The 57,186-nt window shown below is 41.5% G+C and carries 62 protein-coding genes and 2 pseudogenes (1 of these 64 only partly in view); 10 read left to right on the forward strand and 54 right to left on the reverse strand.

Features of this window, described 5'->3' with window-relative positions:
- Window positions 1-430, forward strand: partial view of a DUF3891 family protein gene (locus tag B9Z54_RS07960; RefSeq protein ID WP_113927887.1) — the 3' portion only. The gene continues 347 nt to the left of window position 1, outside the view; only the last 430 of its 777 coding nucleotides appear in the window; its start codon lies off the left edge, out of view; it ends in the stop codon at window positions 428-430.
- Window positions 431-569: 139 nt separating this feature from the next.
- On the opposite strand, the gene B9Z54_RS07965 is transcribed toward B9Z54_RS07960, so the two are convergent.
- From B9Z54_RS07965 to B9Z54_RS07985, 5 genes are all read right to left on the reverse strand, one after another.
- On the reverse strand, window positions 570-980 hold the full coding sequence (locus B9Z54_RS07965) for a hypothetical protein (protein WP_113927888.1): 411 nt from the start codon (window positions 978-980) through the stop codon (window positions 570-572).
- A gap of 116 nt (window positions 981-1,096) precedes the next feature.
- Complete coding sequence (locus tag B9Z54_RS07970; protein ID WP_113927889.1) at window positions 1,097-1,528, reverse strand: hypothetical protein; 432 nt, start codon at window positions 1,526-1,528, stop codon at window positions 1,097-1,099.
- Window positions 1,525-1,752 (reverse strand): helix-turn-helix domain-containing protein, encoded by a 228-nt coding sequence (locus B9Z54_RS07975; protein WP_113927890.1) that lies wholly within the window; start codon window positions 1,750-1,752, stop codon window positions 1,525-1,527. The genes B9Z54_RS07970 and B9Z54_RS07975 overlap by 4 nt, the downstream gene beginning before the upstream one ends.
- Before the next feature lie 10 nt (window positions 1,753-1,762).
- Window positions 1,763-2,239, reverse strand: a complete 477-nt coding sequence (locus tag B9Z54_RS07980; RefSeq protein ID WP_113927891.1) for a DUF2975 domain-containing protein — start codon at window positions 2,237-2,239, stop codon at window positions 1,763-1,765.
- A gap of 152 nt (window positions 2,240-2,391) precedes the next feature.
- Entirely contained in the window at window positions 2,392-3,036 is a 645-nt protein-coding gene (locus tag B9Z54_RS07985) for a 2OG-Fe(II) oxygenase (RefSeq protein ID WP_113927892.1), read from the reverse strand.
- 235 nt (window positions 3,037-3,271) lie between these two features.
- Here B9Z54_RS07985 and B9Z54_RS26140 point away from each other — a divergent pair, with 235 nt between their 5' ends.
- Window positions 3,272-3,397, forward strand: coding sequence for a hypothetical protein (locus tag B9Z54_RS26140; RefSeq protein ID WP_275887796.1), 126 nt, complete (start codon window positions 3,272-3,274; stop codon window positions 3,395-3,397).
- Between the two features lie 37 nt (window positions 3,398-3,434).
- Here the strand turns inward: B9Z54_RS26140 and B9Z54_RS07990 are convergent, their stop codons facing one another.
- The 13 genes from B9Z54_RS07990 to B9Z54_RS08050 form a co-directional block, all read right to left on the reverse strand.
- A complete protein-coding gene (locus tag B9Z54_RS07990) occupies window positions 3,435-4,067 on the reverse strand; it encodes a serine hydrolase domain-containing protein (RefSeq protein ID WP_113927893.1) in 633 nt (210 codons plus the stop codon).
- A gap of 2 nt (window positions 4,068-4,069) precedes the next feature.
- Window positions 4,070-4,363 carry a hypothetical protein gene (locus tag B9Z54_RS07995; RefSeq protein ID WP_113927894.1) on the reverse strand — a complete coding sequence of 98 codons (294 nt, stop codon included), beginning with the start codon at window positions 4,361-4,363 and terminating at the stop codon, window positions 4,070-4,072.
- Window positions 4,364-4,901: 538 nt separating this feature from the next.
- Window positions 4,902-5,660: a class I SAM-dependent DNA methyltransferase gene (locus B9Z54_RS08000; RefSeq protein WP_113927895.1), complete on the reverse strand. Its 759-nt coding sequence runs from the start codon at window positions 5,658-5,660 to the stop codon at window positions 4,902-4,904.
- Between the two features lie 34 nt (window positions 5,661-5,694).
- Window positions 5,695-6,075, reverse strand: coding sequence for a VOC family protein (locus B9Z54_RS08005; RefSeq protein WP_113927896.1), 381 nt, complete (start codon window positions 6,073-6,075; stop codon window positions 5,695-5,697).
- A gap of 138 nt (window positions 6,076-6,213) precedes the next feature.
- Window positions 6,214-6,597, reverse strand: a complete 384-nt coding sequence (locus tag B9Z54_RS08010; protein ID WP_113927897.1) for a nuclear transport factor 2 family protein — start codon at window positions 6,595-6,597, stop codon at window positions 6,214-6,216.
- A gap of 17 nt (window positions 6,598-6,614) precedes the next feature.
- The gene (locus B9Z54_RS08015) at window positions 6,615-7,409 is read right to left on the reverse strand and encodes a DUF1835 domain-containing protein (RefSeq protein WP_113927898.1); all 795 of its coding nucleotides are present in this window, start codon (window positions 7,407-7,409) and stop codon (window positions 6,615-6,617) included.
- Window positions 7,406-7,654, reverse strand: coding sequence for a hypothetical protein (locus B9Z54_RS08020; RefSeq protein ID WP_113927899.1), 249 nt, complete (start codon window positions 7,652-7,654; stop codon window positions 7,406-7,408). Before B9Z54_RS08020 ends, B9Z54_RS08015 begins: the two co-directional genes overlap by 4 nt.
- Window positions 7,655-7,673: 19 nt before the next feature.
- Complete coding sequence (locus B9Z54_RS08025) at window positions 7,674-8,183, reverse strand: hypothetical protein (protein ID WP_113927900.1); 510 nt, start codon at window positions 8,181-8,183, stop codon at window positions 7,674-7,676.
- A 614-nt stretch (window positions 8,184-8,797) separates the two neighbouring features.
- Window positions 8,798-9,109: a hypothetical protein gene (locus B9Z54_RS08030; RefSeq protein WP_240189843.1), complete on the reverse strand. Its 312-nt coding sequence runs from the start codon at window positions 9,107-9,109 to the stop codon at window positions 8,798-8,800.
- A 470-nt stretch (window positions 9,110-9,579) separates the two neighbouring features.
- Window positions 9,580-10,584, reverse strand: a complete 1,005-nt coding sequence (locus B9Z54_RS08035; protein ID WP_113927902.1) for an LLM class flavin-dependent oxidoreductase — start codon at window positions 10,582-10,584, stop codon at window positions 9,580-9,582.
- Window positions 10,585-10,788: 204 nt separating this feature from the next.
- Window positions 10,789-11,820 carry a C45 family autoproteolytic acyltransferase/hydrolase gene (locus B9Z54_RS08040; protein WP_113927903.1) on the reverse strand — a complete coding sequence of 344 codons (1,032 nt, stop codon included), beginning with the start codon at window positions 11,818-11,820 and terminating at the stop codon, window positions 10,789-10,791.
- Between the two features lie 152 nt (window positions 11,821-11,972).
- A complete protein-coding gene (locus B9Z54_RS08045) occupies window positions 11,973-12,533 on the reverse strand; it encodes a sugar O-acetyltransferase (protein WP_113927904.1) in 561 nt (186 codons plus the stop codon).
- Between the two features lie 580 nt (window positions 12,534-13,113).
- A complete protein-coding gene (locus B9Z54_RS08050) occupies window positions 13,114-13,488 on the reverse strand; it encodes a nucleotide excision repair endonuclease (RefSeq protein ID WP_113927905.1) in 375 nt (124 codons plus the stop codon).
- Between the two features lie 176 nt (window positions 13,489-13,664).
- Between B9Z54_RS08050 and B9Z54_RS08055 the strand changes: the two genes are divergently transcribed.
- Complete coding sequence (locus B9Z54_RS08055; protein ID WP_113927906.1) at window positions 13,665-13,964, forward strand: hypothetical protein; 300 nt, start codon at window positions 13,665-13,667, stop codon at window positions 13,962-13,964.
- A 245-nt stretch (window positions 13,965-14,209) separates the two neighbouring features.
- Here the strand turns inward: B9Z54_RS08055 and B9Z54_RS08060 are convergent, their stop codons facing one another.
- From B9Z54_RS08060 to B9Z54_RS08160, 19 genes and pseudogenes are all read right to left on the reverse strand, one after another.
- Window positions 14,210-14,554 (reverse strand): VOC family protein, encoded by a 345-nt coding sequence (locus B9Z54_RS08060; protein WP_113927907.1) that lies wholly within the window; start codon window positions 14,552-14,554, stop codon window positions 14,210-14,212.
- Between the two features lie 40 nt (window positions 14,555-14,594).
- Complete coding sequence (locus B9Z54_RS08065) at window positions 14,595-14,969, reverse strand: VOC family protein (RefSeq protein ID WP_113927908.1); 375 nt, start codon at window positions 14,967-14,969, stop codon at window positions 14,595-14,597.
- Between the two features lie 72 nt (window positions 14,970-15,041).
- A complete protein-coding gene (locus tag B9Z54_RS08070) occupies window positions 15,042-15,998 on the reverse strand; it encodes an RNA polymerase sigma factor (protein ID WP_113927909.1) in 957 nt (318 codons plus the stop codon).
- 46 nt (window positions 15,999-16,044) lie between these two features.
- Window positions 16,045-16,545 (reverse strand): hypothetical protein, encoded by a 501-nt coding sequence (locus tag B9Z54_RS08075; RefSeq protein ID WP_113927910.1) that lies wholly within the window; start codon window positions 16,543-16,545, stop codon window positions 16,045-16,047.
- A gap of 21 nt (window positions 16,546-16,566) precedes the next feature.
- Window positions 16,567-17,583 (reverse strand): aminoglycoside phosphotransferase family protein, encoded by a 1,017-nt coding sequence (locus tag B9Z54_RS08080; protein WP_113927911.1) that lies wholly within the window; start codon window positions 17,581-17,583, stop codon window positions 16,567-16,569.
- Entirely contained in the window at window positions 17,580-17,855 is a 276-nt protein-coding gene (locus B9Z54_RS08085) for a hypothetical protein (RefSeq protein WP_113927912.1), read from the reverse strand. The genes B9Z54_RS08080 and B9Z54_RS08085 overlap by 4 nt, the downstream gene beginning before the upstream one ends.
- Before the next feature lie 441 nt (window positions 17,856-18,296).
- Window positions 18,297-18,851: a GNAT family N-acetyltransferase gene (locus B9Z54_RS08095; protein ID WP_113927914.1), complete on the reverse strand. Its 555-nt coding sequence runs from the start codon at window positions 18,849-18,851 to the stop codon at window positions 18,297-18,299.
- A 33-nt stretch (window positions 18,852-18,884) separates the two neighbouring features.
- A complete protein-coding gene (locus tag B9Z54_RS08100; protein ID WP_205207692.1) occupies window positions 18,885-19,622 on the reverse strand; it encodes a DUF3108 domain-containing protein in 738 nt (245 codons plus the stop codon).
- Window positions 19,594-22,389, reverse strand: coding sequence for a vWA domain-containing protein (locus tag B9Z54_RS08105; RefSeq protein ID WP_113927916.1), 2,796 nt, complete (start codon window positions 22,387-22,389; stop codon window positions 19,594-19,596). The genes B9Z54_RS08100 and B9Z54_RS08105 overlap by 29 nt, the downstream gene beginning before the upstream one ends.
- Window positions 22,373-24,196: a vWA domain-containing protein gene (locus B9Z54_RS08110; protein WP_113927917.1), complete on the reverse strand. Its 1,824-nt coding sequence runs from the start codon at window positions 24,194-24,196 to the stop codon at window positions 22,373-22,375. The genes B9Z54_RS08105 and B9Z54_RS08110 overlap by 17 nt, the downstream gene beginning before the upstream one ends.
- Window positions 24,184-24,999: a DUF58 domain-containing protein gene (locus tag B9Z54_RS08115; protein ID WP_162785133.1), complete on the reverse strand. Its 816-nt coding sequence runs from the start codon at window positions 24,997-24,999 to the stop codon at window positions 24,184-24,186. The genes B9Z54_RS08110 and B9Z54_RS08115 overlap by 13 nt, the downstream gene beginning before the upstream one ends.
- A 71-nt stretch (window positions 25,000-25,070) precedes the next feature.
- Window positions 25,071-26,078, reverse strand: coding sequence for an AAA family ATPase (locus B9Z54_RS08120; protein WP_113927919.1), 1,008 nt, complete (start codon window positions 26,076-26,078; stop codon window positions 25,071-25,073).
- A 4-nt stretch (window positions 26,079-26,082) separates the two neighbouring features.
- The gene (locus tag B9Z54_RS08125; RefSeq protein WP_113927920.1) at window positions 26,083-27,678 is read right to left on the reverse strand and encodes a coiled-coil domain-containing protein; all 1,596 of its coding nucleotides are present in this window, start codon (window positions 27,676-27,678) and stop codon (window positions 26,083-26,085) included.
- The gene (locus B9Z54_RS08130) at window positions 27,671-28,525 is read right to left on the reverse strand and encodes an ABC transporter permease (protein WP_113927921.1); all 855 of its coding nucleotides are present in this window, start codon (window positions 28,523-28,525) and stop codon (window positions 27,671-27,673) included. The genes B9Z54_RS08125 and B9Z54_RS08130 overlap by 8 nt, the downstream gene beginning before the upstream one ends.
- On the reverse strand, window positions 28,526-29,458 hold the full coding sequence (locus B9Z54_RS08135; protein WP_113927922.1) for an ABC transporter ATP-binding protein: 933 nt from the start codon (window positions 29,456-29,458) through the stop codon (window positions 28,526-28,528).
- The gene (locus B9Z54_RS08140; protein WP_113927923.1) at window positions 29,455-31,896 is read right to left on the reverse strand and encodes a hypothetical protein; all 2,442 of its coding nucleotides are present in this window, start codon (window positions 31,894-31,896) and stop codon (window positions 29,455-29,457) included. Before B9Z54_RS08140 ends, B9Z54_RS08135 begins: the two co-directional genes overlap by 4 nt.
- 593 nt (window positions 31,897-32,489) lie before the next feature.
- Entirely contained in the window at window positions 32,490-33,047 is a 558-nt protein-coding gene (locus B9Z54_RS08145; RefSeq protein ID WP_113927924.1) for a nucleoside/nucleotide kinase family protein, read from the reverse strand.
- Window positions 33,044-33,477 (reverse strand): annotated as a pseudogene (locus tag B9Z54_RS08150) (NUDIX hydrolase). The gene B9Z54_RS08145 and the pseudogene B9Z54_RS08150 overlap by 4 nt, the downstream one beginning before the upstream one ends.
- Window positions 33,478-33,775: 298 nt before the next feature.
- A complete protein-coding gene (locus B9Z54_RS08160; RefSeq protein WP_113927926.1) occupies window positions 33,776-34,300 on the reverse strand; it encodes a class I SAM-dependent methyltransferase in 525 nt (174 codons plus the stop codon).
- Window positions 34,301-34,516: 216 nt separating this feature from the next.
- Between B9Z54_RS08160 and B9Z54_RS08165 the strand changes: the two genes are divergently transcribed.
- The gene (locus tag B9Z54_RS08165; RefSeq protein ID WP_113927927.1) at window positions 34,517-35,755 is read left to right on the forward strand and encodes an NADH:flavin oxidoreductase/NADH oxidase family protein; all 1,239 of its coding nucleotides are present in this window, start codon (window positions 34,517-34,519) and stop codon (window positions 35,753-35,755) included.
- 434 nt (window positions 35,756-36,189) lie between these two features.
- Here B9Z54_RS08165 and B9Z54_RS26435 read toward each other — a convergent pair whose 3' ends face one another.
- Entirely contained in the window at window positions 36,190-36,423 is a 234-nt protein-coding gene (locus B9Z54_RS26435; RefSeq protein WP_345840704.1) for a hypothetical protein, read from the reverse strand.
- 17 nt (window positions 36,424-36,440) lie between these two features.
- On the reverse strand, window positions 36,441-36,695 hold the full coding sequence (locus B9Z54_RS08175; protein ID WP_345840712.1) for a S26 family signal peptidase: 255 nt from the start codon (window positions 36,693-36,695) through the stop codon (window positions 36,441-36,443).
- 599 nt (window positions 36,696-37,294) lie between these two features.
- Between B9Z54_RS08175 and B9Z54_RS08180 the strand changes: the two are divergent.
- Window positions 37,295-38,408: pseudogene (locus tag B9Z54_RS08180) on the forward strand (AI-2E family transporter).
- A 167-nt stretch (window positions 38,409-38,575) separates the two neighbouring features.
- Here B9Z54_RS08180 and B9Z54_RS08185 read toward each other — a convergent pair.
- Window positions 38,576-41,641 carry an efflux RND transporter permease subunit gene (locus tag B9Z54_RS08185; protein WP_113927929.1) on the reverse strand — a complete coding sequence of 1,022 codons (3,066 nt, stop codon included), beginning with the start codon at window positions 41,639-41,641 and terminating at the stop codon, window positions 38,576-38,578.
- A gap of 330 nt (window positions 41,642-41,971) precedes the next feature.
- Here B9Z54_RS08185 and B9Z54_RS08190 point away from each other — a divergent pair, with 330 nt between their 5' ends.
- From B9Z54_RS08190 to B9Z54_RS08205, 3 genes are all read left to right on the forward strand, one after another.
- Window positions 41,972-42,850 (forward strand): TetR/AcrR family transcriptional regulator, encoded by an 879-nt coding sequence (locus B9Z54_RS08190; RefSeq protein ID WP_113927930.1) that lies wholly within the window; start codon window positions 41,972-41,974, stop codon window positions 42,848-42,850.
- Window positions 42,851-43,342: 492 nt separating this feature from the next.
- Window positions 43,343-43,546: a hypothetical protein gene (locus B9Z54_RS08200; protein ID WP_113927932.1), complete on the forward strand. Its 204-nt coding sequence runs from the start codon at window positions 43,343-43,345 to the stop codon at window positions 43,544-43,546.
- 33 nt (window positions 43,547-43,579) lie between these two features.
- Window positions 43,580-44,185, forward strand: coding sequence for an STAS domain-containing protein (locus B9Z54_RS08205; protein ID WP_345840713.1), 606 nt, complete (start codon window positions 43,580-43,582; stop codon window positions 44,183-44,185).
- A gap of 314 nt (window positions 44,186-44,499) precedes the next feature.
- Here the strand turns inward: B9Z54_RS08205 and B9Z54_RS08210 are convergent, their stop codons facing one another.
- The 7 genes from B9Z54_RS08210 to B9Z54_RS08240 form a co-directional block, all read right to left on the reverse strand.
- Complete coding sequence (locus B9Z54_RS08210) at window positions 44,500-45,060, reverse strand: isochorismatase family protein (protein WP_113927934.1); 561 nt, start codon at window positions 45,058-45,060, stop codon at window positions 44,500-44,502.
- 175 nt (window positions 45,061-45,235) lie between these two features.
- Window positions 45,236-45,655, reverse strand: coding sequence for a hypothetical protein (locus B9Z54_RS08215; RefSeq protein ID WP_113927935.1), 420 nt, complete (start codon window positions 45,653-45,655; stop codon window positions 45,236-45,238).
- A gap of 267 nt (window positions 45,656-45,922) precedes the next feature.
- Window positions 45,923-46,459, reverse strand: coding sequence for a hypothetical protein (locus B9Z54_RS08220; protein ID WP_113927936.1), 537 nt, complete (start codon window positions 46,457-46,459; stop codon window positions 45,923-45,925).
- A 234-nt stretch (window positions 46,460-46,693) separates the two neighbouring features.
- Entirely contained in the window at window positions 46,694-49,279 is a 2,586-nt protein-coding gene (locus B9Z54_RS08225; RefSeq protein WP_113927937.1) for an ABC transporter permease, read from the reverse strand.
- Entirely contained in the window at window positions 49,276-49,959 is a 684-nt protein-coding gene (locus B9Z54_RS08230) for an ABC transporter ATP-binding protein (RefSeq protein ID WP_113927938.1), read from the reverse strand. Before B9Z54_RS08230 ends, B9Z54_RS08225 begins: the two co-directional genes overlap by 4 nt.
- Before the next feature lie 122 nt (window positions 49,960-50,081).
- Window positions 50,082-51,089 (reverse strand): sensor histidine kinase, encoded by a 1,008-nt coding sequence (locus B9Z54_RS08235; protein ID WP_113927939.1) that lies wholly within the window; start codon window positions 51,087-51,089, stop codon window positions 50,082-50,084.
- 1 nt (window position 51,090) lies between these two features.
- Complete coding sequence (locus tag B9Z54_RS08240) at window positions 51,091-51,777, reverse strand: response regulator transcription factor (protein WP_113927940.1); 687 nt, start codon at window positions 51,775-51,777, stop codon at window positions 51,091-51,093.
- A 257-nt stretch (window positions 51,778-52,034) separates the two neighbouring features.
- On the opposite strand from B9Z54_RS08240, the gene B9Z54_RS08245 reads away from it, so the two are divergent.
- The gene (locus tag B9Z54_RS08245; RefSeq protein ID WP_113927941.1) at window positions 52,035-52,415 is read left to right on the forward strand and encodes a hypothetical protein; all 381 of its coding nucleotides are present in this window, start codon (window positions 52,035-52,037) and stop codon (window positions 52,413-52,415) included.
- 750 nt (window positions 52,416-53,165) lie between these two features.
- Here the strand turns inward: B9Z54_RS08245 and B9Z54_RS08250 are convergent.
- The gene (locus B9Z54_RS08250; protein WP_113927942.1) at window positions 53,166-53,357 is read right to left on the reverse strand and encodes a hypothetical protein; all 192 of its coding nucleotides are present in this window, start codon (window positions 53,355-53,357) and stop codon (window positions 53,166-53,168) included.
- A gap of 256 nt (window positions 53,358-53,613) precedes the next feature.
- Between B9Z54_RS08250 and B9Z54_RS25580 the strand changes: the two genes are divergently transcribed.
- Complete coding sequence (locus tag B9Z54_RS25580) at window positions 53,614-53,778, forward strand: hypothetical protein (protein WP_240189845.1); 165 nt, start codon at window positions 53,614-53,616, stop codon at window positions 53,776-53,778.
- A 31-nt stretch (window positions 53,779-53,809) separates the two neighbouring features.
- Here B9Z54_RS25580 and B9Z54_RS24750 read toward each other — a convergent pair whose 3' ends face one another.
- The 6 genes from B9Z54_RS24750 to B9Z54_RS08280 all read right to left on the reverse strand — a co-directional run bounded on the left by B9Z54_RS24750 (window position 53,810) and on the right by B9Z54_RS08280 (window position 57,126).
- Complete coding sequence (locus tag B9Z54_RS24750) at window positions 53,810-53,953, reverse strand: hypothetical protein (RefSeq protein WP_162785134.1); 144 nt, start codon at window positions 53,951-53,953, stop codon at window positions 53,810-53,812.
- 167 nt (window positions 53,954-54,120) lie between these two features.
- The gene (locus B9Z54_RS08260) at window positions 54,121-54,333 is read right to left on the reverse strand and encodes a hypothetical protein (RefSeq protein ID WP_113927943.1); all 213 of its coding nucleotides are present in this window, start codon (window positions 54,331-54,333) and stop codon (window positions 54,121-54,123) included.
- Window positions 54,334-54,461: 128 nt separating this feature from the next.
- Window positions 54,462-54,938 carry an NUDIX domain-containing protein gene (locus tag B9Z54_RS08265; RefSeq protein WP_113927944.1) on the reverse strand — a complete coding sequence of 159 codons (477 nt, stop codon included), beginning with the start codon at window positions 54,936-54,938 and terminating at the stop codon, window positions 54,462-54,464.
- Entirely contained in the window at window positions 54,935-56,482 is a 1,548-nt protein-coding gene (locus B9Z54_RS08270; RefSeq protein ID WP_113927945.1) for a CPBP family intramembrane glutamic endopeptidase, read from the reverse strand. The genes B9Z54_RS08265 and B9Z54_RS08270 overlap by 4 nt, the downstream gene beginning before the upstream one ends.
- Before the next feature lie 12 nt (window positions 56,483-56,494).
- Window positions 56,495-56,920, reverse strand: a complete 426-nt coding sequence (locus B9Z54_RS08275; RefSeq protein ID WP_113927946.1) for a hypothetical protein — start codon at window positions 56,918-56,920, stop codon at window positions 56,495-56,497.
- A 2-nt stretch (window positions 56,921-56,922) separates the two neighbouring features.
- Entirely contained in the window at window positions 56,923-57,126 is a 204-nt protein-coding gene (locus B9Z54_RS08280; protein ID WP_113927947.1) for a helix-turn-helix transcriptional regulator, read from the reverse strand.
- Window positions 57,127-57,186: the final 60 nt, after the last annotated feature.

Genomic DNA, 57,186 nt, shown 5'->3' on the forward strand with positions numbered 1-57,186 from the left:
TAGGAATTGTCTTGCTTTTGTGCAGAAGGAAAGGAAACGGCAGGACAGGATAAAAAGAATGATCACTGAAGTAAATGAAGAATTATTGCCGCAGCATTTTCATTTGCTTCAGTTTTCAGATAACCTCTCCCTCTATCTTTGTTTGAACGATCCTGGAGTGAGTAAAGAAGCAGAACATCCCTGGTTCCAAAAGGGATTCAAGAATACGGAATCACTTCATCCCAGAAATCAGCCTCTCATGCCTCGGTGGTTAAATCGCAATGAAGTAACCATCGAGCCATTTCCTTTTGAGAAAGAATTTCATCTGTGTTTAAAGTATAAGAAGATTTCCAAAAGAAATATTGAAGAAATCGGGATTGTGGAAGCATTTCAAAAGAGTGAAGTGCGGGATCATACAATTTTTATTAAGAGATTTGGTTCGAAGGCTTAGCGTTTTCAAAGATTAGCATACTATTAATTAATTTTAGTAAAACGAACCTCATCCACTGTCAGAATGAGGTTCCTTTACTACAAGTTTAATTATAATAAAAGCAGCCAGTACCTCCGATTTGCTCCTCTCACCCGCTCCTTTATTCTTTTAGTCTGGCAAAAAAATTTATGGCCAGCACATACAGAGGATAAATAAGGAAAGCTCCTGCTATAAGAAAGCCGGAAGCAGGATTTGGAACATCTCCTCTGTGTGTGATCGGGATGGTCGAAGCAATTAGGAAGGTGAACATAAAATAATAGGGGACCCACATGATGATGGTCCAATAGCAGGCTTTACGCCCAATCAGCCATTTCCTTGTCCAAAGGAATAAAAGCAAACTACAAATAATAAAGGATAGTAAAGAAGTTATGCCGCTTACTGTGATAACCCTTTGGATGCCCCACTCTGTTATCCGTGTAATTCTGTAGACGTTCAACAACAATTGAATTGGAATGAGCAGGGTTACAGCATAGATCATGCTGATAACATTGAGTTTTACGAAGTAGTTCATTTAAACACTCCAATATTGATAGAAATTCCTTAGTTGACATGGAAGCTTTCAGAGTTAGATAGAGAATAAAGGTAAATTATTTGCTTCTTTTCGAAGAGTTATATATAAATAATAGCCTATTCTAACGAAGCATTCTCAGCTGAATCTCCTTTAAGATCGTAAAAATACTGCTTGCCCTCTGCGAGTTCAATAGTAACGCTGTTATTTATCTTAACACTGGCATTTTTGTCCGCGTCCGTGACTATTGCTTTAATTTCCGCTATTCCATCTAAAGGCAGTTCTTCTTCTCGAAGCTCGAACTTCAGGTCTTCCTCTTTTTCAAATGAAGATCCATCAGCATGAGCTGTACCAATAGATGAAATCACTTTTCCATCCTGGGAAATCTCAAGCTGCAAATTGTCTATTTCAAAATCAAGCCTATTTTTAATGTGTATGATGACACCTTGCTCCGTTTCAGCGTACCCCGTTCTGCTGTCAGTTGTATTTTGACAGGAACATAAAATTAGCAGGGATACTAATATCGATGCTGACAGAAAACCCTTTTTCATAAATTTATACCTTCCTCTTCTTCATTTTGGTATTCTAAGATATCCCCTGGCTGACAATCCAGTGCTTTGCAGATTCCTTCTAAGGTAGAAAAACGGATGGCTTTCGCCTTTCCATTTTTTAAGATAGAGAGGTTTGCCATTGTGATTCCAACCTTTTCTGAAAGTTCAGTTACACTCATCTTTCTTTTTGCTAACATGACGTCAATATTAATAATAATTGCCATTACGTACACCTCAGACTGTTAATTCATTTTCTTCTTTTAGCATCAGGGCATTTTTCAGTAGTTTTTGCAGAAGAGCTGCGAAAATCGAAATCACTATAGAAGAAAACATAATTATCATGCCCATTAGAACGATCCCAGGATTGCCTGCATTCTGGCTGATGATAAATATTTCTCCTATCAGGTAAAGTAGAAAAATGGCTGCTGCGCAATATTTAATAGAAATTAATCTTTTTACCGCTGTCTTGGAAAAAGCTTGGTTTCGATCAATAGCATTCAGCAGCTTCCAAGCTTGATATAAAGCGAAAAAGAATGGCACTGCTGTCATATATAAACCGATTAGCAATGGATATTTCAAATAGGAGAATTCAGGATACATGAAAGCAAATACTCCTGCTTGCCAAGGCAGCCAGAAAATACAAAGAGTGAGCACAATTAAGCCCATAATAGAAAGAGCAATCTTCAGATAGAGTGTAGAGTTTCGATTCATCTTCATTCACCTCATAGGTCATATTTCCCTTTTATATTAACAGTTTATTTATTGAATATCAATAAATTATTATCATATGTCGTTGTATTAAATAAAAAAGACACCAGCAATCTGTTCTGATAACAGATTGCTGGTGTATAAGTCGTTTATCATTATTTCACTTGCTTTCTTCTCATCCATTGAGTCGCAGCCCATTTATCGCCGATTACGACAGGTGCACCGCCATGCAAAGTTAGATCATTAGTGTCCTGGTTGTCATAAAAATATTCAAAGTAAACAGCCATTCCTTTTTGAGGCGAAACCGAAAAATTCAGCTTTGGAAAGTACGTTTCTCCTCCCTCTTCCACATCATTCAAGTACATGACCATCGTGCTTATTCGAGGGTTGCTTGCATTTTTAAAAAAATCAAAATGTGCTTTATATTCCTGGCCAACCTTGTAGTTCAGCATTTGCAGTCCTTCTCCATGTTCATATGGGACATTCATGACTTGAGAGATCCGCTTCTCAACTCTTGTCACGACTTCGCTTTCGCCTTCTTCAATAAAAGTGCTGCTGCTTGTTCTCATATCATTTTCATCCCGGGTATTACCGATTTTCGACCGCTTCATTTTATCCTTTGACAAACGAATCAGTGTCTCACATTCTTCATCACTAAGCACATTTCCCAGAACGACAATAAGCGGCTCTTCCATTTTGGCGATTATATTAATCTCTCTGTCTTCTGTAATGATTTTATTTCCTGTGTGATGGAATATACTTTGTTCCTTATGGACTGTGTTTGAAGTTTGAATTGTCAACTTGGATCTACCTCTTATCCTTTAAAAGTCATAATAATTAGAATTCTTTTGATACTGGTCGCGGCAATTGATATATTAATTGCCGTGCATAGTCTGCAGCTTCAGAATTTTAAATTAATTTTACACTGTACCATGCGTTTTGACTATCATATTTTCACATTGAATTTGTCTTTTTCATGGCGAATAATCGCAAAGTCTGAGTGCATAATATCCATGTTCATGAGGAGGTGAAAAGATGCCGGATTTAAACGATAATAAGTTTAGGAAGATCCAATCAGAGGCAGCGAAACAAGGGAAATCTCAAGAAGAGTACGCTGCGGAATTAGAGAACAATAAATTGAAAGCCCAAATGAAGAAATAATTTTACGGGACAGGAAAAAAACCTGTCCCTCTACTCTTTATATAGTCTGCATTTTGTTTTCCAATCCGCGTAAAAACTCCTTGAAATAGATTCTCGGCAGACCATGGTCTTCAAGCTGCAGCTGGCTTTTCACCACCGCAACCAACTCAAGCTTGGGAACGATAAAAATATTCTGGCCGTAGATGCCGCTTGCACAATAGAAATCAAGTGGCTGATAATGATGGGAACTTTTATAGGTCCAGATCTGATATCCGTACCCATAAGTCCCCTGGTCTTCTGTTTTTGTTTCTTTGAATGGAGTTGTCATATGGTAAATCCAATTCTCTGAAATAATTTGATTAGCATGGTGTCTGCCGGAATTTAATAAAAGATTTCCCAGTGTCATTAAGTGGGCAGGTTTCAACCTGATGCCGTATCCTCCATTATGAATGCCCTGCGGGTCAGTCAGCCAGCTGTATTCATTGATTCCAAGCGGTTTAAAAAGGACTTCTTCAGCAAAGAATGCCACTGGCATTCCGGAAACTTTTTGAACAATGGCGCTCAGTAAATGAGAATCTCCTGAACTATACTGAAAAGTGGTCCCTGGCTCATGTAAAAGAGGCTGCCTTAAAATGGTGTCTACCCAATTTTTGGATCCTTCAAGCTCGAAAACATTCAAACCGGAAGTCATTGTTAGCAGATGATGAATCGTAATCTCTTTTTTTCTGGATCCTCATCATTTTTAATCTCCGGGAAGTATTCGAGTATCGGTGTATGGATGGAAGAGATCATAGCCCTGTCCACGAGAACACCGACCATCAGAGAAATGATCGTTTTAGTGATGGAATACACCTTGAATGGCTTTTCCTTCACTTTATTGTTTTTTATGTACTCGAAAACCTGTTTTTCTCCCTGGTTGATGATAAACGCTTCAACCTTAATACCTCTAAGTTTCTTCTCTAGTTTTTCGAGCTGTTCTTTATCCATTGTTAAAACTCTCCTTACCGCAGTTCAGCGTTGACCACCAAACCTTTCTTATTGCCGTACTGCTTTAATACAGCATCAAAACTCTAATATTAGTAGATTGATGATGTAAAAAGTGCCCTTATACTGCATCAAAACTTTCACATAAGAATTTCATGCTGTAAAAAAGGCCCCTATACAGCATCAAAACTTCCAATTAGGAATTTCATGATGTAAAAAGGGCCCTTATACAGCATCAAAACTTCCAATTAGGAATTTCATGATGTAAAAAGGGCTCTTATACAGCATCAAAACTTCCAACTAGGAATTTCATGCTGTAAAAATGGCCCCTATACAGCATCAAAACTTTCAAATAAGAATGTGGTGCTGTAAAGAGAGCTCTTATACAGCATTAAAACTTCCTAATAAGAATTTCATGATGTAAAAAGGGCCCCTATACAGCATCAAAACTTCCAACAAAGAACTTAGTGCTGTAAAGTTTCTCTTATACAAAATCGAACTATCTTATCAAAGCTACATAGTTGAAACACTCCCCAACCTCTCACTGAGGCTTTCTTGCTTTAATAATCATAGTTGAAGGAAATCTTCTTGCTTTATACAAAGAATAATACCGATCGGATACTTCCTCCTGAACCGAGTCAAAGCTTTCAGAAACATCACTCTCGAGAACCTTTTCAATAACAAATCCTGCGGCAATCAATTCATTGATATAGGTGCTCATCTTTCTGGTGGGAATGACAACTGGTGCTTCTTCTCCTTTGAAGTTGGGATAGGTGACAGTTCCTTCCTCCTGGTAGGATCCCTTCAATCGGAGTTCGCCATTTTCGCTTGCCAGGTGTGGATATAAAGGGTGATCCCAGCTGAAAATAAAGGATCCTCCCGGCTTCAAGTAAGAATGTATCAAACGGAAGGTCTTTGGTAAGTCAGATGTCCATCCGATTGCGTAAATGGAATATACGATACCGAAATAGGACTTCGGCAGGTCAATATCTTCCTCCATTGGCGCGCAGAATAAGTTTACTTCTTTATTTTTCAGCGTTTCTCCGGCTGTACTAACCTGCGTTTGCGACAGGTCCACTCCCCATAATTCACCTGCACCTTTTCGAGCCATATAAAGTAAAGAATGTCCGCTGCCGCAGCCAATATCAAGAACCTTTTGATCCTTCACCTCACCGAAAAGCTTCAGTTCCTCTTCTACCAGTGCAAATGGTCCATAACTTGGCAGCGCATCTTTTCCATCAAAATGATGTGCAACTTTGTCCCAGCTTTCTTGGTTTTGTTTTACAATGTCCAGCTTCAATTATTGACCTCCTTTTCTTGCCTAGATCCTGCAGCTACTTTCTTTCCATTACAGCAAAGTAATTCTCTTCATCATCTGCGAAGTTAAAGACCCTCCCTGAAGGCATATTTACAATTTCTCCCACTGTAACTCCGTTAGTGGATAGTTTAAAATATAGCTTCTCCAAGTCATCAGTAAAGAACATTAACGAAGGAGTGCACAAGTTAAGTTCAGGGGACATTTTTGCAATAATGTCTTTATTATGCAGAATCAAACTGGTTTCCGAATCTTCATGTGGTGCTATTTCAATCCACCTCATACCATGACCGTTGTTTTCTTCTGAAAGAATGATGAACCCCGCTTTTTCAGTCCAGAATTGAATAGATTCATCCTGATTTTTAACATATAACATTACTTGCCCAAGCTTTTTTATCATTAGTTTTTCATCTCCCTGCTTTATATTTCATATATGTATTCTTTTCAATAGAAGTAAAAACCTTTATAATCCTAATAAAAACTGCTGCTATCATAAAATAGCAGCAGATTTAGCACCAATCAGTTCCTAAACAAAATTTTAAAATACACCATTCTCGTTAGGGGAATCTTCTGGGATGGCCTGTCCTGCATCCCAAAGCTCCACAATCCTGTCTTCTTGGAAGCGGAAGATATGTACGACAGCGGCTCCGCGATCTTCTGGAGTTTGCTTGATATGGGAATGTACCACAACGGTATCGCCTTCTTGAATCGCTCTTTTTACCTCAATTACCTTGTCAGGGTTTTCGAAACCATTCTCTTCCATTGCCTTCTTAAGTGAAACAGCATCTCCCTGAAAAAAGGGATTATGATGAACAAAATCGGTGCCGGCATGTTCTTCAAATGCTTTGGCCACCTGGTTGGATACGATCAAATTTAAGAAAGAAACAGCTCTTTCTTTATTTGCCGAAATATTATATTCCATGTTTCTCCTCCTCTGAGTTATTTCTTGAACCGTATACTATAATACCTCATCGCTTTAGGGACTCCTTTGATATCAAATACACCATTTAGAATTAAATGCCTGACACGGTACTCGAGAAACTGGTCGCCGACATATTGCTCTAGATGGCCGATGAGTTCACCGATCAATCTGGCGGATTTCATAAATTCATCGCTGTCCCTTTCGATAAACAACCTTCTGGCGGTTTGGATGATGTAATCGTCAAAATACCCTTCTTCAACACTCTTAATCCCGCCGTCCTGCCATATACGAAGTACTTCTTTCGCTGCTGATAGCTCGGCATATTCTTTCTCCAGAGATAACCTTTCCTCTTGAGTTAAAGGCTGAGCATGCTGGCTCTTTTGGTGCATAAGAATGAATTGTTCAGGAGATATTTCACCAGTGTGTAATAGCTGATACTGTATTTCTGAACTATTGAACAGCTCTCTATGAAGCTCGGTTGAATTGATTAGTAGAATCTTATTTGATTTTTCATTCAACAGTTTCATAACAAACCTCAAGCCGGTCTGTTCATGAGCGTTTTCCCCTGCCCATATGGTAACGGGGACATCAGGAGGAATTGCTTGAAGCTCTGAAAGTGTTCTATTGAATGCATTTGAATAATCCTCTGAAAAGTTTTCATCCACGATGATATGATTTTCAAACCATTCTATCCTTTGAAGAATTCCCTCTTCTTCATCCAGTCTTGTTAGCGGTCCAATGGAAAAAAGATCTGAAAAAGCGATCACCTTCTCTTCTTCTATTAAGCCCATTTCTTTAAGAGCCAGCTTCATCCCCCCTGCCTGCGAGTCGCCAAAAAGGATATGATATGCGTTATAGTCAATGTGTTCAGCAGCGGCTTGATTTCTTTTATACTGCAGAAAATCCTGATAGGTTTTTTAAGGTCCGCTGAAAAATCCAAATCGGAATATTCTGCGATTTCATCGGTCATTTGTATGCCATAAAGAGTTCGAAGCAGCAGTGACTTAGCTTCCTCTTCTGTAGTGTCTTTTACAATTCGTTTCAGCTCTTCTATCATTCTTCTACTCTCCTTTTCATCATTTTAGTTCCTCGATGGTAGTGAAAATCCTAGAAAAAACTCCTTTTACATGTTCATTCGTTTTTTCATCATTATATAGACCATACCCCCAGCTGTTCAAGGAATCACTTTCAGTAGAAGAGAAAATTCCCACTGCAAAGTTATTACCTGGTGACCACTCCCAATTCTGTCCGAATTCACTTTCATCAACTGTAAATGGGATATGACTTGAAGACTCTATAAAAAAGACTGGAATAGCAGAATTTAAATAGACCTCTGAGGATTTTCCTTCCGAAGCTTGATATAGGTGTTCTTTTGTAACAAAGATGGCGTCATGCTCTTTGGCAGTCTTATTCTCTATCTCATGGAATGCAATTTCTGAAAAGGTAATATTCTCCTCCCTGACTTCGGGTGGATCGCCAATAACACCTATTCTTAACGATTTTCCGTTATATTCTTCCAAGTCAGGGATCGAACTGCATCCCGATAGAAAGAAGAACAGACTCAGCAGCCAAATTTTCCACTTCATACTCTATCCCCTCCACAAATATTTTAGCATGATTTACCATCTGGGATGAAGAGTGAACTCCTTCTATAAGAAACAATGAAACCATCCCTGCCCTTCAGAAAAAGGAAAAGAAATTTGAACCTAATTACTTGTGCATTGTCTTCTGTCCGGACTCTCGCTCAATTGTCTATAACAGTTCTGGGTGCAATTTACATGTGGTATAGACTAATTAAGAGGAATTTCGTGAAGTTTCAAATGACTTTATTGGCGATCGTGGTGATCGGATTCCTTACGGGGTTTTTTAAATGCAGGTTCAACAGGCGAGTCCATTGTTTGGCTAATCCTGGGCATCGCTGTTCTCCTTGGTGCTGTTACTTGGGGGATGAGCAGTAAGAACGCATTAAAAACATATTTTCTTAGGATAGTGAATTTCAAACATTAAAAACGACTTGTCAGCTGGCAAGTCGTTTCCTTTTTCTTAAAGGTTCTTTCGTCAACTTAGCTGCCATAATAAGATATCCTGGCAAACAAGAAAGATAAGAGCTGCTCCTCTGTGTTGTGAGAAAAACCTCAGTATCGGAGGGAAAACCGGCTCTAAAATTTTTCCGGAAGCCACAATGCATGCGAATACAGGTTTAATAATAAGTAATGATCATCACAACGAAGCTAACAATTGTATACAACACGGCTCCATAAAATACGAAACCTACATTCGCCTTCAGTTCGTTATCTTGCTGTACCTTCCAACCTGCAGTACTCGCATCAAGAGTTGCCGCTTTGGATAAAACACCGCCGCTGCTGTTGAAGAAAAACAGCACCACTGATAGTGCAAGCCCGATGAAAAAGCTCCAGTCCATATAAGAAATGGGTAAAACCATTGTGGCTATCCAGACAAGAAGACCAATTACAACTGCTGATATTAATGTACCTACTAAATTCTTTTTCATCTGCATCTCCCTCTATTGTAGTTACTATGTACTGACTTATTTGGGATCTTCATTGTCTGTTCCCCAGTCATATCCCGATTTTCCCCAATAATACAGAAACATGGCTGATGATAAGATGCTTAACAGTGTATAAATGAGTCCCATGTTATTCCTCCTTGATAAAAATAAAGTTGTTTATACTTGTTATACTGTTTTTCAGTGTAAAAAGTTTCATAATTTATAGAACTTTTTAAAAACTTAGCAGGAAATGCACTAGAGAGCATTTAATTTTTCTCAATCGTGAAGATATGGTATCCTAAGCGGTTTTAGAAGCTTGCAGGAAAAAAGTTTACCGTAATTTGGTCGATAAAGATTTTTTAAAAGAAGGCCATCATAATTTATGGTCTCATAAGCGTCACAAAAGTCGCTTTCAGTCAAAACCGACATAAAAAAGCAGCCCAATATACTAATTGAGCTGCTTTCAACTTTCCTTATCTCCCATCTACGATTTCCTTAAAGATTTCATATGATCGTACCTGTTTTTCCTGATCATAGATATATGAAACCGCCATGATTTCATCGACATCATACTTTTCCTGGAAACGGGACAGCTGTTCTTTCACTGTCTCCTTGCTGCCCATAAGCGAAACACTGGTCATGGATTTCGCCATTTGCTTTTCGCCTGGCGTCCAGATGGCATCCATATCTTCAACAGGCGGACTCATTGGACTCTGTGTTCCGCGAACCACATTCAGGAAGAACTGCTGCATGGTCGTCGCCTGCAGCTTAGCGTCTTCGTCCGTTTCGGATGCAATGACATTCAGGCAGATGATCGCATGTGGTTTGTCCAGGTACTCTGACGGTTGGAAACGGCTTCTGTAAATCGACAGAGCGTCTTCCATATGTCTAGGTGCAAAATGTGCTGCAAATGCGTATGGCAATCCAAGCTTCGCTGCCAGGTATGCGGAATCTGTAGAGGAGCCAAGGATATACAGCGGGATATTAGTTCCTACTCCCGGGTAGGCTTTGACATAACCCTGGTCCTTCGCTGGCCCGAAGTAAGTCAACAGCTGCTGAATATCATCAGGAAAAGTGTAGACATTTTCCTGGGACGATGATCTTCTTAATGCGCTGGCAGTCATCATGTCAGTACCGGGTGCGCGGCCAAGCCCGAGATCCACTCGGTCAGGATAAATAGTTGCCATAGTACCGAACTGCTCTGCAACTACCAATGGAGAATGGTTCGGCAGCATGACGCCGCCCGATCCAACCCGGATGGAGTTTGTGTTTTCCAATGTATGCTTGATTAAAATGGATGTCGCTGAACTTACCAGCGTCGCTGTGTTATGATGTTCTGCGATCCAATAACGGGTGTATCCCATTTTTTCTGTCTCTTGAGCAAGATCCACCATGGAATCAATGGCATCCTTAGAGTTCTGCCCTTTTCTGATTGGTGCAAGATTTAAAACGGAAACAGGAATATTCATATTTGTCATGAAAACGATCCTTTCTTTTTAAAAATTCAAGTACTCTAAGATTCATGCTATCAATATGCCCAAGTACTCTTTCGGCATTCGCAATTCTGAAGTGTAAACAAATAAGTTACAGTTAATTCAGTAAAAAAGCTTAAACGGCGTCTAAGCTTTTCAATCGATACTGTAATAGTATAATTTACAGTTTTATTTGTCAAAGGATAGATTTTAGAACTCACTGGATAACTGTTCAATGAAACCTTCCATGCTCTCAATAGGAGCATCCTTCCCTTTTACCCATTCCTGGAAGTCGATATCGAGGATTTGGCTGCTCTGTGCGATAGAGGAAAGAATCCGCGAATCCCGGTATCCATAAGAGAAGGTATGAAGAGTGCCGAATAATTGATCGTAGTCTCTGAAGAAAATGGGTGATTGTTTGCTCCGGAAATGATTGAATGCCAGTTCATGTGTTAAGTTATTTTTCCTTAGGTCCATCAGGTGATATCGTCTTCTCAGCGAACCTTCCAATGATGGTCGGTTTTTGTTCTGCAGCTCTTCCTCTTCAAAGTGATTGACACAGACAGAAACGCCTTCCCCTTTTCGCACTTTCACGTTTTCCGGTGTCGCTTCCACCACAGCTCGGTTCCCTTTTCCATCGCCAATAGAAAAATTGTAGCAGGCAGCATGAGGGAGTTCATTTAGCATAAGAATAGCTTCATCCACTGACGAACATTTATCCAGCACCATGCGGATGGCTGTCCATGGAGAAATTCCTTTTCTATAGAGATTATAGCTGACGAAATGAAGACCTGCAGCAAGGCCTTTTTCATTGACACCATCGTGTCTTCCTATGAGCTGAAGATTATAACCGGCTGAGGCTAAAACATTGTCTCCTTGCACAAGACTGAATAAGCCGTCATATAAACCCGGAGCAAAATCATAATTACGCACATAGAATTCGTCTGTCATGAATGCGGAACATCCCATTGCATCTGTTTTAGGAACGTCATAACCGCTAAACATGGCGGCAGCTTTTTCAAAGGAGATGGACAGGCCATCGGCTAACCCTTCCAGCTCTTGTATAAGATGAGGTGCATAATTTTCATAAATGGATTTCATTTCATGGACATTGATGTCTGGTTTTGTAATGGATTGCAAGGTGCCAAGTATAGAAAGATTATGTATTTGTTCTGCCGTTTTCAGCCCGATATGAAAAGAGCTTCCCCTGGCCTGCAGTACCTTTACTTCGAAATTTGACATTCTCATCCCACCTTCTCAGTTTTAACCCGAAAACTTTTCAAGATAAGTATAAGACAGACCGCTTCCATCGTCCTGTCAATTTTTGCTGGTGTATGACTGGGTTCGCGATGAAGAAAACCCATTTCAAATCGAAATGGGTTTAAGGGTCACATTTAGAGGTTAAGCTTCTTGATGATACGGGCAGGATTTCCACCAACCACCACGTCATTTGGAATATCCTTCGTTACAACCGCTCCAGAGGCAATTACCACATTATCACCAACCGTCACTCCCGGATTTATAACAGCATTGCCGCCTATCCAGACATTATTACCAAAGCTGACTGGCTTGGCATATTCCCTTCCTGAATTCCGTTCCTCCGGATGAAGAGGGTGTGTCGCTGTATAAATATGTACCCCCGGAGCAAGCATGCAGTTATCGCCGAAACGAACCTCGCACACATCAAGGATGGTGCAATCAAAATTAGCAAAGAAGTTCTCTCCGACATGAGTGTTGTATCCATAATCGAAACGAATATTCGGTTCCATATAGACTGCCTCCCCGGTGGAACCCAAGAGTTCTTTCAGCATGGTGACCCGCTTCCCCCCCTCAGTCTCAGTGGTTTGATTGAATAGCCTGACACGCTTTCTGGCTTCTTCGCGTTCTTTTGTCAGCAATGGATCGGCTGGATCATACATTTCTCCGTTCAGCATCTTTTCTTTTTCTGTTTGCACACAATCCTCTCCTCTTTTTTTAGGCTCTCTTCGTAAACTTTGTAGCTTTTTAATATGAATTTAGTATTCGGGGGAAAATCCAGCTTTTGGGATTTTCCGACAACCACAATTTACGCGAAAACAGCCTTTTTCTTCGTTAAAAAAATCATAACAAAACCGGGTTCGCGTTGCCAGCACCGGTTACTTCTGAGATGCAAACCCACAGACACATAAGAAACAGTATTATTCAGAAAATACAAATGGTTGTAATTCTTAATTGAAGAACCTTTAATAATACTAATGCGGTAATTTTAATTTAAGGGGAATTTTTACCGTTAAGTTGATGAATGGAACTCGATTTGGGGTAAATAAGGGGAGTTTTTCCCCTTATCCTAAGAAAAATGAATCATTTTCACATTTTCTGAGCAAATAGAGGGAATTTTTCCCTCTATTTCTGATATTTTTTGTGTTTTATCTTAAATAAGATGAATTTCTCCCCTTATTTATTTTTTTACTTCTCATGTGAGCAGCTAAACTGAAAAGGCTTAGAGATAAAGTTATCTCTAAGCCTTTTACATTCTCCTAACATAGATCCTGGTTCTTACTTATAAAATACTTTATCTACATTATACTTAGCCTGTAATGTGTTGATCATGTAGGTCTCATAGATTTCGCGCTCCATTGCGTCTTCTACAAAGCTGACATCAATGCGGTACACTTCTTCTCTATGAGGCTTTAATGGAGAAACGTTGTCTTCCAAATGCTTCTTCACACGCTGTCTGAGTTTTCTTGCTTTCCCAACGAAAAGAAGCTCATCATTAATGTTATAAAACAAGATCATGCCGCCCTTGTCTCTAGGGATTTCATGCAGGTCGATAAAACCTTCAACCGACTTGATTACCGGTTCATTTTCCTGTGCAGCCTGCTGTCGTTCTGTAATGGAAACATCCACTTTAGGCAGTTCAATTGTAATCATATTTTCACGTCCTTTTCCTGTAAAGGTAAATGGTACCATAGATGGCCCTGGAATGCTAACACAAATAGGATTAGCCAATACAAATTTTTTATAAGGTAATATCTCCCAGTATAAAAACTGGATAAAGGGGTATTTACTATTAATCAGAAAAAGTTCTTAAAACTGGAGGGATTCTGATGAATAGAATGGAAAAGAATATTATAATGGGTTCGCTAGTTTCAGCAGGAAGCGCCGCATTGGCCACTGCGATGTATAAAAAGAGAAAGAAAGATAACTTCCCCGTTTACCAGGATACAGATATGAGAGACAGCATAAAAATCGATGTTCAAGAAAGTGTCAATGCAGATGTGGAAGATGCCGAAAAAGGATTAACCAAACTGGATTCCGCCTTCCGCTCTGAATGGCAGGCCAATGGATTTCCACAGACACATGCAGAATTGGAAAGATTGGAAGCTGAGAGCCGGCAGGAAAGATAGACTTTCTCTTCAAGGGCCTGAAGATGCGGAGATGACAGGAGTTTTCCTGAAGCACCGCATCTTCTTCTACTTTTCAAGCATCCGCTTATTTCCATCATTGCTGACTTTCTTATAGACAACAACCTCAAAAAAGGGATGGCTCTTTTCCTGTCTGTATTACCCGTGTAGCTAGTGAATTATGCACATAAATCCCAAATTCAATTGCACTGAAACTTCCCAAAAAGAAATAGCACTACATCAAATTTTTAATAATGACAAACCTGCAATTTGTTGCCATCTAAATCGTAGAAAGTAAAATAATGATTGTCTCCATCAAAATGCAGCTTTTCTGTAGTTACATCATTATCGATTAGCTTCCTATGCGCTATGTGAATATCTTTAGTGAAGAAGATAGGATAATTGTGATCAGAAGATAGAACTCTTTCCCCCTCTTCTATAGTCAGAGGAATTCCCACCTCTTTTCCAATCGTCAGGACCCGGTATCCTTCACCTGCAAATGAAACACTGCAATCTAGTTTTTCTTTATACCATTCACATGCCCGTTTTATGTCCCTGACCTTCAAACAAATCGTATCAATTCTTTCAAACATATAATTCCTCCTGAATGTTTATTGTACTTTCTTCCGAAGATCATCCTGTGCAGATCATGATTATGTTAGAATCCAAATCCTTTATAGTGAAGAAAGCAAAATCCTCGTACCGAGTAATATCTGAACACACCTCATAGTCTTTACCCTTAACAAAGGTAAAAGCTTTCTCTATGTCTTCTGTATGAAAGTTGAACAAAGGGTAGTCACTTCTACTTGGATCCTTTCTTACACCCTCCGGACCGGAATCCAGCGTAAGTCCGGTGAAATGATTGATAGGCAGGTTATATACAGGATCTTTTACAGTTTTCAGGTCGTATGGCTGGTCAATGAGTTCTGCATACCATCTGACTGACTCCTTTAAGTCTCTGACATGAACAAAGATAGTATTGATTCTATTTCTAATAGGACTGTTCATCACACACTCTCCTCAAGTTTTTTTCTTACATTATTAATAACGAGAAAAGTGTAGAAAACCTTACAGAGAATTTTAGAAAATATGATAAAAATATTCAGCATTCAATTTTACTTCCAGTTCGTCTGCGGCTGACTTCATTAAATCCCAGGAGAAACAATAGAACTTCCAGTAGGTGATATGGTTTTCTTCAGCTTCAAAGTAATGAATATTACTGAGGTATAATTGTCCATCCCGTTTTCTCTCCATTTCAGCAACCACCGGCCTGCCCCATAATTCAACATAGTGAGCTTCGAGTGTATATTGGCTGTCGACAACTTGTTTCCAATCCTTAAGAGAATTCTTTTTCGTCTCAGAAAGTCCGATTTCTATTCCTGCATGAGTTATATCTGTAACAATTTCTTCATTCAAAACGGAGGCAATCATATCAGGGTCTTTCTGCCGGAAGCCTTCCAAGAGGGTTTCTATTGAATCATTGGCTGTAAGCTGGATTGGTTTACTTCTCCTCTTCACAGCCGGATTGTTCATTTCTTTTTTCAAAATGGCCCTGGCTCTGGTGACATTAGTGTAAACGGCACCTTCAGTAGAAGCAATCATTCCCGCAGCTTCCTTCGCTTTGAAGTCGAAAATTTCAGTCAGCAAAAATGAAACATATTGATTGGGTGTTAAATGTTTTATGAGATAATCAAGATTATCTATCAACTCCAGATCAAAGCTTGAGGCTTTGTCACTTATGAATACCCCATTATAAGGTTCATTTCTGAATTTATTTTTCCGATTCCAGTCAATCCAGAGATTCGAGGCTATTTTAAAAAGATATGCTCTCGTGTACACCGGCTGATACAATTTAGTCAGCATCGAGAATGATTTCAGCAAGGTTTCCTGCACCAAATCTTCTGTATCCCACGGCGACCTCGTCAATCTATAACAGTAATGCCATAGCTCTGAACGGTAAGGTTCGATCTCTTCCTTATACGTTCTCTCTAAGTCCCGTAGTTCACCACCCAAAGATTTCAAAGAGTTTGACTCCATTTCGTACCTCCTTGAATTTTATAAGAGTACTTTTCCCATAACTGACTCACAGCAGAAAAAACAACGCAAAGAGCAATACAAGCGTCCATACAAACGAAATATGAACTGTTTTTTCAACTGTCTGCGTTCCTTTTTGTCTTTTATGTTCAATTGAAAAGATAAACAAGAAAATGATCAAGAGGAAATAAATCAAAAATATATAGAGCAGGAAGCGCCACTGACTGACCCATTCCATTAGAGGACCGATTGTTCCTCCCAGGATAAATAAGATCACCGACAAAACTCCTGCAACAACCAGGACTGCCGGCATTCGCAACCATATGCGATGTCTAAAAACAGGACTATCTTTCTTTGCTTCAAAAAGAAAAATAAGATAAATTGCTGTCATGACTAAGACAACTATTACAAACGTTAATAAAGGTGAATTAACAGCCGTCCATCCTCCTGAGGACGTCTGTAAATTGATGTTTTCACTAATGATTTCCAAGCTCCACATTAATATAATAATGAGAGATACAGCCAGGATTTGCAGTATTGACCACTTCATGGTGAATCCCTCCTTTTTTATTCAAGTGAATTTTACATCTAACCATTTTAATAGATCTGGAATTTGTTCCTCATAACGCTTTAATTCATCGATTGTTTCATACACTTGCTCCGTCCCCAGCTGCTGCTCTTCTTTATCTCCACACTCAATCCATAGCGACCGCTTCAAGTTGTATTCCAGCCAGTCGAGCTTTGCTGAATAGCCGGCATCAAGCACACTTTTCCAATCAGCTGTTAACTCTTTCCCTTTAGATTTATAACCTTTTAGAAAAGAGGAAAAGCTGTCTTCCTGTAACTCTCCTATATCATTTACAGACCAATAAAGAGCTGTCTCCAACAAGTCCTGCATCGGATGGATAAAACCTGCGGACTCCCAATCAATGATGACAGGAGTGCTATCGTTCCACATAACATTTTTGGGATCGAGATCTCTATGGCTGATTACCAGGTCTGAAGAGAGGATTGGTGCTGCTTTCTCAGCAGCTGCACTCCATTTATAGAGAGACGTACTATTCTCAGCTAGTAAGCCTGTCCATGCTGAATGATTCTCTTTGCCTTTTTGCAAATAGATATTCCATTTGTGAGCCGGGTGCTTTTGAGGTATGTTCATTTTTATATTACACAATGCTATATCTGAGTTATGTATTTCTCCCAAAAGTGAACCGATCAACCTGGCATGATTGGAATTCAGTTCTGAAAGTGGTTTCGTTTTCCCGATAATCCAATCGTAAACAAGGAAGTACTGATCCTCGAACTTCTGGAGTTGTGTTCCGTTGATTACCTTGGCAGGAAGAGCTGGAAGTTTTTCAGCTAAAAAACTGGCAACCATCTCTGAATGGATATAGCTGTCCCTAGCCTGTGGCCGATTCATAATTTGCGGGTTCAATATTTTTACTGCGAATTTACCCCTATCCGTTTCCACCCTGAAAATTTTATGAAGAAGTCCTCCTGTTAAAGGTTCTGGACTTTTATGCATAACTCCTAACTTGGAATGACTACAGAGTTTTTTCACAAAAAAGTTTACCTCTTGATCAATCATTTTTCATCCACCTTGTTCCGTAAAATGTGTTGCTTCGCTTTTCTCTTCACAACCATATCGTACACCCATAAGAGGAACACGGTGATCAGAGCACTTTCACAGGCACAGACAATGAGAGCGAAGAACAAGGTTCCATATACATCAGGTTCATTAAAACCATAATGCTGAAACTCCCATTCATAAAAAATTGTGTGAATACTCACTGGCAGCATCACAAAAAAGAATAGCTTCCAAAAGTTTTCTTTTATACTTTCTGGCAATCTGAGTTCCATGTGAATCTCCCCTTAAAAGGATGTCTGTAGAATCATTTAACTTATCTTTTTGTCTTTATTTTCTTTATGAATAATAAAAAGGAGTAAGCTGGAAGCCGCTAAACCCGCAAGATTCAGAGAAAAATAAATTAAGTTGAGTCCTCCTGTATTCTGAAATAAATTGAATGTGGAAAATATTAAGGAGAAAAACATGTATATTACTAAAAATAGAGGTCCTTTTGATATCATTTTTCTGAACATGTGAATCCACCACCTTTTATCTTTTTCATTATTTCAAAGTTTCTCATAACACTCAATTCATTTTATGAATTAAGGGCTGGGATTTTAACAGATGAACTAAATTGGAAACTCTCTTAGAAACTGAGTGTATTTTAGTGAAAATCCCTTATCCCTTTAATCGGAACTTTCTTCTGAATGTATCTCCAAAAGTCTGCATCTATTTTATAATCCATCGATTGTAAAGTTTGAATTCAAGATACCGTAATGTACAAGATCTTCATATCGATTCTCTTTCAATATATGCTCTTTTAGGACTCCTTCTTTTTTCATGCCCAACTTCTCCAAAACCCTGCCTGAAGACGAATTAGAACCAAAATGACGAGCGAATACTTTGTGATAGTTCTTTTGGGTAAAAGCATATTTCAGCATAGTTTCCGCTGCCTCGGTCGCATACCCTTTTCCCCAATGCTCTTCTCCGATCCAATAAGCGATTTCACCATGATGGTTAGGGTGATTATTTGACAGGGCAATTGCTCCGTAGAGAGTCCCCGTACACTTATCAGTAATTGCAAATTCATATAGTTTATCATCACTGAAATTGAGTGAATGAGTCTCTATCCAGGACAAAGCATCTTGTTTTGAATAGGGATAAGGTAGATACATTGTATTTCTGTAAATATTATAGTTGTTACATAACCTCGCAACTTCATCAGAATCAGACTTCAAAAACCTTCTTAAAACCAGCCGCCTGCTCGTTACCGTTTCATTCAAAATCATTTCATTCTCTCCTCCTTAAAAAATTTATGGATTCTATCTGCGGAACTGCATCGTAATCCCTTCCCCGATTTCAGAAGATTGTTTTAGCAGTTCCCTATGGGAGGTATCAATCCAATAGTATTGAAGGGTGTCTCCAAAAAAGGTTTTAACCTTCCAGGCATCGACCAATTCAGCGGAGTTTCGCTTAACCCTTTCCAGTCCTGCTGTCTCAACATAGATATCAACTGCTGAAGCAGAAACAGGATTAAATCCTTGAAAGCCTATCGAATAACTCTCCTCCAGAGGCAGCACCCTCAATATCAGTTCTACGGAAAAAGTATCATAAAAGTTTGAGATGGCTTGAACTGATTTTCTATTATGTTCATCTGTTAGATGTACAACATCGTTCTTATAAACCGCCTTATGTTTTTGAACTCCATCAACAAAGTCAGTAAACGATATGGGTTTCAAAGACTGCCTATCCACGATTGTTACACCTTTTCTATGACCGATGATGTGAGAGGACAAAATTTGCACTCTTTCAATTGCTTTTTGTCCATTCACTTCGATGAATGTCAGCTGTTCTGATGTCGTTCCTGCCTGTTGTTCTTTTCCGTTTTGGATTAGATAAATTCCTTTTGTATCATACGATTCTGTTAACACATTCCCATCAAGATTCAGCAACCTGTATTCACCCTCCTGGTAAAATAATGCAAACGCCGCAACGGATAAAACCCATTGCGGCGCTTGTTTCCTGCTTTGATCATCTCTTCTTTTTCTTTTTCGCTTCAATAAGCCTGTTCATGGTTTCTGAGCGATTGGCTTCTTGAGCTGGTTTAGGCTGCACCCTTTTAGGAGGCGGTTCCTTTTCCAGCTTATTTGTTTGAGATTTAGCAGGCTGCGGCTCCACCTTTTTTGGTGGTTCCTTCTTTTTGCCAGTCGAGCTTTGAAGCTTCTTGAAATGCTCCACTTTTATTGTCTTGTTTTGCTGCTTTTCTTCCGTCCTTTTTTCTTTCCTCTTTGCAAAGATTGCTGCCGGGCCTGCCAATCCAAAACGGCGCAGGGCGATTTCAAGGAATAGCAGGAGGAAAGCGGCCAGTATCAACCATTGGTGAATGCTCGACTTCGTAAATGATTTCGGCAGGTTATCCTTATAAAGACTTTCTGAAAATGTGAGGACTTCGCCACCACCTGCCTCTGCAATCTTTTCCAGGTTCGCAAGGTTGGTTTCCATGAGCCGGTACTCTGAAGAATAAGGAACAGAGATTCCTGTGCGGAATAATCCTTTCCCTTCTTCCCCGTTTGCTTCATTCAGCTGAAGAATGTAAGTTCCCGGTTGAGCTGCAAAGGACATTTCATATTTTCCAGGTCCAGTTGTTCTAAAGGATGAGGTGGTCTCCTCTCCTTCATTATTGACGAGGACGGCATCCATTGGCACAGCTTGAAAATCCGGCTGAGTTATGGAGACATTCATTTCGTTTCCATCCATAGTCTGGCTGATTTCAAATGCAGTGTTTTGATAGTTTGGCAGGGTCCAGGTGATAAGCTGATTCCACATATCCGGCCACCCTTCCCAAAGAGGCCAGTCTCCTGACCATACCCCAGGGATGTCCGATGTCCAGGAGGCTGTCCTCCCTATTCCGTACTGCCATCTGGCCAGAATGGGGTCTTCTTTTTCGCTCAAGAGCACTGAGTCCGCGCGCCCCTTAAGTGTTGTCGCTACATACGTATTCATCTGTGGAATTCCGGCATTAAATAATTCATCCATGCCGCTGCCTCCAACAGGGACAGGGTAAAAAGGGTCATCCTCAATATAAGTTCTCGTTGTTAAGACAGTTTCCCTTGAGAGGATGCTTGGTATGGTAGACGAGTCAACGGCATCATAGAACCTGCCGCCGCCTTCATCAGCCAGCTCCTGGAGAAGCATTCCATCCGCCCCGTCCCCTATTGCTACGGTAGAAAGAGTGATATTATTTGATTTCCCCTCTCCTATCGTTGAAAGATAATCTGGAGAGGTTGCCGACTGTCCGTCAGTCAAAAGAATGATATGTTTTCGCTGTAATTCGAGCGGAGTCAACTGCTCATAAGCAAGTTCCAGTGAGGGGAAGATGTTGGTTCCCCCTCCAGCAGTGAGCCCGTTGATTTGTTCTAATACTTTGTCTTTATCGCCAATGGGTTTTGTATCGATGATCTGCCATGGCCTGTCATCGAATGCGATGAATCCCAATGTATCTTTTTCCCTCAGCAGTTCAGCAGACCGGATGGCTGCTTCTTTTGCTAGTTGAAGCTTGTACCCGGCCATGCTGCCGGATCTGTCCAGGACGATGACCATTCCGAGAGAAGGAAGCTCCTTCTTTCCTTTCAGTTCCATATCCACGGGAAGCAGTTTTTCAATCGGGGTTTTGAAGTAGCCGCCAAGACCAAAACTGTCTTCTCCGCCCGCCATCACAAAGCCTGTTCCAAAGTCCTTAACTGCACTGTGAATGAGATCCATCTGCTGTCCCGTCACTTTGGTGGCAGGAACATTGACAAACACAATCGACTGATACTGCACATAGCCTGATAGGACAGTAGGCAGCATTTCAGTAGAAATCACATCCACCCTCAAACCCGAGGCAGTGAGAGTTTCAATAAGATTGCTTCCTTCGCCGGCAGTATTCTCCACGACCAGTACTTTAGGTTCCCCTGCCACATTAGTAAAAGCAAAAGCTTCATTATTTTCACTGATGGTATCTCCACCTGTTATCACTTCGGCCCTGTACTGCCGGAATCCTTCTTCAGCAGCCTTATGCTGAAAAGCAAACCGGTTTTTCCCAGGCTTTATGGAAACTTCGCTGTCAATTACCGGTTTCTCATTTTCAAAAATTCTGATCCGGCTTTCTGTAGTAATATTGCTCTCTAATTCGATTTCAATTTTCGCTGTTTCCCCCAGAAATTGAGTATCCGGGAGTTCAAAAAGACTGATGGCTGTGTCTTCACCATATACCGGTTCCACCGGCAGGACATCAACTGTCAATCCTTGCTGTTTAAGATAAGCTGCCTGCTCCACCGCGTCTCCGGTATTCTCATTTCCATCAGAAAGCAGCACAACCCTGCCGCTTGTGTATGAGGGAATCAGGCTTCCCCCAAGCCTCAACCCGCTGGAAAGATCAGTACTGAAAGTATCCAATTCACTGCGGAACTGGATGCCGGCCTCTGTTTTCTCCTTCAAGGGACGTTCAACGACAGAGGAGGTTCCAGTGGAAACCACTCCGTATTTGTCATCAATCTTCATTTCCTTCGCTGCTTCATCAATGGCACTTCGGATTTTTTCTTCCTGATTTTTCAGACTGTCAGATTGGTCCGCGATGAAAACTGTCGATACGCCGCTGACCGGAATCAGGATCTGCATGCCTGCTAAGGCCAGAATGATCAAAAGAAAAATCAAAGAGCGTATGGTAAGAATCAGCCGCTTTTCAAGAAGGGGGATCCCCGTCCGGCTTTTCCAAAATAGAAACAGTCCAACAGTTGCTGCAGGAAGGAGCAATAGCCATAATGGCTGATCAAGTTGTAATTCCACGGCGGTATACCTCCCATTCCAGAATCAGCAGAATCAATGCCAACAGAGCTGTCCATTTCCATAGTGGATGCACGCTTTTCGTCCCGTCATCATCTTCTTCATTAGGACTGCCGCCTATGGCAAAAGATTCTTCCGGTACAATGGACTGCTCTTTTTCAGAAAGCAAAACGGCAAAATACCGCTCTCTGGATTGGGAATCAGAGGTTTCTTTAAGGCCGTAAATTCCTGGAGTGCCAGGCATTTGTATCGATTCCGAATTCATTTGCACCTTCTCTAATGTTTCATTACTTAGCGGGTTGAAGATTTCCGCTGTTTTACTGTCAGAAGAAAAGGAAACCTGCCTTTCTTCATTTGGCAATGCATACCCAAGAGTTTGACTTTCCTGCTGAAGATAATCCAGGGCGTTTTTTATGAAAATTGGAAATCCCGGCTGCAGCGGCCAATCAGAATCCTCCAAATCGAATGCTGCCATCAACAGAGGACTGCCTTCATAGGTTCCACTGCTGATTACCGCTTCATCTCCGCTTCGAACAATGGTGTCGAGACCGCCTGCGGTATAAGGTTTTCTGGATTGAAGGTAAACGTCTTCCATCTCCACATAACTGAGAAGAGGATGGGAATCAGCAGCTGTAAGGGCATCTACTGTCTTTATTTCTTCTCCGACCTCGAAGCTACCTCCAGGGGCAGGAGACCATATGAATTTAGGTCCTGCCGGCCATTCTTCCTGCCCTAACCCAGTTAAAATATAAACACCCGGAGAATCATCAGGATAAAGGATTTCTCCCTTTTCGTTTTCAGATAGAACTACAGGGTCGTACCCAAGGAGCGGCAGAACTTTTTGCAAGAAAGGATTGGTTTCTCCCGCTAAATATACTTCTGCAGCGGAACCACCCAGTATCGCTGATATGGTGTTGTCGGCTTGATAATCATCCTCGGTCACAATATTCGCTGTATAAAAAGCTGATGGAGCAAGGTCATTTATATAAAGCAACTCAACTGCTTCCGCTTTTACCATAATATCTTCGGTCACACTGCCGCCATCCCCCTCTATTGAGACGGATACATTGCTGTCTTTCTTGCTTTCATTGGCTATTGTGAGTACACCGGTTACGGTACCAGCCTTTTCTGCTGCGCCAAACCCCCGGAGTGAAAGATTATTTTGTTGTTTCCCTATATTGTGAACAACGAATTTATGGGATGAAGGAACCTTTTCCAGTTCTTCTTTTTTCAAAGAGTCTGTAAAGAGGTGGATTTCACCTTCTCCTTCGGGTACCAGCGAAGAAGCATAACCTGCGGCCTGTATCATGGTATCTTCCTCAGAAGTCACCACTAACTCGTTGATCGTTCTTTTCATCGTGCTCTTATCTGTTTCTTCACTGAACAGAAGCTGAGGAACCTTCCCGGCTGAGAGCAGGCTCATCTGCTGGCCGCTTCCTAGTGAATCGACCAGATCCAGGACTTCCTCTTTTGCCTCTTGAAATCTTGTCGTTTCTCCTTCCCTTGCCCCCATGGAAGCTGAAGGGTCAATGACCACTACCACATGGTCACCGCTGATTCCTGATCCCGAGTAAAAAGGCTGCGCCATTGCCAATACCAACAGGCAGACAATTAAAATCTGCAGCAAAAGAAGAAGGTGGCGCTGAAGTTTTCTCCACCACTTATTCGCTTTCCACTCCTGGACGAGATGGTCCCATAGAATGGTAGAAGAAACCTCTTTTTCTGTGAATTCTTTACGAAATAAATAAAATAAAATCAATATGGCCAGGAAGCCTCCCAGCCATAAAAAAGATGGCGTTAAAAATCCCATATTCTCACCTCACATGACCCATCCTTTTGCTGCCATAGAAGAAAAACAAGTTCCTCAAGGGACTGTCCGGATGAGCACTGCAGATAACCAATTCCTCTTTCACGGCAGAATTTTTCCAATTCATCGTTATGCGCCTGCAATCGTTCATCGTACTCTTGCAGCACTTTCCTGCTGATGGAAACCTCTCTCAGCTCTTTGGATTCACTGTCGACAAGCTTCAGGTCCCCTTGATAGGAAGGCTCCAGTTCATCCGTGCTTAGAACCTGTATGATCCTGATTTCCTGTCTGGAAGCCTGCATCCTTTTCAAAGCTTCTTTTATATCATCCACCGGTTCCAGAAGATCGCTGATAATGATACTCAGGCCGTTTCTTTTTTGCTGAATTTCTGCCAGTCTTGTCCAAAATTTCTCTGAGCCTGTTGAGATTTTCAATTCCGCTAAATAGGTTAGCAGTCTTCCAGCGAAGGCTCTGCCTTTCTTATGTAAAAAAGAAGGAGATCCGCTTCCCGCGGGATAGACGGAAACCCTGTCATCATGCACTAAGGACATATATCCAAGGCAGGCAGCCAGGGATCTGGCCGTCTCCCATTTCCCGGCGGGAATCATCATCGAATTCGAGCAGTCCAGGTAGATGGTAACGAACAGTTCCTGCTCATCAAGATAGCGCTTGATATAATGTTTCTGTGTCCTGGCAAAGGCATTCCAGTCTATTAGTCTTGGATCATCCCCAGGGACATAGGTCCGAAAATCGGAGAATTCAAGAGATGTACCCTGCTTTGAAGAACGTCTCTCTCCTTTGTGCATTCCCCTGACTGATTTTCGCATCACAAGAGAGTGCTTTGCGGAGCGTTGTAGAACCCGGGGAGAAAGCAGCATCATTTAGAGCTCCCCGCTTTATCAACAGAAGCAAGAACTTCCTGGATAATAGCATCCTGAGAAATGCCGGAAGCTTCACCTTCAAAGTTCAGGAAAATCCGATGGCGGAGGACCGGCAGAGCAGCTGTCTTCAGATCTCCGACGGAAACATGATACCTGCCGGAAAATAAAGCCCTGACTCTGGCAACCTTGATCAAGCTCTGCAATCCCCTTGGTCCTGATCCGTAACGAACATTGTTTTTTACAATATCAGGTGCTGATTCATGATCAGGTGAAGTGGCCATGATTAAAGAGACAGCATAATCCAGCATATGTTCAGCCAGAACTATCTCTTTGGCCAGGTTTTGCGTTTGGAGGATGAATTCCGCATCAACCTGTTTATTCAGCACTATCTCTTCCACGCCAGTTGTTCTCAGAGCGATTTCCTTCAGTTCCTCTCTTCCAGGCGCCTCTACATTGATCTTTAAGAGGAATCTGTCCATTTGAGCTTCTGGAAGAGGATACGTTCCTTCAAGTTCAATCGGATTTTGGGTAGCCAGGACAAAGAACGGCTTTGGCAGTCTTTTCATTTCACCCAGGACCGTTACTGTCTGCTCCTGCATCGCCTCTAATAAGGAGCTTTGCGTCTTGGGAGTCGCCCTGTTGATTTCATCCGCGAGGACAATATTTGAAAAAATCGGTCCAGGATGGAAGTGGAATTTCTGCCTTCCCTGTTCATCCGGCTGGATCATCATGGTACCTGTAATATCCGTTGGCATTAAGTCCGGTGTGTACTGGATTCGGGAAAATTGGAGGTCCATCACATCTGAAATGGTACGGACAAGCATCGTCTTACCGAGGCCCGGCAAGCCTTCCAGAAGCGCATGCCCCCCTGAAAATACTGCCCAAAGCACTTGTTCAACTGTTTCATCCTGTCCGACAATAAACTTTCCGATCTCACCCTTGATGTTTCGGTAGGTTTCCGCTGCCTCATGCAGCTGCTGTTCTTTGATTGCAAGATCTGTCAATTCGTTACTCCCCTTCCGGATTCAATTCACTGAAGTAATTCTTTACTACATTTTCAAGATTAGAAGGCAGTGCCATACGGTCGACACTTTCCCGGTAAGCCTGTTCATACTCGCCATAGACTTCATTGTAAGGCCTTGCCGATCCTCTGAGAGCAGGTCCTTCATCGGTTGTCTGCCTTTCACCGGAACCTTGTCCTAGCTGGCCGTTATCAACAGACTGATTCGTCTTTCCTCCCAAGCGGTCTGGAACCGTCACGAGTTCTCTTGACCCTTGTCCCGAACCGGCTCCATTTCCGCCTCCTTGACCACTTCCATTTCCTGAGCCAGTCCCCGAACCAGTGCCAGATCCCGATCCCGTTCCAGATCCGGATCCTGAACCCGAACCCGAACCCTTTCCGGAAGAACTATTTCCTGATCCCTGGCTGTTTCCGCTTTGGGAAGGATTACTTCCTTTTCCTCCTGGTGGGTTTTGTCCAGAAGAGGCTGGATTGGATGAGGAATTATTGAAAGCCAGAGATTGCGCTGCGCCTAAATCAGCCGCGGCCATTTGCTGGTTAAGGTTATTAGCAAGCTGCTGCAGGTCTTGCTGGGCAGCAGCTGTTTGAGAAAGAGAAGACGCAGCAGCCATCGCTTCCTGAAGTGACTTCTCAAGGTTGGCCAGCATTTCCTGAAGCTGTTCCTCAGTCAGCTGATTAAGTTCTTTTCCTTCCCCATCCATTGAGTCCTGCAGCTTTTGCAGCCCTGCAAGCTCTTCTTTGCTCAAGCTTTGCTTGTCTTTAAGCTGCTTCATGGCTTCTTCCAGCTTTTTCTGATTCATGTTTTGCAGCGCCTTTGAAAGTTCATTCAGATTGTTTCCTGCAGCTTTCTCAGAAAGGGAATTTAATTTCTTTTCTGCCTCTTCTGCTTCTTTCTTCAATTGAGCTGTTTTTCTTTCTTTTTCTAAAAGTTTTTTCAAGGATTCTTCAGCAGTCTTGCTCTCAGCAAGTTCCTTTTGAAGCTCAGTGAGTTCCTTATTAACTTTTTCACCGTTGTCCTTCTTCTTTTCAGCAAGCTTTTCAACTTTTTCTCTTGTTTCTTTCATGATCCTCTTCTCCTCTTCCTTCTGCTCGGCCTGTTCCATCATTGTGCTTGGAAAAGCCAGGGAAAATGAGGTGAGGAGAACCAGAAACAAAGCAGTATAGAGAGGCTTACTCGGCAAGTTCAGTGCCTTGATTTGCTCTAACTTCTTCCGGGATTCTTTCATCCGCCTTAAAGCATCTTTACGCTGAAGCTGAAGCATGACATCTTCTTTATCGAGTCCGGAGAGAGCGGTGGACACAGCTTCTTCCCCGGCATATTCATCATAATGCTGTGCTGCATCCCGGCGGTTTGGACGTTTAAGAAATGCCCAAACCGCGAAAGAAATGATCAGCAGTGCCGTGATTGCCACTATCTTCTCCCATAAAAACGTAATGATGAACAGTCTGCCTGCAATGGCAAGTACTGCCCCCGCACAGGCAGCAGTTGCCAGTCCATAGGTGAGCTGCCTGCTGAAATGCCTTACTGCCAGCTTCTTGTGAAGGTAGGAAAGCAAAGAAAGAAAGAGTTTGCGGTCATGCATCTTTCTTTCTTCCTCTTCTGGAAGGTTTCATATTAGGACGAAGCTTACTGATGCTGACCCACAGAGATACAGCTGTTATAAGGACGAACGATGCACCGAAGGAAATCCAAAATGGCACTTCGATTCCTGTCCTTGTAATAAACTCTTCCTGCATGTTGGGTTCAAATACCGTCAGCAACACGAAGGCTGGATTGGTCATGATTATAAAATAGGGAGCAATATTTGTTGTATTTCCATAGAGAAATGCGCTCATGAAAAACAGCGTGATGAATCCTGTGCCAGCTGTTAAGAAAAGTGCCACGCCATATGTGGCGATCATTGCCACTATCGTTTTCTTGAGCAGCGTCGAAAATAAGATCCCTATACTGCCAATGGTGATGATCGTGATGACATAAATTCCGAATGTTCCCAGAAGCACTCCCGGTGAAACACCGCCATATAAAAACACGATGCTGTATAAGGGCAGTGATGCGGAAATCATCAAGAACAAAAAGGCGACTGAAGAAATCAGCTTACTTAATATAATGCTTGTTGATGATTGTTCCGTTGTCAGCAGCATATTGAGTGTCTGCCTTTCTCTCTCTCCGCTGATGACACCCGCTGTAAGACCCGGTGTCATGAAAAGGATCAGTCCCAGCTGAACCATGGAGAGCACCATGAACATCATTCGGCTTTCTTCAGGCCGGATGTACCCTGCCTGGCTGTTCATCATTGTGATATAGATGAAGCCGATAGCCACGATCCCCAGAGCGGCCAGGTAAAACAGTATTCCCAGAAAGCTTTTCAGCGACCGAAGGCGCAACTTGATTTCTTTATTCAATACCGGGTTGATCAGAAGTGTTTTCATCTACTCATCCCCTTTCGTAATTTCCAGGAAGATGTCTTCTAGGTCCGTCTTTTTCTGAGTGAAGTCCATGATTGAAAGGCCGGACTGAATAGCTTTTCCCAACAGATCAACCTGTTCGCGATCCGTCCCTGAATAGGCAAAATGGATCGTGCCCGGCTCCTTTTCATCTCGTAATACTTCAGCCACATGAGGGTCGTCCTCGAAGAAGGAGATCGCTTTTTCGATTTCGGCCATAACCGTTACATTCAGAATTTTGTTTGCTTGAAGCTGCTGATGGATAACTGATACAGAACCGGAAGCAACAAGTCTTCCATTTTCGATAACTCCCAGTTCATCACACATTTCAGCAAGCTCAGGCAGAATGTGTGATGAAATCAGTATCGTTTTTCCCATTGTCTTCAGTTCTTTTAAAATGTCCCTCATTTCAATACGGGCACGCGGATCCAATCCGGAAGCTGGTTCATCCAGAATCAAGACTTCTGGATCATGAATCAGGCAGCGTGCCAGGCACAGCCGCTGTTTCATGCCCCGTGAGAGAAGGTCGACATAGGAATCTTTTTTGTGAGACAGATTAACGAGTTCAAGCAGTTGTGGAATCAGCGCCTTTCGTTCTGCTGCTGTCAAACCATAGCTCGCCCCGTAGAAATCAAGGTATTCGGAAGCCTTAAATTGGTCATAAACACCGAAGAAATCAGGCATATATCCAATTTGCTTTCTTACCATTTTCGGATCCTTCGTCACATCAAAGCCGTTAACATAAGCCGTTCCTTCTGTGGGTGCAAGGAGGGTGGCAAGGATGGAGAAGGTCGTCGACTTCCCGGCTCCATTGGGACCAACAACGCCAAAAACCGTCCCTTTTTCGATAGACAGATTTAAGTTATCCAGTGCTGTAAACGAACCGTATTTTTTAGTCAAGTTAATGATTTCAATCATTGTACAAACTCCCCTTCTATCGTGACTCCCGGCACAGGAAGCTGAGGGTTATTCTGGCCTCTCTTTTCAATCCTGATAGTCAATTTTCCGTCTTTATCAATATATCGCTGAACATCTTCGTCAATCTTAATTTGCCGTACTCCTGATTCCAATTCCTCTGTTTCACCCGTTTTTGCATTAACAAGAGATAGTCCGTCTGTTGTCTCGATATCTCTAAAGGAAAGAACCATTTTCGAATAGGTGACTTTTTTATCGATGACTGAATCAGGAAGCTGGAATGAAAGATCATAGGTACCCGGTGCTGCATCGATATAGTAGTTTCCTTCCATAAAATCCTGGTGGTGGATCATCCCTTCCACAACGGATACATGGGGTTCCATCTGCTCTTGTTTCAGTTTAAAGGAACCTGTATTATTCGATTCAATATCGAAAGGCTGAAGAAAAAGATTCAAAGACTCTTCTTCTGCACTATTTCCATTAACGGTCATTTCAATAAGAGATTCATCGGAATAGCCGATAATCAGCGGCTTCTTCAATGAATAATTGTAGATTTTTTCTTCGAGAGCATAGTTCAGCAGATTGAACATCTTCCAGTCATCTCCCGGCTTTGTCTGAGGTCCAGGACCCGGCCCGTACATTATATTTTGCGCTCCTGGAAAAGCTCTTCCTGCTGCAATGCTGTTTGGAGAACTCAATAAAGTGGAAGATTTCATTTCAACTTCAATCTTCTTTTCTTCTCCTTTGGCCAATGAACCGATTTTGTATGCACTTCCGCCAGCCAGCACGAACACATCGTGAAGGTCATGCTTCATAGTATTAGTCACGGTACCAGAGAGAAACTCATTGCCGGCTTTCAAATCACCTTCGATTCTGCCTGTTTCAAGTGAGGTGAATTGATTCATTGTCGAACGAACAGACCAGAATTCTACATCCTGGAAGGTGACCTTTGAGCCTTCCCCGGAATTCTGAATCATTGGGTAGTCACTGAAGTTAGTTTCTTCAACATAGCTTTGATTGAATGGAACGGGATTCAGGCTTTCGCTGCCGAACTCCATCGTATAATCTCCGCCTCCGCTTGAGAGCATGGAAGCGAAATGAAAACCTGATCCCATGCCTTCTTCATTAACCGAAACAATGGCCACTTTATTCAGGTTTTCACCACCGGTGCGATCCGCCGCTCCCGTCAGGAAAATTCCCAAACTAGTCAGTACAGCTATGGATGGAATGATCCACCAGCCCCACTCTCTCTTATCTTTCTTTTTCAAGATAAAATATAGTACGGGTACAATAATGATGATATAAAGGGCAAATAATAAGGTAATCACCGAGACTGGCAGGAACGAAGAAGCGAACAATTCTGTTGTCGTCCTGAGAATATTTTCTGCCTGGTCATAAAAGGTCATCGGATGCTTAAAACTGGTATCCAGTGTCGCAGTTAGAATCCTGTTCCACCAGCCGCTGTTTCCTTCCCATGAAGCAAGAGGTTCTTCAGCAAGGCTGTAGGTCAACTGAGTGACTTCTCCTGTACCGAATCCTTTTTCTACAGCAAGAACCTTGCCGCCCTCTTCAATTACTCTATCTGCTCCGGCTTCAATGTCACCGGTCATTACGGTCATTTCTTCCATGGGAAGAGGCTTATCACTGAAACCTTGCAAGAAAGACAGGTCCTTCAGTTTTTCCTCTCCTGAAACGTTCATCGGTATTAATGAATCCAATGCACCCATCTTCTGCTGCAAGTCAGGTGAACTTCCAATAATCAACCTTCCGCCTAGTTCTACCCATTGTTTAAGCGCAGCCTGTTTCTGTTCACTTAGTTTATCAATAGAATAATCATGAATGATTACTGCATCAAACATGTTAAGGCCAAGACTATCCTCCGGCATTGTCTCCGGGTCCAAAGGCAGAACTTCTGGAGCTTCTCCTTGGTAGGATGTCATCTTCAAGACATTCATTTGATCCGGATTGTCACTCAGTACCCCTAAAACCGGTTTCATTTCCGGGACGAGGCTTGGTGTCAGATTGGTGTCGCCTGAAAGCTTGATTTGCTTGTCTTCCTCCCAACCTCCCTCATAGAACCGGATCCGCTTTTCCTTTTTGCCAGTGGGGTTCATTGGTCCTCCCATATAATCGTTAAAACCAGGAACAGAGAATTGAATCTTCTGTTCAGTACCGCCGGCTATTTCTACTGGTATGACCACATTTCCATAAGCATGGTAATGCGGACTTGTAGAAACGACCAGGTCACCGCTGATATCCTCACCTTCATTCGTGATGGTTACTGTTACCGGAAAGGCACTTCCACTCTTTACTTTTCCATTGATTCCTGGTTCTGTGTCAATCGTAAGTGTTCCTTGTGCAGCTGTCTCCGCTGCCATCCACGGCAGCAACCCCATAAGGAGCAGCACAACCGCTAAAATTTTTCCTATGTACTGTTTCACCCGAAATTTCCCCCTCTTTATCTTCTCAATAATAAAGACGAGTCCCGGGCGGAAAAAGTTCTACTATTTATGAGATTTTTTAAAATATTTTTTTATATGAGGTTTTGTTTAAGAGGATTGGGGAATATAGATTGGTTGATTGATAGAATGGTGTCTGATATGTGGGTGTTTGGGAGGCGATTGCTGTAATGGTAGAGTTGTTTTATCTTTTGGGGGTTTTGCGGCGAATCACCATGCTTCAGAGTGGTTTTTGGGGTTTAAGTATGGTGTTTACGGTTTAATCACCATGCTTCAGAGTGGTTTTTGACTTTTAGCATGGTGTTTACGGTTTAATCACCATGCTTCAGAGCGGTTTTTGACTTTTAGTATGGTGTTTACGGTTTAATCACCATGCTTCTGAGCGGTTTTTGACTTTTAGTATGTGTTTAGCGATTAATCACCATGCTTCAGAGAGGTTTTTTAACTTTTAGCATGGTGTTTAGCGATTAATCACCATGCTTTAGAGTAGTTTTTCAATTTGTAGGATGGTGTTTACTGGCCATTCATCTTGATTTTTACCAAGGTGATACCCTATCCAGGTCTAGATGTTCTTTTCATGCTTCCTGCCACCTCAAATTTAGTTCGTCTAAAATCAGTTCAATAATTCTATCAGAGGGCAGCGTCCCGTCAACAATAAGATCTGCGTCACGTTTAATGGTGGTTTCCATTTCTTTATATGCCGCCCGCCCCTCTTCTAAGTAAAATGTTAAATCCTTTTGTATTTCTGATGAGGGTTCATTATTGTAATCTCTCAAAATCCTTCTTCCCATGGCTATATCCAATGGGGTATCAATGTATATTGACAGGTCGATCAAATATCTCAAAGATTGATTTTTATAAGAGAAAGGGTAGTCAAGTAAAACGAATGCCGGAGGATCTTCGGATTCAAGAAAATTTATAACGTCATTAATCAAAGGTTCCAAATCCCATAGGTCATAATCTGCCCCATCATTCACCCATTTCACCAGGTCATCAGGCGAATTCTTCCAAGAATACCCATCAAAAAACAGGAGAGTTGAGTTCATTAATCTTTCTCCTAGAGATTTGGTTACAGTTGTTTTTCCGCTGCCCGACACTCCTGATATCGCAATTATTTTTGATCCGCTGCTCATACCCCCGCCTTCTCCTTCAGCTTTTCATCAGCCATTAATATATTTTTCTTCAAATAAGGGGGAATTTCAGGATGTTCCAGTATCTCAGAAGTGGCCATCCAAACGACTTCATCAACTTCATCCACGCTTTTTGGGTAGGGTTCTCCTGATTCGTGCTGACATAAAAAACAATATCAATAACATGCAGGCCTGAATCAGTAACGAACGAAGCACTGTTTATATACTGAATTTCTGAAACCTCACAACCTACTTCTTCGAAAATTTCTCTCTGCAATGTCCTCTCCAATACATCTGATGACACTCCTTCAATCTCACATTTTCCGCCGACTAACGAAAGTAAGCCTCCAGCGTGTTCTTCCTTTTCACTTCTTAATATCAACAGCCATTTTCCATAACAGTGAATGGCTCCTTCAACATTGACAATAAACATTTTCACCCCTCCTGCTTCACTTCATTTTTTCTCATCAACATTTCAATTGTTCCATGATAATGAGGTTCACCGTGGCCTAAATCCAAAGAGTATGTCTGTGATCCCTTGATGGTTTTGTATTCAGGGAAAAATCCTTCCAACTCAGTCTTTGTAAAAAGCTGTTTTCGCAGAAATTGTTGCTTTCGGAAAAATCCCAAGGGCCGGATTTTTCCCTTGGATACTCATTTTTCTCTCGCTGAACAAAAAGAGCAGCTCTTTTCTTTCTTGCTTACAAGGATACTTCTGGAAAAACATAGCGTTATTTTCGAAATTGTATCGAAATAGCAACAAAGTTTACGAAAAGAGCCTTTGTAAAAAAATGCATATAGGAATCTGAATGCGGCCGATAAAAGGTATTTGGTGAGATTTCCTCATACTCCTTCTTGCTCTTCGCGTAACCAGGATCACTAGTGTCGAAAGCATTAATGTAAATGAGTCCATGCTCAACAAGCCCGTCCTTTGCCGCTTGTACGATTCCGCTGAATTCTTCTTGATTAAAAAAGTTCAAGATATTGGATAAGATAATAAGAGAGTATGAGTTTTCTTTAATTTGAAACTTTCTTAGATCTTCAGTAACCGTTAAAATAGTCAGGCCAGCCTCATCAGCAAGTTTACGGCAGCGTTCTATGGCTTTTGAGGAGAAATCGACACCCTCTACGGTATGTCCATTGCCTGCAAAGTAAAGAGCATTCCTTCCCTCACCGACTCCAAGATCAAGTATCTTCCCCTGCTTCGGGATAAGATTTTTGTATTGACAAGGGGTTCCTTTGGCTTGAAGCCCCATAACCTGCTCACTTCGGAATATTTATCATTCCAATAGTTCTTCTCTTCTGTCATTATTTTCACCCATTTCATTCACATGCTCAACAATTATTTCAAAAATATAAACTATCTACAATAAAATCTTCACTCTAGATCAAGCATGGAAAGTTGATTTACCACTTCTTTAAGATTGATAATAAGATAATGACATAAAATAACGTTCAGAGGTGAATCAAAGATGTACAATCATCATCATCCTTTATCACAACCTTTAATTCTTCCTATTGGAGTTTCGATAAAAAACAGGTTTTTTAAATCTGCGATGAGTGAAGCACTTGGAACAGAAGATCACAACTCTTCCCCTGCACTGGCAACTCTTTATAACACCTGGGCGGACGGCGGGACAGGCCTCGTGGTTACAGGCAATGTCATGGTGGACAGGAACGCACTTGGTGAATCAGGGAATGTGGTTATTGAAGATGAAAGAGATTTAGATTCTCTCAGTCAATGGGCTAAAGCGGGAACAAGAAATGGGACTCATCTATGGATGCAGATAAATCACCCCGGCAAGCAGTCTCCGCGAACGCTTTCCAAGAAGCCGGTGGCCCCAAGCGCTCTCCCGCTATCAGGGAACTTAAAAAAATTCTTTAATGAACCGAGGGCTCTTACAGTAGAGGAAATCCAAGACTTGATCAGCCGATTTGGAAAGGCGGCCAAGATTGCACAAAAAGCAGGATTTACGGGGGTCCAAATTCATGGGGCTCATGGCTACCTCATCAGTCAATTCCTATCACCTTATCACAACCGTCGAAATGACGAATGGGGCGGCAGTTTGGAGAATCGAATGAGATTCCTGCTGCATGTTTACCATGAAATCCGTAAACAGACAGGCGAAAATTTTCCAATTGGGATTAAGTTGAATTCTGCTGACTTTCAGCGAGGCGGTTTCACAGAAGAAGAATCTCTGGAGGTTATTCGTAAGTTAGCCCAGGCAGGAATAGACCTTATCGAGATTTCAGGGGGTAATTACGAGAATCCCATGATGCAAGGGTCCAATGTTAAAGAAAGCACCAAAAAACGTGAAGCCTATTTCCTCGCGTTTGCTGCTAAAGTACGAGAGATTGTGTCTACCCCTTTGGTTGTAACAGGAGGCTTTCGTTCAGAAAAAGCGATGACAGATGCTGTTGTTCAAGGGGAAATAGATATGGTGGGGATCGCCAAGCCCCTTGCCCTGATTCCTGACCTGCCAAATCAAATTTTCCAGGGAACATATGAAACCATAAAGCTGAAACCGATGACAACGGGGTTGAAATGGCTCGATAAGTCTGCATCCATGCTGGAAATTGTCTGGTATGAGCAGCAGCTGGCACGGATGGGGAATTCCCAACCTCCCAAACCCGGTCACAGTGTATGGATGGCATTGCTTCATACGATTATAACCAACGGTACAGCAGTCTTTAAAAAACGGCGTGCGTAGTAAAGTCAAAACCGCTCACTCAAGATTGGGAATATGACAGAAGGCCGAAATAGCTTGGAGAAGGCTCTTTAACTGACTTCTAATTGGGAGAACCTGCAAGAAAAGGCTCGGAGCTTATTGCTCTGAGCCTTTTTAAATAGAAATATTTACTAAGAAACAGTAAAATCAAGTTACTTCAATAGTGCTTTTTAAGTAATCTATTTTCTTAATATCTTTATTGTTATTTTATCTGAACGGTAGCTGTCCTTAGAAGAAGCCTCATAAACCCTTAAATATTGTTTGTGATCCAGCAGATAATACTTTGCGTCTCCAGCCAGATGTTCTACTACATCATCTAATTCTACTCCTGCGAAATCAGGTAAGGTGTCGATAACTCCGAATTCGACTGATAGCCCTTCTCTAGAGAATTCTTGTTCATGTAAATCGATGAGGTTTTACCCCATTCCCTCCATGATTTCCATAATGTTTTTCCAGTTATGTATTGATAATTGGGGTGGAACTTCCCACCCTCTTCTATCACCTGGTACATGTATATCCAGGTCTTGGGCATCCCACCACTTTCCTGTCACAACTTCTAAACCGACAGACCCCATTAATAAAGGGATAATACTAAAATCGTTTAGCTTTTTTGCAATTTTTATAAACTCATTGTATTTGTAGTTTTTCATATGTTCCTCCCGTTTTTCTAATACATATACTGACTGTCAGGAACTTTGCCTTGCCCTGCAGCTGTATTTTCCAATGTAAATGAATTTGACAGGTTCCATCCGAATCTTCTTTCACGTTCTCTCAATACTTTGATATCAAATCTTTCGGGTTCGCCAATTTTAAATACAATGACCCGTTTACCGTCCTCTAAAATTGTATTCATAGAGGCAGCTTTCACCATAAGCGGGGTAAATAAGAAAGTGCGTAAAATAAGGACAATTACATTCGCAATTGTTTTGAACTATTCTACTATTTCGGTTGTCTCTTCACCCACTTTTCTATCCTCTTTGTTCGCTGTAGGTATTAATAGGAATAGTTTTCAATATTTATTCCACTCATCCCTATTAAACGCTTATGAGCTTGAACAAGTATAATTTGTAAAATAAATCCTGAGGTTTGCATAATAATATTATCGACTTTTAAGACACTAAGGAATTATAGCCAGTTGTCATGGAAATAAATGTCGTCATTATTATTTTTAGATTGTCATATTGGTCTGCTAAGCGTTCATACAGGCAAAAAAATTAGACACTTTATTTAACCGAAAAAAGAATTAATTTAACGCTCTCATGGTTACTTTCCTGATTTAGATTCACATGAACACAAGGGATATTCCACCGTTGTATTCCCTATTGTCAGCAATAAGAAATGACCAGGCAGGAAACAATAACGTTATTTAATCGTCTTGCGAAGTATGTAATGGTACGAGCAGAAAATTCAGTATGTTGCTGCCTCCTGCCCAAATTTTTTAGATACTGCCAAACATTGTTAAATTCTCCTCTTCTTGTTATAATCAAAGTCTACATAACTGTTAATAAAAGAGGTCATGACGTGTCTAAAAAAAGTTTGCAATTCTGGCTGATACAAATTCTGTTGATAGTCACCATCGTATTTGTATCTACGAAAATCTCATTTCTGTTCGAACCCATCACGTATTTTTTTTACAACCTTGTTTTTTCCGATTTTGATTACTTTGTTCCTGTATTTCCTATTGAACCCGATAGTGAAAATCCTGCAGCGGTATAAAGTACCAAGAATCGTTGCCATCTTGATCATTTATTTATTGATTGTCGGGCTTCTTGTGCTGGCGATCGGAAATCTTGTGCCCACAATTTCAAGACAGTTCACGGCCCTGGCTAATGAACTCCCTTCTTATGCGACGCAGGCGTTTCAATACTTTGAAAACCTATCAAGATCGCCTGAGTTAAGAACGTTCATGAATGAACAGGCAGAGCTTTTGGATACAGCTCAGCAGAAACTGGTTGATTTTGCGAACAACCTGCCTACGGTTATCACCGGGAGCTTTCAAAATCTGCTTGGCCTGGTAGCGAACATCGCGATCATCCTGGTTACAGTGCCCCTCCTTCTTTTTTACATGTTTAAGGACGGACACAGATTCCCAGTCGCAGTTTCAAAGTTCTTGCCTGAAGAGTACAGGAAGGAAGCTTTAACCATCCTTAAAGAGACAGGCAGCACTCTTGCCGCCTATATCCAAGGGCAGGTGACAGTCGGGCTGTTCGTAGGGGTTCTGTCATTTATCGGTTATTTGATTATCGATTTAAGGTTTGCTCTGGTACTGGCCATTACGGTTTCAGTCACGAATATCATTCCTTACGTCGGACCGCTCATTGGCGGAGCACCTGCTGTAATTGTTGGGCTGTTCGATTCACCCGGCAAGGCATTATTGGTTCTGCTCATTCTGGTCATTGCCCAGCAAGTGGAAGGCAATATCCTGTCTCCCCTGATACTCGGCAAAACACTGGACACCCACCCTGCGACCATTGTTATACTATTATTGGCAGCAGGAAACATCGCGGGAGTTCTTGGAATGATCTTGGCAGTACCAACTTATGCCGTCAGCAAGACTATCGTCATTAACTTGGTGAAGTTCCTGAAGGCACGTAAAGAAGCCAAACTCCGGGCTGAACCTGGAATTGAAACTTAAATAAGGTTTAGAGAAGACAGATGGAACTGCTCATCTGTCTTCTTTCATGTTTCGAAATTTTTTTTGATTTTCCACATTCAAACCATACTGTTGGATTACGCTTCTAATCCCCTGTCATCTATCAAAGCAAAAAAGAGAGAAGGAGTTACTCCCTCTCTCTCCACTCTTTATGCTGTTGCTTTCTCCCTCTTCTTCCTTCTGAAACGGTCAAACACTAGATACAGCATCGGTACAATCAGCAGTGTCAATATCGCTGAGAATAAGATACCGGAAATGATGGTGACGGCCAGCGGTGTAAAGAGTGCGTCTCCGCTTACGGCTACCGGCAGCAGCGCGACAATGGATGTCAATGCTGTCAGCAGGATTGGGCGCAGTCTGGTGCGTCCCGCTTCGACCACTGCCTCTTTCACTTTCATGCCGTCCTTCAGTCCCTGCTCAATGAACTCGATCAGGACAATGGAGTTCCGTACCACGATACCAGTCAGTGAGACCATACCCATAACAGCAAGGAAGCTGATAGGTGTTTGTGTCACAAACAATCCAAGGATGGCGCCTGCGATAGCAAGGTAAACAGCAACCAATACCAGGAAAGGAAGTGATAGTGAGTTGAATTGCAGGGCAATCAATAAATACACAAGGAAGATAACAATAATGAACAGGATGGTGATTTCAGAGAAGAAATCCTGCTGTGCTTCATTTTCTCCTCCAAGTGTCACGCTGTAATCGCTCTCCAATCCTTCCTTGACGTTGTCGACAATACTTTGTACATCTTCTTCGTATCCCTCTTCATTTTCAGGGAAAGCACGAATGGTGATCGCACGTTCTCCATCTTTGTGAGGAATTTGTTGAATTTCTTCTTGATTCTCTACAGTTACCAATTCATCCAATGAGATCAGTGTCGGTGGACCAGCAGGATTTTCTCCGGCAGCTGGCAATTCAAGGGCCGATAAGTCAACTTCCCCTTCTTCCCCTGCAAGTACAAGGGTCATATCCCGCTTGGTGACACCATTATCAAAGGATTTCATCGGAATTCCTTCTGTAGCTAATCCAATTTGTTCACTTATCTGCTTTACAGTAATGCCGCTTTCTTCTAAGGCGTCCCGATCGGGAACGTATTGAATGGTTGGAGCAAACTCCCCTACGTTATCCACCACAAGATTGGTATCGAGTGAGCGGATTTCTTCCTGAAGTGTATCCCTTAGTTGGAGCAGTTTTTCTAACTCTGGACCTGAGACAGTGACTGTTACAGGAGCGCCCGCTGGAGGTCCCTGCTGGATCGTTTCCATGAATACTTCCGCATCAGGGTATTCACTTCTGAGCTTTTCTGTCCACTCATCAATCAATCCTTGAGCTGTTTGATTTTCACGATCTACACGCGCCACAATCTGACCTGTGTTAGGCCCTGCATTTGATAATGAGCTGTTGAATAGGTTTGGCAGTCCAGTACCTGCAAAGACACTGGTTTCGTGGACACCTTCATCGTTTTTCAACATCTCTTCCATTTCAGCAAGTGTTTCTGACGTTTGATCTAATGTGGTTCCGATTGGCAAGGTCACATCGACCGTTACTTCCTCTCTGTCCGCTGAAGGGAAGAACTCAAATGGTGTCAGAACGACTAAACCAAAGATGGCTGTAGTGAACACCAAGCCAATCAAAGCTGTAATGAACGGCTTTTTTGAAAACTTGGTTAGAACAGTATCAGCATAAAAATCAGCAAGCTTATCCAGCGGCTTTCCAAGAAAACCAGGGGAATCTGAGATTTTTTTGCTTGTTTTGCTGTAAAGTAGATATCTCATCACCGGTACGAAGATCAAGGCAACCAAAGTAGAAGCAATAATGGTCGTAATCAGTACTGTTGGCAATGCGCGGATAAATGCTCCGTTTCCTCCTGATAAAAATACCAGCGGAAGGAATGTGAAAACAATTGCGAAAGATGAAGTCACGATGCTGACCCATATTTCTTTTACACCTTTCACGGCACCCGCCAATGCCTTGTCTCCAAGTTTGTACCTCCTCTGGATATTATCATTGACGACAATGGAGTCATCAACTAGGATACCAAGTGCGATTATGGCTCCGATAACCGAAATCTGGTTAAGGTCCACTTCTGCATAAGGAAGCGGAATCAAGCCCATCAAAACGGAAATCGGCACAGCGAGTGCGACAACCAAAGCACCTGAACCTGTCAAACCGAGTGATGTGGTGATGACAACAGCTACAACTGAAATGGCCAATGATAAAAATAGTCCATCAAATATGTCAGTTACAAGATTTGCCTGAGAATAATAGGGAACCAGTTCCACGTTTTCAGGCAGTCCTTCTGCTAATTCCTCCACTTTGTCGCTCACTCTTTGATCGACAGTGGGGATATCTTCGCCAGACTGCACGTAAGCGGTAAACGAAATAGCAGGTTTTCCTTCAAAGGTAATTATGTCTTCTGCCTCTTTTGGCTGAGTTTCCACACTGGCAACATCACCCAGTAAGACTGTTTCACCTTGAGGGTTTTTCCCGACGAATACATCGTTCATTTCTTCTATTGTGGAAAAGTGCTCTACGGTCAGCTGGACAACCTTATTATCAATTTCTTGTTTTCCAAGAGGTGTAGGATAAAATTCATCATTGATTGCTGACATGACGCTGCCAACATTCAATCCAGCTTGTTTTAGGTCATCAGGCTGAAGTTCTATTAAAATTTCTTCCTCGGGCAGACCTTTTACCGTCACCCCTTCAACACCTGAAAGTTCTGAGACTTCGTCAGTCCAACGATCGAGTTCTGTCTTCAGTTCGAGAAGGTTCTCACGGCTCTCGCTGGTCAACTGATAGGAAACGATCGGCATCTTTACCGTTGATTCATTGATTTCCGTGTCAAAAACTTCTTCGGGGAAACTCGTGGAAGCATCCGAAACAGCTTGCCGCACATCCCCGAACACTTCTTTTTTGTCTGCGCCATCTTCTACCTCTACAATAATAGTAGAGAAGCCGGCAGCAGAAGAAGAACTCAGTTCCTTGATCCCATCTATTGTCTGCATAGAGTCTTCCAAAGGATTGGTGACTGTTCTTTCCACATTCTCTACAGTGGCTCCGGGGTAAACTGTAGATACGGTTCCAATATTGACGGTTGTTTCAGGTATTTCCCTCTGTGGGAGCTGTAAAAATGTAAAGATCCCTACAATCACAAATAACAGCACAAAAATCAGTGTGATTCTGGATCGGTTCAATATTGCCTTTAACATGTATAAACCTCCTTTGTTGTAATTCGACCCATCGGTCAATGTTTAACAATTTAAAATTGAGAATTGCTTATATAACAGTGTTTATAAAGGTGACTCATTAGTCATTCTACAGCCTTTCGATAGATAGTCAAGAATTAATGTGCAGCTTTTACAAAGAAAACACATTTGGGTTTCTGGAATCACATGAATCAACGGACCTTTCGGAAAGCTGATATAAGATAATGGAAGTTATGCTATAATTAGGTGATTTGACGAAAGGCCTCTGAACCGCTAAGTAAATATGACCTATACCTAAAAATAGATCTGAATGTATAAAGGATGGTGAATGCGATGAATAAACGAAAAGCGATATTGGAAACGGCTGTAGAACTCTTCGCCGAACATGGATATGCTCAGACTTCGATGCAGCAGATTGCTGACAGTATCGGCATATCGAAAGGTTCGCTGTATTCATTCTTTCAATCCAAGGAAGATTTAATCATTTCAATTTATGAACACTATCAGCAGCTGGTTTTTGAAAGAGCCTATGTAGTGGGCTTGGATGGAAATCTGCCTGATGAAGAAAGACTTGCAAAGCAATTTCAGGTGCAGTTTGAAGGCATTCTGGAATATAAGTCTTATATGAAAATGCATATGAGGGGCGACACAGCTAAAAACAGTGATAAACTAGCGGCCATGGAACACAGGATGAGAGGCCGGTTATTCAGCTGGCTGGAGCATAATCTCCTGCAAATGTATGGTGATAAGATTCTGCCCTACAAATGGGATCTGATGTGGATGGCACAATCCATTTATTCCTCTTATATGATGCTGCTCATTTCAACTGACAGCGGACTGCAGCCTTCTAAGCTGGGAGAACACATCGTCAGGCAAATCTCGATTCTTGCTCAGGATTACTTTAAAGGAAACAGCTCTCCCCTTCTGGATGACGAAATCATGCAGCCATTCTCAGTGAATATGGACCGCCAGGGGGCCTTCATTTCATTTGAAAAACGGGAAGAGGCATGGAAAAAGCTATATGATAAAATTCATTCTTTGGGTGAAGCTTCTGAGAATTACCTAAGTATGGCCGACCGTATTTCCGAAGAATGCCGAAAATCTAAACCGGATGAACTGATCATAAAGGGAATGTTCCGGCTGCTCTCTGATAAAGAGGAGCTTAGGCAGGAAGCGATGGAATTGGAGGAAGAACTGCTCTCGCAGCATTGAAATGCGGAGCAGAGCTAAATACTGCGATTTCAGGGTGATCCTTAAAACAAGAATACGCTTTTCATAGTTACGAACTGAGCGCCTTAATTGGATTATAAATGATTACTGGAATATCAGAACAATATAAAAAAGCAGAAAGCACCCACTACTATTTTGACCATGGATCTTGTCAGCTTGTAAATCAGGGTGCTTTTTTGCTGCTTTTTTTGAAAAAAATTTAAGTCGCTGAAATAATTGCTGTAATTTTAACCATATGGTTAAAATAATTTTGATTTCGAAGGTTACTCCTTTAACAGAAGTCTTCTCAATTAATTTGTGCATTGTTTGGTTTCATTGGTGAATGTCATTCTTGTCTAGAAAAATCACACAAGCTTTTACTGTCAGCCATTTCCCCTTTTTCCTCATAGTATAAGGTCTTTTAGTATGAAGACTGTAAGTTTTACGGTATACTTGCATGTGCGTTCTGTAATTATCTGTAAGGGGGTGAACATTATGAGCTTTTCTCAAGCAACCAATTACTCTTCCATAGAGGAAGCTTCAAAGGATGTATTGGAGCTGATCAGTAAATTTGTTGATGTGAATACGTTCTTTGTAGCTAAAAACGATAAGAAAAATGTTGATATCATACAATCATTCAATCGAGAAGACGCAGTGCTGGAAGCAGGATTCAAAACTTTTTACCGTGATTCCTACTGACAATTCATCGTCAGAGGTGGTCGTGAACCACTTATCATAGAAGATTTATTAAAGTTTGAGGAAACAAGCAATATGGAAGTAACAAAGAATCTTGGAGGCGGCTCCTTGATTGGTATGCCCATCTACTATAGTGATGGAACCAACTTCGGTACACTCTGCGGAATGGATTTGCGCCCTCATCATTTCACCGAAGAACATATTTCTTTATTCAAGGCTATGGCAAAGCTGCTTGAGAATGTTTTGAATCTTGAAAGAGCGAACCACAAAGTACAAGCTCTCTCTGCTCCTCTTGTGCCCATATCCGATACAGTGGCGATACTGCCGGTCATTGGGGATGTAGATGAGGAACGTACCAATAGAATTATGGAACATTCATTATCCCAGAGCCTGAAACAAGGCTTGGAGTATATGATTTTTGACCTATCAGGATTGGTTACCATTGATGAATGCAGTGCTTTTAATCTCTTAAAAATCGGGCAGTCACTAAAGTTGCTCGGTGTTCGCATGATAATAACGGGAGTGCGTCCTGAACTAGCCTTGAAAGCTGTTCAATCAGGAAGTGACCTGGATCGTATACATACTGAATCCAATCTGAGTGACGCTTTGCGTTCTATAGGGTATCATCTTGAAAAAAGATAAAAGGCAAAAAAGATTTAATTCATAACTGCGTATTTAATCTTATAAAGCATGTATGTATACTCTGCCAAATAAACCGCTTGGATCATATTTCCAAGCGGTTTATTCATTATTTATCAGAGGAGGGCATAAATAGCTTCAGGCTTCCCCTCGACTGCTGGAATACAACCATCAACACACCCAGGACCCAGCCCAGCTCAAATCCAGATAAAGCACTACTTTATATCCCCTATTCCTTTTCAAATAGAAGAACTGAGTATCAAAACACTTTAAATTTTCGGTTAGAAGGATGGGTTATTTATTATTATTTAGTGGCTCTATTCCCTATAAGAATTATGGGTCGGCTGGAACAACTCTTCGTCGGATTTCCTTACTATTGAAAAGTTCTCTACATTATAATGCCCATGAAGAGTTTCGTTGTGATGCTGTATTATCTGTGCTGCACTTAAACTTTTACTATCAGGTGTCGAATGTCCATCGGCTACCAAGGTCACATCCAGGCCATTGATCGTTGCTGTTCTGACGGCAGTATCGATACAATGCTGAGTGGCACAACCCATTATGGCGACATGCTGTATTTCCAGGGATTGCAGGTGATTCAATAGCCCAGTGCCATGGAACGAATTTGTGGCAGATTTATCAAAAATAATGCTGTTTTCTGGAACGCGTATTCCCTCATGAATCTGAAACCCTTTTCCCTCACCTTGCCCCACGTCGGTGTCTCTTACGAAAACAACCGGGATATCAGAACCTAATGCTTTTCCGATGACAAGGTTGATCGTTTCTACCAGTTGTCCTTTCCTGTAAACAGGCTGCTCTTCTTTATTTCCTTCTATTAATTCCTGTTGCGCGTCGATTATTAACAATAATTGATTCATCGTTTTCCCCTTTTCTTTTTGTTAGATGCCATACTAACGTACCCTTAACACTGTGCTTTCTTCTTTTAATTGTACGTTTCTATTTACAGCAACTCAGTCACTCTGTCCTTCAATCCAGTGACCAGTATCTTCCCGATAACCTTCCCTTTTATACTGTCATGGATATCAGGTGTTATCAACTTTCTTCTTCAACATCTGCTAAAGAATCTCCTGTCAGCAGTTCATAGAATGATTCTGCTTCTTCATGAAGAATGACCGCTCTTTCATTTCCATCTTTACTCGGTCTGACCATTTCGATCGAGTTGTCTCTAGTGTGAAGGAGAACATCAACCATTTGATCGTTAAGGGTAAACATCAAGTCTGTTCCAGTATAAAGATCAATCTTGCTCCATCTTTCGTTTTCGAGTGTCGTTTCTAATCTTTCAATATCGTTTTTGTTTGTTATGGAACGAACGGTTTCAACTGTTGTGCCTTCTTCCACTTTTTCAACGATGATTTCCTGGTTTTGATCAGGCTGGCTGCAACCAGCTAAGCTAAAAAGTATGGCTAATGAAGTGATAATAAGTTTATGTTTGATGGTAAGTCCCCCTTTCAAAAATTACAAGTTTAGTAGACATCCATCTAGGAAATTTCCAGATAAATATCTAGAAACTCTCAATCCTTGAGAATTGCTTGGAAGTTATCTTATGATTGGCTCGTGTAGTTATCATTACTAATTTTACCATAAATAACAATGTTTAGATGAATGAATCTTGATAGGCCTTTCTACATTTGGGTTTTGGAAGTTATGGGTTGCCCTTCTATAAATATGTATTTACAAAAAAGCAGAACAAGGTAATCCTTGTCCCACTTTAAAACATCTTTATTCTTCACAGCTGGTAGAATACAAAATCGGCACATCACAGAGCGATTCCACCATGACATCGGCAAATACGTTTGCTGCTACGCCGGTGAAAGTGTTGCATAGGTTTGAGATATCATCATTGAAAAATTGAATCACTTCCGGAGTGAATACAGGATAAACCGCATCCGGCTCTCCAGGGATTTGAGGCTTCACCACTACTTCCACAAAATAAGGGTTGCCGGATAGAGCTGTTTCCATCAGTGCTGCTACTGTAAATGGGCTTAAAGGACAAGGCAGTGGATTGACAATCTCTTGATCTCCATTGACAACCACAACATTTACTGTGATATTTCCAAATTCCACTGAGGATTTCAAAAGCGTTGCCAGCGCAATGGCCTTTTGGTTATCAGAAACGGTCACCAATGCTATAAAAGTCGAATCGACTGGTATAAGCGGGCCGACCGTCACTTCCGGGTCCTCACCTATCGAGAACTTCAGTTCATTAAAGTATGTGATCCACGGAGGTGATAATTGAATATCTAGTGAATTTTCCATGTGAATAAATTCCTCCTAATTTTACTAGTGAGTGTTACATAATATAGTATTCATAGAGTAGGAAATAGTGTGGGACAACCATCTTTGATAATAGATAGAGTTTGATATTGTGTCTTTAACACTGTAAAGCATGAAAAGGGACAGTCCCTTTTCATGCGGTGATACATTAAAGCGCAATGCTCCTTCTCAAAAAAAAGGATGAGCCGCTATTCACGGCTCACCCTGGTCTATCCTTTAGATATTCTCTTGCTTCAATCCTTCTATTATGTTCTGTTTTTTGATTTTGGAAATGGAGTACAGCATGGCCGAGCTGACGATGGTGAATATCGCTGCAACTACAAACAGTATATCCAGCCATGGGACACTGAAGCCATACTCAAAGGTTTCCCTTACAGAGAGATGGATCAGGTACATAATAACGAAGCTTATCGGCAAACCATACAGCAGTGCATTTACCCCGTAAAAGATACTTTCATAATTGATCATTTTATTGAAGCCCTTTGGCGTCATGCCGACAGACTTCAGCATCGCAAATTCTCTTTTTCGTAATGAGATGCTGGTAGAAATAGTGTTAAAGATATTGGCTATCGAAATTAATGAAATTAACGCGATGAACCCGTAGGTGAATACAGATAAAAACATAATCAACTGCTGTTCACGTTCTCTATTTTGTACGACATTGTAAATATACATCGAGGAAGGAACGATTTCTTCAAGTGCTTCCTGGGTTTTATCAGCATCACTACTGTTAAGATATAGGCTGGCATCCACTTGATCCAGCGCCTCCTCGTTTACAAGCTTTTCCAGTGTCTCCACAGGCACCACAATATCCAATCCGCCGAGGCTTGCTGTATTGCTGCCCATAGGCATTTCTCCTGTCATTGCTCCGATCTCAACATTACCTAATGAGGTGACTTCGTTTGTTTCGTAATTCGTAAAGAGGAGTTGAATTGAATCCCCTGGATTTGCATTTATAGAGGCTGTTTCTATAAACCTGGAAGTTGCATAATCCTGATAGGCTAAATCCTTTATTACAATTGCCTTGGGCTCCTCTGGATTCCTATAAGCTGAATCGTCCGTCCCTACTTTTTCGGCATACTTTTTAAAACTCTCTTCATTTAATCCATACAGATTGACATAGTATTGATACTTCCCGTCCTGTAGTTCGATTTGCTCATCCTGCTTTATTAAATCTTTCAAGGCTTCAGGAAATTTATCCTTTTCTACCAATGATGTGAGCTGCACTGTTTTTTGAATACTATAATCCGTCACAGCTTCCAAGTCCACTAAAGGTTCTAATATGGATGTATCCCCTTTGCTTCCTGCCACCAATATATCGTAGTCTATATTCATTTGTGACATTTCAACCGATCTGCTTAAATTATCTGTAAAAAATGAAACAGATAGGAAGAGAATAATACTGATGACAAGCGAAAAGAGAGTCGCATAGTATCTCTTTTTATTCCTTTTGACATTTTTCATCCCGATTTCAGCTTCCAAGCCGAATATCTTCCTTACGAGCTTCGATGTTTTTACTGTTTTCCGTGATAATTTAATATCCTGTGTCTGGCGGATCGCATCAATCGCAGAAACTTTTGATGCCTTTCGTGCCGGCACGTAGGTAGAGATAAAAATAGTGCATATCGAGATTAAGCAGGCTGCGAAAATGGAAGACGGTGTTACTACAACTCCAAGCTTTTCCGTTGTCCCTAATGCCTCTTGTAAAAAAGAGTTGATGAACATGAATGTCAACGCAATACCGCCTACACCAGCCAAGACACCAATCGGAATACTGATGAGTCCGATTACTGTCCCTTCAAAAAAGACCGAATTTCGCTTTTGCTTCTTGGTTGCCCCAACACTGGAAAGCATCCCTAAATGCCTTGCTCTCTCAGAAACACTGATCGCGAACGCATTATAAATCAGCGATACCGATCCAATAATGATCACCGCAATAATAATGCCTGCCAAGGAAAACATGGTAGTTCTCAGATTACCACTATCTGTTACACCATAGAAACGTAAAAGCTCATCATTGAACCCGATTTTCTCCACACCAATTTGCTCCGCCAGTTTTTCAGCCTGTTCGAATAGTGCACCGTTGATTTCATCTAATACGACAATGGCATCAACTTCTGAAGATTGCCCTAAATTTTCAGAGTCAATATAATTAATCACTGTATACCCTGGTGACCATGAATTCTCCCAGGTTGGCATTTCGATTGTTCCTACAACTGTGAAGGTTTCCGTGGAGGTTACTTCCAGAGTTTCGCTAATTCCGTTCTCATCCCTTTGAATTGAATAATCCTGTGACAAGGGTTCACTCTCGCCTCCCAAGAGCCTATTACCAATATTCACGGTCATTTCATCGCCGATTTTATATTCGATTTCAGTGTCTGAGGCTATTTCTTCAGAAATGACTACTTCATCTGCAGCTTGCGGAAGCCGGCCACTGCTTAATTCAATCGGAAACTGTTCCATTCCTTGGGTGTTATATGCTTTAAAAAATAAATAGGGCTTGTCTGTTTCTTCTGCCCCTTCCAGCTTCGCGTAGCCAACGTCATTAGCAAGAATCAAATCTTTAGTATTCTCATCCTTTTGTATCGCTTCAACTTGTTCGCTAGTGACATTTTTATATTGAACATGCCATTCACCATTGTCTGCAATGGACTGCCTCTGAAGCAGATCAAGAAATGAGACACCGAGCGTAGCGACTGCCGTCACCATGGCAACTGAGATGATGACACCAATAATAGTCACGAGTGTCCTTCTCTTATTTTTCTTCAAGTGCCTCAAAGTCAGTTTGTTGATGATGTTCATGGACGGATCACCTCGTCCTTGGCGACTTTTCCATCATTGATTTCAATAACACGGTCAGCCTGCAGAGCAATCCGTTCATCGTGGGTGATGACGATCAGTGTCTGGTTATACGTCTTATTGAACATTTTCAGAAGTTCCATGATTTCATTGCTGTTTTTACTATCGAGGTTGCCAGTCGGTTCATCCGCCAGTATGATTGCCGGGTTGCTGATAAGGGCCCTGCCGATCGAGACACGCTGCTGCTGCCCCCCTGAAAGCTGGTTGGGAAGGTGACTCAGACGGTTCGTTAAACCAAGTGTTGAAGCAATGTCATTGAACTGCTTTTGATCCACTTTATGTTCGTCCAGAAGCATCGGCAGAGTAATGTTTTCTTCAACTGTCAGGATCGGTATCAAGTTATAAAATTGATAGATCAAGCCGATCTGCCTCCGCCTGAAAATCGCCAGCTGTGTTTCGTTCAGTTGATAGATATCGGTGTTATCGACCAGTACCTTGCCGGAGCTTGGTCTATCCACACCGCCGAGTAAATGCAGCAAAGTGGATTTACCGGACCCTGATGGACCGATGATGGCGACAAACTCTCCTTTTTTTACTGAAAATGAGACATCATCCAATGCCTTTACTGCTGTTTCGCCCTTGCCGTAAACCTTAGACAGATTTTCTATTTGTAATATACTCATTGTTTACCCTCCATAATTTAAGTGTTGACCTCAGTATATCTGCCTAAGATGACTATAAAGTGACTTTCAAAGTGACAATTTAGTCACTTAAGGGGATAGGCACGTGTCCTCAATGGACGATCCTATCCCCTCTCTGTTCTGTAAAATTTAATTATAAACTCGGTTCCGATGCCGGATTCGCTTCTGACTTCGATATCTCCCTGCTGGCCGGTAATGATGCTGTAAGCCATCGCAAGCCCGATTCCCAAGCTGTCTTCACCTGCATTTCTACCTTTATAAAAACGCCTGAAGATATACGGCAGCTCTTCTTTGGGTATCCCCTTCCCATTATCTTTCACCCTTATTTCGGTAAAAAGAGGATTCTCAGAGTACGAGATCGATATCTTGCCGCCATTAGGTGTATGCTCCACGCAGTTCTTCAGAATATTGATGATTGCCTCTGCAGTCCATTGGGGGTCTCCTGTAAAAGTTACATCGTTATCTCCTTCTATCAAAAATGTCTGCTCTTTTATATCCATGGGGATGGACACTGGTTGTGCGGCCCTGGCGATGAGATCGCGGACTGGAACATTGTTCTTCTTGAAAACTACGGTACCGGCGTCAATTTTTGATATTTTTAAAAGAGATGATACGAGCCACTCGATTCTTTCCAGCTGCACGGTGATATTCTGAGTGAATTCAGCTCGTTTGGATTCATCCAGATCCTTATCACTGAGTAAATCGGCCATCACTGTCATGGATGTTAACGGGGTTTTCAATTGATGAGAGATATCCGAAATCGCATTAGTTAATTTGATTTTATCCTGTTCCAGATGAGAGCTTTGTTCTGAAAGCATCAAAGTGACTTTATAAATATCACTTTTTAAAATACTCAGTTCACCCTCGTAATTGTCCCGGACATCCAAGTCATAATCGCCATTGCTAATACGTCTTAAATAACCTGAGAGCTTTTCAATTTCACGGTATCTCCATTTGGTGAAAACTAAACTGCAGCCAATAAGCAGTCCAGTGGCCGCCAGAACAACTAATGCGGCAGCGCCAGATAGAAAGATAGCTGCCGCTCCACTGAAGACAGCTGCAATGACTATCATAAGTATATGAAACAATTGGATTTCCCTGTTCCGCCACATATTATTGACCTGCCTTGTAGCCCAAACCGCGGACGGTCCTGATGATCATAGGGCTCTGCGGGTTGTCTTCAAGCTTTTCCCGCAATCGTTTAATATACACAGTCAGAGTATTGTCGTTCACGAAATCACCTGCCACATCCCAAATCCGGTCAAGCAGCTGTGCTCTGGTCAAGACTTGGCCGATATGATTGGCAAAGATCATCAACAGCCTGTATTCCAAGGCGGTCAGCAGCACCTCTTCGCCATTTTTGAACACTTTGCCTTCCAGGGTGTTAATCCTGATATCTTCAATATCTATGTAGGTTTTCGCCTGTTCCGGCTGCTTATGGTATCGGCGCAAAACTGATTTAATCCGTGAAAGCAGTTCGCGGACCCGGAATGGTTTCGTTATATAATCATCTGCCCCCATATCCAGTCCCATCACCACATTAACCTCATCATCAAAGGCTGTTAGAAAAATAACAGGCTTGTCCTCGCGCTTCTTTACCAATTCACAAAGATCATACCCGCTTCCATCAGGGAGGGAGAGATCAAACAAACATAAATCAATCTCATGAATCCTGTCACTTATCACAGACCTTGCCGACTGAACATCATGACAAAGAACAGTATCATACCCCTCCTGCTTTAGAGAATACTCTAAACCAGCAGCAATCGTCCGATCATCCTCCACCAACAAAACTCTCATCACATACACCCTAACCAAAATCATTTTCCTCTATCATATTTTATCTCTTCCATTCCGTCAAAACGATCTTTACCACACTAAAGCACGAAAAGGGACAGTCCCTTTTAGCAGGGTAACGCATAACGCGCGAAGAGGGACTGTCCCTTTCAACGTGGTAACGCATAAAAGCAGACACCATTTCTTAGGTTTTAGTCATTATCCAGGGGGACAAACCATATTTTATAGATAGAATACATCTACAAAAGGAGGGTTGAAAGTTGAAACAATTCCTAATCTCAATGGCAATTATCGTTACAGTGGGGACGGTCTTATTGGTAAACGGATTCGTTGAAAACGTGCAAGAAGTAAATTCTTCATTCGTAAATGAATTCTCTGAAGAGGCGGCTGCCCAAGCACCTGCAGACCCCCTCCTCTTACCTGCAGAGTTGGGGAATTTTATCGAGGAAGAAAACAAACCTGACACAGCACAGACAGAGCTTATTCCTGCCAGCCTGGAATATCTCTTTGACGCTAAATTTGAGGAAGACGGTTATATCGTCGAGATCTATAGAGAATATGAAATTTACCGAGATGTGGATGGAAATGTGATTAAAGAAGTTCCGACAAGCAATTTTGAATATATGAGGTATAAAGAATAAGGTATTGTTCTCTTGGTTAAGTGGCTATTCTAGCCAGGAAGATAATACAAAACATACTGGATTCACATTAGAATCCAGTGTGTCTTTTTATGTTTAATTATTATAATAAAATTCTTATTGATTAAGGTAAACTCAACCCTCAACACAACATTAAATTAGAGGAATCTTAAAGATATGTTCAGTTTAGCCAGGGAACATGCCATTAAGTCAGAGTAACCCGAAGATAATGTTACGATTAGCAGGGAAACATGCCATTAAGTCAGAAGAACCTAAAGTTAATGGTACGAATAGCCAGGAAACGTACCATTAAGTCAGAGCAACTCAAAGATGATGGTACGATTCGCCAGGAAACATACCATTAAGTCAGAGTAACCCGAAGATAATGGTACGATTAGCCAGGAAACGTACCATCAAGTCAGTGCCACCAAAAGATAATGGTACGATTCGCCAGGAAACGTACCATTAAGTCAGAGCAACCCAAAGATAATGGTACGATTAGCAGGGAAACATGCCATTAAGTCAGAGCAAACAAAAGTTAATGGTACGATTAGCCAGGAAACGTACCATTAAGTCAGAGCAACCCAAAGATAATGGTATGATTAGCTGGGAAACCTACCATTAAGTCAGAGCCACACAAAGTAAATGGTACGATTAGCAGAGAAACATGCCATTAAGTCAGAGCAACCCTAAGTTAATGGTACGATTTAAGAGAAAGCACACCTTTTAAAATTCACTTAATCATGACTCTCTTCAAACATCAGAAGAATCATCATAATCATACCGAAAGCCATCCTGGTTGGCCGCATTTTGGGTATTCTTGCCGGATTGCACCTTTCCAAGCACTCTTTGATATAATTGTAATTCCTGTTGATCCCCGGTATTCTCTGCAGCTGACCTCAATGCTCTCTCAATTACCGACTGTTCCTCATCAGAAAATTTCATCTTAACACCTCCTGCCCCTTCATGAATCACTCTATACTTTTTGTTGTTCAGTACGTGACTATTCATGAAACATCTAAAAAATCATGACCTATTATCAAAATATATTGAAACTTTCCTCCCTCTGATTCGTATCTCCCATAAGGAGGCGTTATGCTATGGACTATGGATTATTAGTGATCGGCTTTGCTCTTTTAGTGGTTTCTTTCCTAACAGGAGTTAAAAACAAACCTGGTTACTTGCCGGCTTTAATGAAAAGATGATAAAGAATAAGTCATTACTGAGAAACATTACGGGATTAGGCTTCTTTCTTCCTCTTGGTTTGATTGTGATTTTCAACAGTATTGTTGATTATGAGTATGAAGGGACCGTGCTCGTAGCGGCGATGCTATTGCTGCTTACGGCTATGTATATTTTTTATTAATAGAAAGCTGCTTGATTAAAGAGGCTATATATTACCCGCCCCACCAATAATTATTCTTCGCCCTCTCCTCTTCCTGCGTTACCTTCTCACTTCGATGTTTCTTTACAGATAATAAACTCACTAACAATCCTAAGATAGCAAAAATCACAAACATAAGAATGAAAGTCCATAACATACACTTCTCTCCCCTTTCTCCTCGAATAAAATGTTTTCTCCATTTATATCCATTATATATCAAACATATGTAAAAAGATTACCATTCTCAAAAAAGCAAGATTCCTCTCCTGCTTCCACCTAAAAAACAAAAGGCCGGACAATAATGTCCAGCCTCTATATATAAAATCAGTATTGATAGCCATAACCAGGCGGGCAGCATGGTCTAGGCGGGCCAACCCATGGCGGCGGGGGAGGCGGCGGCGGATACCCGTAAAACGGTCTGGGACCTATAAGCGCCGAGCCTAACAATCCTCCTGCCAGCCCTCCTAAGAATGGCAATCCGAATCCAAATCCAAAGAAACGTTGATTTTGCGGCTGATAAGGGCCTCTGTAGTACATACATTCTTACCTCCATTTCCTATATATATCTCTACACTATTTTATATGTAGGAAACTGGGTTTGGCTTGGGCATCTGTCCCATAAGCGCAAAAGCTGTTCTGCTGGAAATTATTTTCTGATGTAATATTCAATTGAAAATCCGTAAACATTCCGGCGGATTCTTTTTGACGAAATGTCTTTCAATGAACACCAGAACTTCGTCGTTCCCAGGTAATGATACGTTTTCAATTGCTTCCTCAAATGAAAGCCATTTAAAATCGCTATGTTCTTCATTTACAGTAACTTCCTGATTTTCATCTACAAAGCCTCCAAAGACCGGAGCCATATAAATATAATTTTCAGCAGGTGAATAAAACTGATCAAACTTATTGGAGGTGTATAGGACCACACTTTCAACTCCGGTCTCTTCACGAATCTCCCTTAAAGCTGCTTCCCAAGCCTTTTCACCTTGTTCAATCCCGCCCCCAATGTAACACCATGCTCCTTTAAGTACTTCTGAATTTCTCCTCAATAATAAAACCTTGCAGCCGAATCCTGATTTTTTCAACAGAACCACGGCAATACCTGAACACCTTAGAGGTATGTTATTCTCCAACTTTCTCACTCCCCTAAAGAAAAGACCTCTGCTATAAAAGGTCCAATCACGTGCAGGGTTATGTCTGCTGTAAAATGAGCAATGATCGCGAATTCCAACCCTATATAAACAAACAGCGCCCCAAACACAATCCCGCCTAATCCGTTGATGACCAGCATGCTCACAAAAATTCCTAAAGTCATTTCATAAGCAGACGAAGCAACGCTGTAGTGCATCAAACCAAAAACAAGCGAAGCTAAAATGATGGCTGTCCAGTTCGTAAAGGTACTCCTACCCTTTTTCAATTTCATGAACATCCAGATTAAAAAGGTGATGAGAAACAGGCGAAATATGGATTCTTCATTGACTGCCGCTCCAAAGGACCCAATTACACCCAGCCACCATGATGGCTCGTTAAGAGATGAGTTATCCACTCCCAGTCGTTCAGAAACCATTAGACTGAAAATGATAATCGCTGCACCTGCCAATATACCGTAAAAGGCTGAAACAGCAATTTTTTTATGTAAGTTTTTTACCGATTCATTTTTGGCCACGATTGATTCAATGATCGGGATTTTGACTCCTGTTCTTCTCGCCAGCCAAAGGGCGATGAACAGCAGGATTCCCGCTTCTAGAAATACCTGTACGACATAATACATCGTGAACGCCAATTCACTAAGGCCCATAATTTCATGATAGTTTTCCCTTGCCATGGCGTAAGGAGCGATGGCTGAAGCGCCCAGCACATTGAGAATAAGCAGGATGAAGTAAACCTTCCAATTAATCAGTGACGGTTTTCTTTTCTGTACCTCAACGTAAGCAGCTTCATCATCTGTATCATTGTAAGAATCCATTCTGGTTTTTATTGTTTCTATCAAAGCATCTGCCTGGTCCATATAAATCAGTGCTTTTGTTACCTCTTTCTTTTGCCCGATATACCCTCTGGCATAGAGAGGTTTTTTAAAAAGAATTTCATACTTCAACTCATCTGTCACACCGAAAATCCTTGTGAGCACCCTGGGTAGGGCTCCAGCATGAAAGACATTTTTTTCATGAACCATTCCCCCGCTTTTATGGTACTGCACCTTCGCCGGCTGGATACCTTCCACATCTTTTACATGAAAGGTTAACTCCCTCCTTGCGCCAATCTTCATCCTTACTTTATTTTTAATGATTTCAATAGGAGAATTTCTGACGAGATTATAGTCTCCTAATATATATAAAATACTGTATACATGAAGGATGAGAAGAATGTTAGCTCTAAGTGGATCAACCTCTTTCAAATAAATGTGAAAGACGATTCCTTCGATGACCTGTTCATGAAGCAGAGCCAGGAATAACCAGAAATACAGGGATCCTTTATGATAGTAAAAGGTTTGGACGTCTGGGGAATCCAACTCTTTTCTCTTCCATCGGAAAAAGGCATAGTAAATCATCAGCCACTCTTTTTTGATGAGAGTAATAAAAGGATTTCCTTGGACATCGCCGCGTCTATGTTTTACAAAAAGGATGACCGCAAAAATTTCTGCTAATGTGATTAAAAGGACAATCGATATAATCAATTCTGTATCCATAAGCACACTTCCTTATTGGAATTTCTTCATCTGCAGCCAATAAATCAAGTACTGAACGATACCCATAACAGCAAGTAGAATAATAGAAAAGTAAGGTACATGGTTGAAATAGGCTGTTAAAGCGATACCAAAGGGAATGGCGAAAGCATAAAAAATATAAACCTTTCTTGTCGCTTTGAAAGTCAGCCACTGCATTCCTTCATCCTCTTCCCTGAGCTCCATCGGGATCACACTCGGCTTGATTTTATCCTCAGGGTTCCTTCTATTGTAGAAAGGGATAATTGCTATGATGATCAGAATTGGGACTCCCAATACCATTGGGTCGATAATCAACCAGGATGGGATATCAGCTGCATAATGTTCTCCAATCATAATGAGGCCAAAGCAAAAGATTAATAAACAATTAAATAAGGGTGACTGATACGTTCTCTTTAACAAAACTATCTCTCTCCTTCTAAACGAAAAATTTCCTCTACCGGTACGTCAAACACATGGGCAATCTTCAGTGCAAGAGTGATGGAAGGGGCATAATCTCCTTTTTCAATAAGCCCTATGGTTTGTCTCGTGACCCCAATACTATCTGCCAGATCTTGTTGAGTCAGACGGAACCTTGCACGTAATTCGCGTACAGAATTATTCAGCATTTCCAAATATCTCCTTTGGTATTTATATCCTTAATGTAAGGTATCCTTTGCATTTTGTAT

It is taken from the genome of Bacillus sp. P14.5, assembly GCF_003316765.1.
Lineage (GTDB): Bacteria > Bacillota > Bacilli > Bacillales > Bacillaceae_B > Rossellomorea.

Bases quoted from the DNA above. Each gene is read 5' to 3' on its own strand.
- B9Z54_RS08220 (WP_113927936.1), bottom strand. From the start codon at position 46,459: ATGGAAAATTCACTAGATATTCAATTATCACCTCCGTGGATCACATAC.
- B9Z54_RS08225 (WP_113927937.1), bottom strand. From the start codon at position 49,279: ATGAACATCATCAACAAACTGACTTTGAGGCACTTGAAGAAAAATAAG.
- B9Z54_RS07990 (WP_113927893.1), bottom strand. From the start codon at position 4,067: ATGACTTCCGGTTTGAATGTTTTCGAGCTTGAAGGATCCAAAAATTGG.
- B9Z54_RS24750 (WP_162785134.1), bottom strand. From the start codon at position 53,953: ATGTTATGGACTTTCATTCTTATGTTTGTGATTTTTGCTATCTTAGGA.
- B9Z54_RS08075 (WP_113927910.1), bottom strand. From the start codon at position 16,545: ATGAAGTGGTCAATACTGCAAATCCTGGCTGTATCTCTCATTATTATA.
- B9Z54_RS08165 (WP_113927927.1), top strand. From the start codon at position 34,517: ATGTACAATCATCATCATCCTTTATCACAACCTTTAATTCTTCCTATT.
- B9Z54_RS08110 (WP_113927917.1), bottom strand. From the start codon at position 24,196: ATGGGATTTTTAACGCCATCTTTTTTATGGCTGGGAGGCTTCCTGGCC.
- B9Z54_RS08135 (WP_113927922.1), bottom strand. From the start codon at position 29,458: ATGATTGAAATCATTAACTTGACTAAAAAATACGGTTCGTTTACAGCA.
- B9Z54_RS08160 (WP_113927926.1), bottom strand. From the start codon at position 34,300: ATGGGGCTTCAAGCCAAAGGAACCCCTTGTCAATACAAAAATCTTATC.
- B9Z54_RS08025 (WP_113927900.1), bottom strand. From the start codon at position 8,183: ATGAAGTGGAAAATTTGGCTGCTGAGTCTGTTCTTCTTTCTATCGGGA.
- B9Z54_RS08015 (WP_113927898.1), bottom strand. From the start codon at position 7,409: ATGAAGCTGGCTCTTAAAGAAATGGGCTTAATAGAAGAAGAGAAGGTG.
- B9Z54_RS08235 (WP_113927939.1), bottom strand. From the start codon at position 51,089: ATGTGGCGGAACAGGGAAATCCAATTGTTTCATATACTTATGATAGTC.
- B9Z54_RS08085 (WP_113927912.1), bottom strand. From the start codon at position 17,855: ATGGAACTCAGATTGCCAGAAAGTATAAAAGAAAACTTTTGGAAGCTA.
- B9Z54_RS08260 (WP_113927943.1), bottom strand. From the start codon at position 54,333: ATGTACTACAGAGGCCCTTATCAGCCGCAAAATCAACGTTTCTTTGGA.
- B9Z54_RS08115 (WP_162785133.1), bottom strand. From the start codon at position 24,999: ATGCACAAAGGAGAGAGACGTTCTTCAAAGCAGGGTACATCTCTTGAA.
- B9Z54_RS07980 (WP_113927891.1), bottom strand. From the start codon at position 2,239: ATGAATCGAAACTCTACACTCTATCTGAAGATTGCTCTTTCTATTATG.
- B9Z54_RS08070 (WP_113927909.1), bottom strand. From the start codon at position 15,998: ATGGAGTCAAACTCTTTGAAATCTTTGGGTGGTGAACTACGGGACTTA.
- B9Z54_RS07995 (WP_113927894.1), bottom strand. From the start codon at position 4,363: ATGGATAAAGAACAGCTCGAAAAACTAGAGAAGAAACTTAGAGGTATT.
- B9Z54_RS08145 (WP_113927924.1), bottom strand. From the start codon at position 33,047: ATGAGCAGCGGATCAAAAATAATTGCGATATCAGGAGTGTCGGGCAGC.
- B9Z54_RS08055 (WP_113927906.1), top strand. From the start codon at position 13,665: ATGAATAGAATGGAAAAGAATATTATAATGGGTTCGCTAGTTTCAGCA.
- B9Z54_RS08080 (WP_113927911.1), bottom strand. From the start codon at position 17,583: ATGATTGATCAAGAGGTAAACTTTTTTGTGAAAAAACTCTGTAGTCAT.
- B9Z54_RS08190 (WP_113927930.1), top strand. From the start codon at position 41,972: ATGAATAAACGAAAAGCGATATTGGAAACGGCTGTAGAACTCTTCGCC.
- B9Z54_RS08230 (WP_113927938.1), bottom strand. From the start codon at position 49,959: ATGAGTATATTACAAATAGAAAATCTGTCTAAGGTTTACGGCAAGGGC.
- B9Z54_RS08010 (WP_113927897.1), bottom strand. From the start codon at position 6,597: ATGGAATATAATATTTCGGCAAATAAAGAAAGAGCTGTTTCTTTCTTA.
- B9Z54_RS07970 (WP_113927889.1), bottom strand. From the start codon at position 1,528: ATGAAAAAGGGTTTTCTGTCAGCATCGATATTAGTATCCCTGCTAATT.
- B9Z54_RS08185 (WP_113927929.1), bottom strand. From the start codon at position 41,641: ATGTTAAAGGCAATATTGAACCGATCCAGAATCACACTGATTTTTGTG.
- B9Z54_RS08280 (WP_113927947.1), bottom strand. From the start codon at position 57,126: ATGCTGAATAATTCTGTACGCGAATTACGTGCAAGGTTCCGTCTGACT.
- B9Z54_RS08050 (WP_113927905.1), bottom strand. From the start codon at position 13,488: ATGATTACAATTGAACTGCCTAAAGTGGATGTTTCCATTACAGAACGA.
- B9Z54_RS08035 (WP_113927902.1), bottom strand. From the start codon at position 10,584: ATGACAAATATGAATATTCCTGTTTCCGTTTTAAATCTTGCACCAATC.
- B9Z54_RS08020 (WP_113927899.1), bottom strand. From the start codon at position 7,654: ATGATAGAAGAGCTGAAACGAATTGTAAAAGACACTACAGAAGAGGAA.
- B9Z54_RS08125 (WP_113927920.1), bottom strand. From the start codon at position 27,678: ATGCATGACCGCAAACTCTTTCTTTCTTTGCTTTCCTACCTTCACAAG.
- B9Z54_RS08060 (WP_113927907.1), bottom strand. From the start codon at position 14,554: ATGTTTGAAAGAATTGATACGATTTGTTTGAAGGTCAGGGACATAAAA.
- B9Z54_RS08250 (WP_113927942.1), bottom strand. From the start codon at position 53,357: ATGAAATTTTCTGATGAGGAACAGTCGGTAATTGAGAGAGCATTGAGG.
- B9Z54_RS08065 (WP_113927908.1), bottom strand. From the start codon at position 14,969: ATGAACAGTCCTATTAGAAATAGAATCAATACTATCTTTGTTCATGTC.
- B9Z54_RS08040 (WP_113927903.1), bottom strand. From the start codon at position 11,820: ATGTCAAATTTCGAAGTAAAGGTACTGCAGGCCAGGGGAAGCTCTTTT.
- B9Z54_RS08095 (WP_113927914.1), bottom strand. From the start codon at position 18,851: ATGATTTTGAATGAAACGGTAACGAGCAGGCGGCTGGTTTTAAGAAGG.
- B9Z54_RS26140 (WP_275887796.1), top strand. From the start codon at position 3,272: ATGCCGGATTTAAACGATAATAAGTTTAGGAAGATCCAATCAGAGGCA.
- B9Z54_RS08210 (WP_113927934.1), bottom strand. From the start codon at position 45,060: ATGAATCAATTATTGTTAATAATCGACGCGCAACAGGAATTAATAGAA.
- B9Z54_RS08200 (WP_113927932.1), top strand. From the start codon at position 43,343: ATGAGCTTTTCTCAAGCAACCAATTACTCTTCCATAGAGGAAGCTTCA.
- B9Z54_RS25580 (WP_240189845.1), top strand. From the start codon at position 53,614: ATGATAAAGAATAAGTCATTACTGAGAAACATTACGGGATTAGGCTTC.
- B9Z54_RS08030 (WP_240189843.1), bottom strand. From the start codon at position 9,109: ATGAAAAAGAATTTAGTAGGTACATTAATATCAGCAGTTGTAATTGGT.
- B9Z54_RS08005 (WP_113927896.1), bottom strand. From the start codon at position 6,075: ATGATAAAAAAGCTTGGGCAAGTAATGTTATATGTTAAAAATCAGGAT.
- B9Z54_RS07975 (WP_113927890.1), bottom strand. From the start codon at position 1,752: ATGGCAATTATTATTAATATTGACGTCATGTTAGCAAAAAGAAAGATG.
- B9Z54_RS26435 (WP_345840704.1), bottom strand. From the start codon at position 36,423: ATGAAAAACTACAAATACAATGAGTTTATAAAAATTGCAAAAAAGCTA.
- B9Z54_RS08130 (WP_113927921.1), bottom strand. From the start codon at position 28,525: ATGAAAACACTTCTGATCAACCCGGTATTGAATAAAGAAATCAAGTTG.
- B9Z54_RS07965 (WP_113927888.1), bottom strand. From the start codon at position 980: ATGAACTACTTCGTAAAACTCAATGTTATCAGCATGATCTATGCTGTA.
- B9Z54_RS08270 (WP_113927945.1), bottom strand. From the start codon at position 56,482: ATGGATACAGAATTGATTATATCGATTGTCCTTTTAATCACATTAGCA.
- B9Z54_RS08240 (WP_113927940.1), bottom strand. From the start codon at position 51,777: ATGAGAGTTTTGTTGGTGGAGGATGATCGGACGATTGCTGCTGGTTTA.